This is a genomic window from Oceanisphaera litoralis, from assembly GCF_016907015.1.
Lineage (GTDB): Bacteria > Pseudomonadota > Gammaproteobacteria > Enterobacterales > Aeromonadaceae > Oceanimonas > Oceanimonas litoralis.
In genome coordinates this window covers 55,123-110,784 of record NZ_JAFBBE010000006.1, presented here as the reverse complement: position 1 = coordinate 110,784, position 55,662 = coordinate 55,123, and the positions used below count along the sequence as shown (strand labels likewise).

Sequence of the window (55,662 nt, the reverse complement as noted above, 5' to 3'; positions counted from 1 at the left end):
ATTCAGGCATTGCTGTTGCTGCTGCTGGGGGCCGGCTGTCTGGCATTGAGCCAGGGTCCGGGCACCGAGGTGGACGTTGAACGGCTGCTGGTCGGCAACAGCGGCCTGCTCTCCATGCTGGTGGCGGTCAGCTTTCTCGGGCTGGTGAGCCGACCCGGTGGTGAGGCCGATGCCGCCTTGCCCCGTGGGCGCCGGGCGGTGGCCTCTACCCTGGGGGCGGTGCACCTGTTCGGCTCCGTGATTAACCTGTCGTCTGTGTTCATCATCGGCGACCGGCTGTCACGAAATGGCACTGTCAGCCGGGAGCAGGCCATAGTGCTTATTCGCGGTTTTACCGCAGCCGCCTTCTGGTCGCCCTTCTTTGCCGCCATGGCGGTGGCGCTGAGCGTGGCGCCCGATGCCCGCCTGAGTATGCTCTGGCTGGTCGGCATGCCGCTGGCGCTGATGGCCATGGGCCTGACCTGCTGGCAGCTGAGCCGTCAACAGGGCCGTCAACAGGGCCGTCAACAGGGCGGGAAAAAGGTGGCGGCACTGAGCGAGTTCCGGGGTTACCCGCTACAGGCGGAGGGACTGATGCTACCGGGGTTGTTGGCCGCCGCCGTGCTGCTGTCGCATCAGCTATGGCCAGTGTTGTCCATCCTGTCGGTGATCACCCTGCTGTCGCCCCTGCTCACCCTGCTGGTACTGACGGCGGGAAGGCGCTCGCCGCTGGCCGGGCTGGGGCAACTGGTCAACGGCCGTTTGCCCCAGATGGGCAACGAGCTGGCGTTGTTTCTTGCCGCGGGTGTGCTGGCTTACGGGCTGGAAAGCCTGCTGTCGAGCTGGGGCGGCACCCTGCCGCTTGACGGATTTGGTGCCACCGAGGCCAGCCTGACCTATCTGGCTACCGTGTTATTGTCCCTGCTCGGTATTCACCCCATCATCTGTATCGCCCTGGCGGGTTCGGTGCTAGCACCGCTTGAGCCTGATCATACGTTGCTGGCACTGGTGTTTTTGTCGTCCTGGGCGCTGGGGACGCCTACCGGGCCTCTGTCCGGCATCAACCTGGCATTTCAGGGCCGCTACGGGGTGGACTCCTTTCAGATCATGCGCTGGAACCTGAGCTATCTTGGCCTGATGTCGGTGCTGGTGGTACTGGCCATCTGGGCATTGGCCGCCCTGCTCGGAGTGGATTAATCAAGACACTGGTGTAACATCAGATGAGGGGCGATAAGTGTTGTCGATGAGCGTTCGCCTTGTGCAAAAAGTGTGCGCTTTTATTGCTGCGGCCATTTGCGCCGGACAAGGTTCTACTGCATAATACGCGCCTAAAAACTGATGTGCGGTGTGTCGGTACTCTTCACATGCTCCGTCTACTTCTTTAATCAACCATAAAAGTTGCATCATGTCCGAATTATCCAAATACAGAAACATTGGTATCTTCGCTCACGTTGACGCGGGTAAAACCACGACCACCGAGCGTATCCTCAAGCTGACCGGTAAAATCCACAAGTCGGGCGAGACTCACGATGGTGAATCTACTACCGACTTCATGGAGCAGGAAGCCGAGCGCGGTATTACCATTCAGTCTGCAGCCGTAAGCTGTTTCTGGAAAGACCACCGCTTCAACGTTATCGACACCCCCGGACACGTTGACTTCACCGTTGAAGTTTATCGTTCTCTGAAAGTGCTGGATGGCGGCATCGGTGTATTCTGTGGTTCCGGCGGTGTTGAGCCCCAGTCAGAAACCAACTGGCGCTATGCGAACGACTCGGAAGTTGCGCGTATCATCTTCGTCAACAAGCTGGACCGTATCGGTGCCGACTTCCTGCGCGTGGTTCAGCAGACCCGTGACGTGCTGGCCGCCAACCCCATCGTGATGGTGCTGCCTATCGGTGTTGAAGACGAGTTCAAGGGTGTTGTTGACCTGCTGACCCGCAAGGCCTGGATCTGGGACGAAAGCGGAGAAGCCGAAAACTACCACATGGAAGACGTGCCGGCCGACATGGTTGACATGGTAGAAGAATACCGTGAAATGCTGGTTGAAAGTGCCGTTGAGCAGGACGATGACCTGATGGAATCTTACATGGAAGGTGTTGAACCCTCCATCGAAGACATCAAGCGTTGTATCCGCAAGGGTACTCGCAACCTGGCGCTGTTCCCGACCTACTGTGGTTCTGCCTTCAAGAACAAGGGCATGCAGCTGGTACTGGACGCCGTGGTTGACTACCTGCCCAACCCGGTAGAAGTTGATCCGCAGCCGCTGACCGACGAAGAAGGTGTTGAGACCGGTGAATTCGCCATCGTTGATGCCGACGCGCCGCTGAAAGCGCTGGCATTCAAGATCATGGATGACCGTTTCGGCGCCCTGACCTTCGTACGTATCTATGCGGGTCGCATCAAGAAGGGTGACACCATCCTCAACAGCGCCACCGGTAAAACCGAACGTGTTGGCCGCATGTGTGAAATGCACGCCGACGAACGTAACGAACTGGAATCGGCCCAGGCCGGTGACATTATCGCCATCATCGGCATGAAGAACGTGCAGACCGGTCACACCCTGTGTGACGTCAAGCACCCCTGTACCCTGGAAGCCATGGTGTTCCCCGAGCCGGTTATCTCCATCGCCGTTGCGCCGAAAGACAAAGGCGGTTCCGAGAAAATGGGCGTGGCCATCGGCAAGATGATCGCCGAAGATCCGTCATTCCGCGTAGAAACCGATGTTGATTCCGGTGAAACCATCCTGAAAGGCATGGGTGAACTGCACCTGGACATCAAGGTAGACATCCTGAAGCGTACCTACGGTGTTGAACTGATTGTGGGTGAGCCGCAGGTGGCATACCGTGAAACCATTACCGCCGAAGTGGAAGACAGCTACACCCACAAGAAGCAGTCTGGTGGTTCCGGTCAGTACGGCAAGATCGACTACATCATCCGTCCGGGTGAAGCCAATACCGGTTTCGTGTTCAAGTCATCCGTTGTGGGTGGTAACGTGCCGAAGGAATTCTGGCCTGCAGTCGAGAAAGGTTTCGGCAGCATGATGAAGACCGGTACCATCGCCGGTTTCCCGGTACTGGACGTTGAATTCGAACTGATCGACGGTGCTTTCCACGCAGTCGACTCCTCGGCCATCGCGTTCGAAATCGCCGCCAAAGGCGCTTTTCGTCAGTCTATCGCCAAAGCCAAGCCGCAGCTGCTTGAGCCGGTGATGAAGGTTGACGTGTTCAGCCCCGAAGACAACGTGGGTGACGTTATCGGTGACCTGAACCGTCGTCGCGGCATGATCAAGGATCAGAATGCCGGCGTGACCGGTGTTCGCATCAAGGCCGACGTACCCCTGTCCGAAATGTTCGGTTACATCGGTTCACTGCGTACCATGACTTCCGGTCGTGGTCAGTTCTCCATGGAGTTCTCGCACTACGCAGCATGCCCGGCCAACGTATCCGAAAAAGTGGTTGCCCAGGTTAAAGAACGCAAAGCAGCTGACGCCAAGAAGTAATTCTGGTTTAACGTTTTAGCCCTTTGATAAAAACCGCTGCCCCGGCAGCGGTTTTTTTATGGCTGAAATAAAGCGTGAGGGGTGAGGAGTGAGGGGTGAGAAGTGAGGGGTGAGAAGTGAGAAGTGATAAGTGAGGGGAGTGAAGTGAGGAGTGGAGTGACTCCGATTAAGTCGGGGAGGAAACGGCGAAACCCGATGGTTTCGCCGTTTCCTTTCGGCTATCAGCGCTGCTGATATTCCCGGATGGATTGCACCATGCCCTCGGCATTCAGGCCCAGTTTGGCCTGTATCTGCTGCTGGCTTCCCTGTTCCACGAAGTGGTCGGGCAGACCCAGGTTCAGCACCGGTACCGGCTTTTTGTTACGCATCAGGCATTCAACCACTGCCGAGCCGGCGCCGCCCATGATGGCGTTTTCTTCCACCGTTACCAGCAGATCGTGATTGGCCAGCAGCGACAGCAGCAGGCCTTGGTCCAGCGGCTTCACGAAGCGCATGTCCACCAGGGTGGCATCAAGTGCTGCGGCGGCGGCTTCGGCTTCCGCCAGCAGGGTGCCGAAGTTCAGTATGGCCACCTTGCTGCCCTGACGGATCGTCCGGCCCTTGCCCAGTTCCAGTGCCGTCATCTGCTCGGCTATCTCGGCGCCGCTGCCGTTGCCACGCGGGTAACGCACCGCCGCCGGCCCCGGATGTCGATAACCGGTGTAGAGCATCTGCCGGCATTCGTTTTCGTCCGCCGGCGTCATGATCACCATGTTGGGCACGGTACGCATAAAGCTCAGATCAAAGGCGCCTTGATGAGTGGGACCGTCGGCGCCGACGATGCCGGCCCGGTCGATGGCGAACAGCACATCCAGGTTTTGCAACGCCACATCGTGGATCAGCTGATCGTAGGCCCGCTGCAGAAAGGTGGAGTAAATGGCCACCACCGGCTTTCTGCCCTCGATGGCCATGCCCGCGGCCAGGGTGACCGCATGTTGTTCGGCGATGGCGACATCGAAGTAGCGCGTGGGAAATTCCCGCGAAAACCGTACCAGGCCGGAGCCTTCGCGCATGGCCGGCGTGATGGCCATCAGCTTGTCATCGGCCCTGGCCATGTCGCACAGCCAGTTGCCGAAAATTGCGGAATAGCTGGGGCCGGAAGCAGGGCTCTTGGGCAGGGAGCTCTCGGCCGGATCGAATTTTGGCACGCCGTGATAGCCGATGGGATCCTGCTCGGCCGGCAGATAGCCCTTGCCCTTGCGGGTCATGATGTGCAGAAACTGTGGTCCCTTGAGCTTGCGCATGTTGCGCAGCGTCTCGACCAGGGTATTGATGTCGTGGCCGTCGATGGGGCCGACATAATTGAAGCCGAACTCTTCGAACAAGGTGCCGGGAATGACCATGCCCTTGAGGTGTTCTTCGGTGCGCTTGGCCAGCTCTTTCAGCGGTGGCAGTATCTCCAGTGCCTTCTTGCCGCCTTCGCGCAGGCTGCTGTACAGGGAGCCGGACATGATCCGCGCCAGGTGATTGTTGAGCGCACCCACATTTTCCGAAATCGACATCTCGTTGTCGTTGAGGATCACCAGCATGTCTTTGCGAATGTCGCCGGCGTGGTTCAGGGCCTCGAACGCCATGCCGGCGGTAATGGCGCCGTCACCGATAACGGCGGCCACCTTGCGGCCCTGTTGTTCCCGACTGGCGGCAATGGCCATGCCGAGTGCGGCCCCTATGCTGGTGCTGGAATGACCGACACTCAGGGTGTCGTATTCGCTCTCGCCCCGCCAGGGAAAGGGGTGCAGCCCCTGATACTGACGGATGCTGGCCATGCGTTCGCGCCGGCCGGTGAGGATTTTGTGCGGATAGGCCTGGTGGCCGACGTCCCATATCAGACGGTCGAAGGGGGTGTTGTAGACGTAGTGCAGGGCCACGGTCAGTTCTACCACGCCGAGGCCGGAGGCCAGGTGGCCGCTGCTGCGGCTGACCGAATGCAGCAGGTAGGATCTCAGCTCGTCGCACAGGGTGGGCAGTCGATCCTGGGGCAGGCTGCGTAGCTCGTCGGGCAGGTTGGCCAGCGCCAGGGTCGGGTAATCGGCAATATTCAGACTCATAAGCTTATTATTGTCCTCGCCCTAAAAATCGCGTTTAACGATGTAGTGGGCGAATGCTTCCAGTGTTTGAGTAGGATAGGGGATATCGGACAGCGCCGACAGTGCCTGCCGGTGCAAGTCGTCCGCCAGCCCGCGGGCGCCGTCGAGGCCGAGCAGGGCCGGATAGGTACTTTTCTGCTGCACCAGATCCTTGCCCTGGGTCTTGCCCAGGGTCTGGGTGTCGGCGGTGATATCCAGAATATCGTCCTGCACCTGAAACGCCAGGCCGATGGCGTCGGCATAACGGCTGAGCGCCGTCAGGTGGGCTTCTTCCATGTTCTCGGCACAGAGCGCGCCCAGGCGGATGGCGGCACGGATAAGTGCCCCTGTCTTGTGGCGGTGCAGGCTTTCCAGCGTACCGAGGTCGATGACCTTGCCTTCGCACTGAATATCCATCACCTGGCCACCGCACATGCCGCCATAGCCGCTGGCCCGGGCCAGCTCCTGCACCATGCGCAACTGGCGCTCGGCACTCAGGCCGTTCTGCTGCCGGCTGAGCAGTTCGAAGGCCAGCGCCTGCAGGGCGTCTCCGGCCAGGATGGCGGTGGCCTCGTCGAAGGCCTTGTGGACGGTCGGCTTGCCCCGGCGCAGGTCGTCGTCGTCCATCGCCGGCAGATCGTCGTGGATCAGCGAATAGGCGTGAATGCACTCTACCGCGGCGGCGGCGGCGTCCAGCGCCGGGGCATTGGTTTGCCCCAGCAGTTCGCCACTGGCATACACCAGCATGGGACGCACTCTTTTACCGCCCTGCAACAGGCCGTATTCCATGGCGGCCTTCAGCTCGGGGGCCCGGTTGTCGAGGTTTGAGACGGCCGTGACGAGCACCCGCGTTATGCGCTCGTGGTAGTGCTGCTGCAATTGAAGGAACTCCATCTCAGCGTTCCTCCCGACCCGGCGTAAAGGCCACCAGTTGTTCTTCATCCTGCTGTAGCAGTATCTGTACCTGTTGCTCGGCCTGAGTCAGCCGCAGCTGACCGGCGCGCACCAGTTGAATGCCCCGTTCGAATGACTTGAGCGACTGCTCCAGACTCAGATCACCCTCTTCCAGCTGGTTGACCAGATTTTCAAGTTCAGCGAGGGCACTTTCAAAATCCATATTTTCCGGTTTTTTGGTAGCCACGGGCATCCTCTGTCATTAGGCGGCAAAATGGGGGGCAATAGTACCATTCTCGTCCCGCGTTTGGCGAAACTTATAGAATCGTTCGGTGGCCGATTGACTGCCAGGGGTTCAGAAAATAGGGAGACGGCCGATAACACCGACGCCAACAGCGACAAGCCAAGGTGTAACAAGGTAATATTGGCGTCGTTTATGTCCGCAATTACATGAAATAAATAACCAATGAGGATCTCGCTTTGGATCTGGCAACCATTATCGGATTGATCGGTGGAATGGCCTTTGTCGGCATGGCCATGGTGCTGGGGGGCGACTTCAGCGTCTATGTGGATGTGCCATCGATTTTTATTGTGCTGATCGGCTCCCTTTTCGTGGTGATGATGAAATTCAACCTGGGCCAGTTTTTTGGGGCTGCCAAGGTGGCGGCCAAGGCCTTCATGTTCAAGCTGGAAAAACCCGAAGACTTGATCGAACGGGTCGTGGTGCTGGCCGACTCGGCCCGCAAGGGCGGTTTTCTGGCGCTGGAAGAGGCGCAAATCACCAACCCTTTCCTGCAAAAGGCGGTGGATATGCTGGTAGATGGCCACGAGCAGGATGTGGTGAAGGCGGCCCTGGAAAAAGACATAGACCTTACCGCCGAGCGCCAGGAGCAGGGGGCAAAAATCTTTCGGGCGCTGGGGGATGTGGCGCCGGCCATGGGCATGATTGGTACCCTTATCGGTCTGGTGGCCATGCTGGCGAACATGGATGACCCCAAGGCGATAGGCCCGGCCATGGCGATAGCGCTGCTGACCACCCTCTACGGTGCCATGCTGGCCAACATGGTCGCCCTGCCCATTGCCGACAAGCTTGAACTGCGCTCCGGGGAGGAGCGGCTCAACCGCACCCTGATCCTGGATGCGGTGCTGGGGATTCAGGACGGACAGAATCCGCGGGTGCTGCAGGGGTTGCTGGAAAACTATCTGGCCGAGACCAAGCGGCCGCAGGAGGAGTAGTGGCCAGGAAGCGCAAGTCCGCGGCGGCGGGAGCCCCGGCCTGGATGGTAACCTTTGCCGATCTGGCCACCGTACTGATGAGTTTTTTCGTCTTGCTGCTGGCCTTTGCCGAAATGGACGTACTCAAGTTCAAGCAGGTGGCCGGCAGCATGAAATACGCCTTCGGGGTACAGAGCCAGCTGGAAGTGACCGAAATTCCCAAGGGTACCTCGGTCATTGCACTGGAGTTTCGCCCCGGCCAGCCTCAGCCCACGCCCATCGACGTCATCATGCAGCACACCACCGACTCGACCCAGGCAGAGCTGGATTTTGAGCCCGGTGAAGAAGACAGATCGGCCGGACAAAGCCGCGAAAACGGCAACTTGAGTGGTGCAGAGCAGTACGAGATGTCCCAGACCGAGCCGCAAATCATGGTACTGGCCGAGGCGCTGGCCGAGGCGCTGAATGAATCAATCGAGCAGGATGCGCTCGAGATAGAGGCGCTGGGGCAGCAGGTGAGTATCCGCATCAAGGAGAACGCCTCCTTTTCGGCAGGTTCTGCCTTCTTGCAACCCCAGTTCTGGCCGGTGGTGCGCCAGATTGGCAAACTGCTCAAGGATATTCCCGGCGAGATCCTGGTGTCCGGCCATACGGATGATCTTCAGACCCGTAACGAGCTGTTTCGCTCCAATTGGGAACTGTCGTCCCAGCGGGCGTTGGCGGTGGCTGAGCAACTGCTACGGGTGGAGGGCTTTGAGGACGAGCGTATGGTGGTGCTGGGGATGGCCGGAACTCGGCCGCTGGAGCCTAACGATACCTCCGAAAACCGGCGTCGCAACCGGCGGGTGGAGATTACCATTTCTCAGGGAAAGCCCAAATTTACCGCGCCGCTGGAGTTGTTCTCGCCGCAGTAAAATAGGCAGGGGAAGGCGTGAGGCAGCTGTTATTATTTGAGCAAAGGCCCGGCATTGTCGTGTATAATGCCGGGTTTAACGCTTTCTGCTTTATTTATCAACACCTTGGCTTTTGGTTGTTTCACCGGGGGTCATATGGGGGTCAAGAATCCCCAGTTTTCTGGCCAGCTCGTCACGGTATCCCGGGTTCTCGTCGGCTACCCATTTGGCGTACACCTTCCTGATCATCCCCCAGTCTGCATGGCCCATTTGTCTGGCCAGATAAGCGGGGTGCGCGCCGACCATCAGCATCATGGAAGCGTAACTGTGCCGAAGTTGGTATGCCTCCCGGTAGGTCAGTCCGGCCCGGCGCAGTAAATCCGCCCACGCCTGGTGGGTGGTCAGCAATGTGGGATCTCGGTACGGTTTATTGTTCGAACTGAGAAACACCCGGCGCCGCGGTTCGGTGCGGGTCTTGTTGTGCAGCAGTCTGATCTCGTCTTTCCGTGCCGGCAACATGAAGGTCAGCTCCCGCTGCCGTTTCAGTATCGCCACCGCCGGTGGTAACAGATCCACGGTGCGGACGCCGGCCGCCGTCTTGGGTGGCTTGATATGTCCGCCCCGGCTCAGGCTGTAGCGGATCCGCATTGTGCCCGCCTCCAGATCCACATCTTCCCAGGCCAGCGCCTTTAACTCCCCCGGCCTGATGCCCGTCCAGAATAACAGGCCCACCATCTGCCGGGCGGGCTCGGTCTTGCAGCTGTCTTGCAGTCGGGTCAGCTCGTCCTGGGTGAATGGCTCGACCGCGACGGGATCGCTTTCGGCGCTGGACTGACGCAGTTTGCGCAGCCGGACAAAAGGCGACTGCTCCAGGTGACCGTCTCTGATGGCCTCGTCTATCACGGCCCGCAGTCGGGTGAAGTAAAGCCGGACCGTGGTTGCCTTGCGGGTGGTCAGCGCATGGCTGCGTACCTGCTCCAGATCCCGATGGCTGATATCGCGCACATCGCGATCCAGCAATCGGTGTGACTCCAGCAGCGCCACCACGGTTTCGAGCCCCCTCTGACTGGAATGGGACAAGTCGAACTTTCTGGACTCCCGGTACTGATTGAAGTAGTCGCGCAGGGTGCGGTTGACGATGTTGTACCTGGGGTCGTCGGGCAGGTGCTTGTGCCAGAAGGCGGCCTCGTCGGCAGTAAAGTTGCCGGTCTGCACGTCGATTTTCATGGCCGACAGTTTGTTGCCGGCGTAGAGAATGTTGGCCTCGGTGGGCGGCAGGCCCAGCGACTTGCGCACCGGGGTGGTGCGCCCCGGCACCTTGAGGGCGATACGCAGCCGCCCCTTGTGTATGTGTACCCCCGGCGTGGCATCCAGCAGCCGGGCGACCTTGGTGGTGAGTTTCATGTTTCGGATTCTCAGTGTTGCCCGCGTGCCATGTGCTCCCGCAGTGCGCGCAGGTTGACGATGTAGCGGTTGTTTTCCATTGCCCAAACGACACCCTCGGGATAGACGCCGCGGCGGAATCGTTGAGCGAGGGCGGGGGAGTTGAGTCCCATGATATTCGCCGCCTTCTTGATGGTCATCCAGCCTTGATCGCCGCCGGACTCCCTAAGCATAGACACCTCTTGCTGTAACTCGCTCAGCTGTTGCTTGAGGGAGGCCATGTCTTGGATGGCTATTTGCATCTGATAAAACTGGTCGGCCAGAACCTGGCCCATGTTGATATTGGGGGTCATTGGTGTTCTCCGTGCATGAAAAAGCCGCCTGAGTGGCGGCTGATTAAAAGGGGGTTGCCTTGCCCTATGCGGGCTGGGCTTGCGCCTGGGCTATCCGCTGCAAGGCCTGGCGGCCCTGTTCGTTGTAGATAAAGGTCTCGACTTGCTTGGCGCTGTGCCGGGACTGGCTCAGTCTGAACTCGCCGTGCCGCTCGTCCTTGAGCCGGTGCTTGTTGGCCAGCCGTCCGATGGCCTGGGCGCTCAGTCCCAGATCCTTGCCAATATCGGTGGCGGTAAAGCCGGGTGCCGATGGTGGCTCCGGTATCTCGACCCCCAGCGGGGCCAGTAGTTTGGCCACCGCCGCCAGCTTGGCCGCGCCGCTTAGCGTGTCCGATTTTACCGTGGCCACCAACTCCCTGATTAGTTCCTCGTCCTGAACCCAGTCCAGTTGCTCCATGCGCACCTCCCGACCCTGATTGTTCAGCATAGTAGAGGGGTGCGCGGTTGTCAGGCTTTCGCTGCCAGGGCCAGCAGCGTGGCCCCGATGATGATCAGCAGGGCGATGCCCTGCACTTGTTGCCTGGTCACCCGGCGCAGGGGCCGGTGTAGGGTTCGAGTTCGGTCATGGCAGCCACCTCGATGGTGCTGGATGGTTGGGCTTCAGTACAAAGAAAACCCCAGAGCCCGCGCCAAGTGCCGCAAACAGATAAACGGTGCGCCAGAATTCGTTCCAGGTGTACGGGTTACAATCCCAGGCGATAAACGAGAAGGCGGCATATATCATCACCGGGCCGCCCAGCAGGGCGGCGAACAGGGTGAGGGCGATGCGTTTGGTCACTGCGCCTCCTTGCGGATGCGGTCGGCGTAATGCTTTGCGATAGCCACCAGCGTTGGCTTGTGGATGCTGTCGCGATGGACGGATGCCGCGAAGCTTTCGATGGCCTGGGCCTTTACCTCGGCCAGGTTAGCGCCGGGTGATTGCGACAAAGGCAAAAGCCACTCTTCAAACCTGCCACCCTCGGTTAGATCGCCCCACGGTGCGATCTCGCCATTCCCGTGTAGCCCAGTGACACCCTCGCTACTCGCTATCAGGTCGTCGAAACACTCTGTCAGCGACGCAGCGTGCGCCGCCAGCGCATCCCGCTCGGCTACCAGCTCCCGCGCTCGCTCCACCACCTCATCCTGCATCAGCTTGCCGTGGGGGTCGCCGATGGCTTCGCGGATCTGCTGCAGGGCCAGCATTTGGATCAGCTCATTGCTATCACTCATGTGAATTCCTTGTCTCAATTATTCGTATTTTTGAGACAACACCGAAGCCTTGTCTCAATTTATGATGTTGTTGAAACAGGGCGATGGCTCGCCCCGTCGGGTTCAGGCGTTCGGCTGGGGCTCGATGCCCAGCACGAACAGTACCCAGTTCTTGCCGAAGCAACGGCCGATGGCCTCGATAATGGCGCCGCTGGTCTGGCGGTAGCCGAGCTCGTAGTTCTTGAGTGTGGTAAAGGGCATGTCGCCCAGTCGCCGGGCCATTTCCGGCCGGCTCAGTTTGTGCGCCTCGCGCAGGGTGCGGATTCTGCTGCCTATGGTCATGCCATTACCTCCCGACGGACGTGCATAAACTGGGGCAGGGTGCCCGGCTGGGGTTTGCCGTGTGAGCCGGCCGCCTTCCAGCAGGCGGCCTCCCGTGCCTGGCACCAGGCCACTTTTTTCGGGCTCTTGGTCATGTGGCCGGCCTTGTGCCACTTGCGCGCCGCCTGGTCATACCGGCCGTCGCGCTCCTTGTTGGCGGCGTCCCGCGCCACTCTCATGTAATGCACGTCAAGCATGTTTTCTGGTTCCCGTTACGCGCTGGTAGATGCTCTCCAGTCGCTTACTGTCTTCGGTGCGGCGCTCGGCTATCAGCCGCTGGGTGTCTTCCCCGACGCCGGTAGCCTGGGTGATGGCCGGGACCGTGGCGCCCAGCTCCTGACATAACATGACCGCCAGGGTGGCGCGCCTGTCCTTGACGGTCTGGCCGATGATGGTGGGCGTGGGGCGCGGGCCGATGGCCTCGCACTGGCTGCCGGGCTCCTGCCACACGCTCATGGTCTGGTTGATGACGTTCTCAATCATGACGGCCGCCCTTACATGTCGGTGACGCGCAGATCGGCGTCGGTAATATCGCCGCCCTGCACCTGGTTGACCTTGTACAGCCAAGCGTCGGTGAAGTCCTTGGCTTGACGGGAGATCTTGAGCCCGCCCTTGGGTGAGGCGCCCATCTGGGTGGTGCCGGTGGTGTCGTCCAGGGTCAGCAGGGCGCCGCGGCCGGAGTTGTGCATGTACAGCAAGGCGCGGCCTTCGCTGATATCGCCGGTCTCGGTGTTCTGCATCTTGATGGCGTCGGGCCACAGGATGATGTTCTGCACGCCGTCACTCCACAGCCGGGTAAAGGCGCCGTTGGCATTCTTCACGCCGGACACATAGGCCTCCTTCTTCAGCGCGTCTATGGTGGCGCCCTGGGTCTTGAGCTGGCTACGATACTCCTTGGCCTCGCGCAAAAGACGCTCGTTGCGGGTGGTGAGTTCGGCGTTTTTCTCCTTGTTGCGCTTGATCTGCTCTTTCAGCTTCTTCGGATTCTCGCCGCCCTTGAGCTGGTTCAGCTCTTTCTGCACGGCGGCCAGGTTGGCTTTGGTCAGATCGTGGGTGTGGCGCAGCGATACCGCGGCCTTGGCGATGGGCTCTATCTTGGTGATGGCCTCCATGTCGCGGGCGTGGCGCGCTTCAAACTGGGCGGCGCGTTCCTCCAGCTGCTTGATGATTTCGGCCTGGGCGGCGTTCTCGGACAGCAGTTGCTCGTTGTAGTCGGCCAGGCGTTCCATTTCCACCACTTCCAGGTTGTGGCGGTTGATGGCCAGCTCCAGCAGATCGGCCATGTCGAGCTGGGCCTGGAGCTTGGTGATTTGGGTGTTCAGATTGGGCTGGGCAGTCATTGCGTGTCCCTTCCGTGAGTTGGTTGATATCGACGGCGGCCCTTGGCGGGGCCGCGTTTATGTTTGGTGGTGTAGATCGGTCGTGGCGGCCAGGGGATGAATGCCGGCGGCCGGATGATGATCACGTCCTGCGGCTCGGGGCGCTTTCGGACCCGGAGCCAACTTGTTATCCGGTTGAACATGCGGCCTCCTGCTCAGATGATAACGGGGCGAGCTCCGGTGATTGCGCCGGCCTCAGCGATTGGGTAAAGGCGCCGGGAAACATGTTGATCGCGCTGTCCAGCTCGTTGCCCCAGTGGTCCCATCCCGGTGCAGACTGGCGGGCGAATAGCTCGATGCGCGGCACGTCGCCCAGCAGCTCGACCAGATGATCCCGAAACTCGGGCGGCTTGGCGCTGTGCTCCATGCGGGGGTAAATCTGCAACTGGCGCACACTGGCACTCAGGCGGGGCGGCAGCTTGCCCTTGACCGCGAAGAGCATGTCTTCGCTGTTGGCTCGGGTCATGTGGCCCATGCCGATGGCGATTTTGTCGGTCTGCTTCTTGTAGGTCTTGCCCCAGGTGAAGCCCTTCATGGTCATCAGCCTGAACCCCCAGGCCTCGACCACCTTCAGCGCCTCGGCGGGCATGGTGGGTACCCACCACATCGCCAGCAGGCAGCTGTCGGCGGCCAGGGTATGCACCGGCAGCCGGCAAATATCCTGCAGGCTCATCACCGGGTATTTGAAGTGGGCGCCGCGCTCGCCACTGCCGCACTTGTCGCGGTATTGCCAGGGCGGATCGGCAAGAATAAGGCTGTACTGGTTCACTTCGCCCCCTGCTTGTTCAGGTTGTGCTGATTCACGTATTCCCGAATTTGCTCACGCACGTTGACCAGGCCGCGTTCCAGCCGGGCCTCGGTGGCATAGAGCACGTCCAGGTCGTAATGCTCACCGGTTGGGCCGTTCTGGCCTATCTGGTCGATGCGGGTTTCACTCGGCCACTGCCGGCCCTGGGTTACGTCAACGATGGTGGACCGGGTATCAATCAGGTGTGCGGGCATGGGTGGCTCCGTAGGGGATCAGGGTAATGTGAATGCGGCCCTCTTTGGGCTGCCATTCGTTCAGGGCGTAGGGCAGGCCGTCAACCATGAACGGCTTGCCTTTGCGCTTGGCGGTGGCCATGGCCATCAGCTCGGGGCTGCTGGGCAGGTGCCGCTGGTGGATGGTGTGCATTCAGGCCTCCAGGGCAGGGGCTTGCGCCCCTGTGGTCAGTAGCTAATGTTGATATGGGATACCTGCCCCTTGGCGACGGCGCAGATCACGGCTTTGGCCTGCTCTTCGGTCAGGTCGGTGTGTGCCATCAGGCCAATCAGGGCGGCGTTGTTAACCTGCTTGCGGTGCTCGACGTTGGCGGCTTTGGCTTGGGCTTCGCGCCGGGCTTGCTCCGCTGCTTGCTGCTGCGCCAATTGCTCGGCGGCTACGCGCTGGCGTTCTGCCTCGATGGCTTGCTGCTGTTGTTGCTTCGCTCGCTGCTCAGCGTCGATGCGATCTTGTTCGGCCTGTCGCCTTGCGTTGATGGCTTGCTGCTCGGCCAGCTCTGCGGCGGCTTGTGCTTCGCGTTGCGCTTGCTCTGCCTGGGCCTTTAACTCGGCTTCGCGCTGCATGGCGGCATCCCGTTCGGCCTGGGCCGCCTGTTCTGCCTCGGCCTTGGCGCGGGCGGCGGCCTCGATGGCGATGCGCTGTTCGCGTTCTTGCTGCTCGCGCCGGGCGGCTTCCTGGCGCAGCCGCTCCAGCTCCACCTGCTCGGCTTCGCGGGCCTCAATGGCGGGTAGAGCGTCGTTCATGCGTTTCAGGCTGGCTTCTTTGGCCAGCGCCGCCTGCTCGGTGAATTCTTCCATGTCGGCAATTGAGGTGGCGGTGAGCTGCTGGATCTCGTCTTTCAGGTAAGCTGAGGTGTAATCGCGCTCGGGGTCGAACCAGCCGCGAATGTTGCTCAGCTTCTCTTCATGGGCGGCAACCCGCGCTTTCTCTACCGCCTCCCATTCATTCAGCGGCGCCCGTACTTCGTCGCGGAGGGCGTCCATGGCCTGCACGAACTCGCGCAGCTCGGTTTCCACGGTCTTGGGCATGGCCTTCAGTTGTTTGAGGTATTCGCGGCCGGGCTTCTCCACGGCGGTTTTGCTGCGGGCCACCTGCATGGCCAGGCTGGCAATGCGGGCGCGGCCTTTCTTGGTGGTTAAGTCGGGCACCTCACCCTTCACTTGCTCCGCTACCCGCTCGATAAAGGGGGATAACCCCCCAGTGGTGAATATTTTGGGCGCCAGTTCGGTGGTGATTTCCGGTAACGCTAATTCGGTGGTGGCTTGTTCGCTCATTATTCAACTCCTTCTGTTTTTAACATGGCATCCAGTAGTGCCTTCTTCTCGCGGTACGCCTTCATGGCGGTGTCGCGGTATCCTTCGGGCAGATCACCCAGGGTGGCCAAGCTATTGCCGGCGGCGCTGAGTTCGCCCTGGCTCTGTGCCATCCCCATCTGATCCACCACTTCCTGATAGCGATCTTCCTGCTCGTCGCTCCACACTGATTGCGGTTGCTCCGGTGCGGGCTTGCCGTCGATGGCGGCTTTCAGGTGGTCGATGGCGGCGACGGGAGGCGGTGCTGGGGTAACGTCTTTTTCTTTGTGAAAGTCCATGGGCTGGCCGCGCTCCAGCATATCCATGAGCTCAGATGCGTTGGGCAGTCGGCGGGCCAGGCGGTGTAATGCGCTCTTGACGGCCATGCGGTCGTACCAGTCAGCCCAGGGGCCATACTGGCCGCCCTTGCTGGCTTTGCGCACCCGGTCCACCTCTTCCTTGGTCATTACTTCGACGATCAGCTCGCCGGTTTTCAGCTTGGCAAAGGCAAAGGACAGGATGAACTCGCCACGGCCAACGAACTTGGGGCGGTAGTTGATGTGCTCGCCGTTCTCGTCCATCCAGTAATCGAACTCGTCACCCTCGAATACGGCCTTGCCGGCGATGACGTCTATCTGGCCGGATTGGCGGGCGCGTTTCAGCACCCCGTCCACCATGGGCAGGTATTGGGCTTTCTTGATCCACTCGTCGCGGCCATTGCGCTTGACCTTGGAGTTGTAGACCACCAGCGCGGCCTCGCGGTTGTCTGGCACTAGGCCGTCTTTGGCGCAGTCGGACAGCGCCATGATAACCGTATTGGGGTCTGCCTCTGCCAAGTCGGGGCTTTTGGCCATGGCGACCGCTGCGGCCCGTACAAACGCCTCTGGCGTGATGTGGGCGGGCAGCAGGGAGTAAATACCCTGCTTTTCAATTTCGGGGGCCATCATTTCGTAAAACGCGCCGACGGTGCCGGCTGCCACTTGCGTACCCATTACGTTCTCCTTGCCCAGTAGGGGGCTTCAATTGGTTGGAAGTCGTGCCAGTCATCTTCGACGCGGCAGCGGTGGTACTCATTGAGGTTCTTGCGGTACAGCTCACGCCCCAATTGCTTGGCCTCTTCATCCAGCGGCCTGACGCGCACCGGGTACTTGCCGCAACTGATGGTTGAGCTAACGATTAAGAACAGGAATATGGGGTCCTCGCCAAAGTGCTGCTTGTAGCCATCGCAATACATGGCGTCTTGGCGGTGGTAGCAAAAATCAAACACTTGGCGCTGAAAGCGGTCCATGCCATCGACTTTTTTAACGTCGATGATGATGGGTCGGTCTTTCAAGAAGCGGTCGGGTCTAATGCGACATAGCTCGCCGGTTTCCTTGTCGGTCCAGTAGATACTGGCTTCGGCGTGGCCTTCTGACTCCAGCAACCAACGGGCGTCGGGGTGTGCCATGGCGCTCTCTCGCATGAAGTTAAGTTTGCGGCCCTCTTCGACGGTCATGATGGTTTTGCCAAGATCCGAGCATTCCGATAAAAATGCCTGCTCATTGGCCTTGCCTGCCGTGGTGCGCCGGTTGAATTCCGGCGCGATGATGAAGCGGTCTTTGAATTCGTCCGGCTCCAGCAAAATACAGTGCAGGGCGGTACCCATGTCCAGCGGCTTGGTCTTATCCTCATCCACTGGAGCGGCTTGGTTCCAGATGAAGGTAGCGGGGGATTCATCTATCAACCCCAGGCCGCTGTTACTGATGCCGGGGCTGTTGTGATAGTCCTCGTTGCTCAGGTCGTAGTGGATGCCGGGGCCGGTGATGGGGGTCACAGCAGATCCCCCCAGTTACCGGTGCGGTCGGCTTCGTCGAACAACCCGGCGGCCTCCTCGTTCAGCATGTCCTCGATTTCCGGCCTGATAAGCAGGGCGGCATCGGCCAGGGCGCTGTTGGTGGTGCGCAGGTAATCCAGCGCCTCGGGGGGCATGGTGGCGATGGCCACCAACATCCGGCTTAGGGGTAGGTTAAGCGGGTCGTCCCGGTCGGCCTGTCGCTCGCTGAATAGTTGCCACAAGCTCATTTCGTCCTGCCGGTGGTCACCCTGGGGGCGCTTGGCGAAGGCGGCTAGCTCGTTGGCAACATGCTGTTCGCAGTAGGCTTCACGGGCCTCCCGCTCGGCCTGCTCCGGATCTTTGCGGCGGGCCAGGGTGGCGGCGGTGGGCGGCAGGGGGCGGCGGTTGAAGCTGCTCTGAATGCGTGGTTGCATGGTTGGTACTCCTTACCAGTGGGGTCTGAACGTGGCCTGACCCTTGCCGGTGGGCAACTGCTGGGCGATGGCGGCGAGCCGGGCGTGGTGGTGGTGGATGAACTCGAAGGGCGGGCGCTTGCGTTTGCAGCTGCGCTGCCAGCCTTGAGCGGTGAGTTCGGTTATGACGGCGGCCACATTGAGCCGGGTTATCGGGGTCATACGGGCCTCCGTTGGGTGTAAAAAAGCCCGCAACAAAGGCGGGCAAGCGGGGTTCAACACAGCGGTCGACGCACTCCAGCACTAGGCAGTGGAATGGTTGGCGTAACAATTCGGAATGCGCCGGGCGCTGTGCTGATGATGAAGTCACATCGGTCAAGGCCTCTACCAACTGGCACCGCTTAATGCCAAGTAAATGGTGTGAGCGGTAGAGGTCTTGCCGATATGCGGCCCGTAGCGGGGGCCAGTCGGCTGAATCACCGCCATTTAAACCTGCAGCGAGCAGGCAAAGGAGTCGGCAGCTTCAGCAGTCAGTGTTATTGGATCCCGCCACCGCTGACTGGGCGGGCGCACATGGCAATCATCGGTCAAGAGCCAGGCAGCTGGATGCTTTAATCCCCATGGCCCGTTCGGCGTGAAAGTCGCACTGACTGCACGTTGCTCCGCGTCGCTTTCTCCTGGCTCTTGCCGATGAGCCCGGCAGGTGCCGGGCCTGCATTACGCTTTGCTGGGCTTCACCTTGGGCCACAGGATGACGACCAGGGTGGTGACCAGCAGTAGATCTACACCTACCGATAGCAGCCGGCTGGTGAAGTCGATGAAGACGATGGCCAGCAGCATGATGACCGCCATCAGGTTGCGAAAGGCGGGGCTCATGCCGCGTCCAGACCGTATTCTTTGAGGCTGACGCCCAGCACCCGACCTACTTCCTTCAGGATTTCCAGTTCTTCGGGTTCAATTTCTCCATCCGCCTCGGCGATGGTGATCATGGTGACGAAGACTTCCTCCGCTTCTTGCGGGGTGTTCTTGATGTCTGCGATTTCGCGCAGCACCTTCATCTTGCCGATGCGGAATCCGGCGTCGAACATGGCGGTAAAGCGGTTGATGGTTTTGCCGATCTCCGGGCCAAAGTGATCCAGTGAGGGGTTGGCCTGGATCTGCGCCTCGAGGTTGGCCAGTTCGGCGTCTTCCAACTCACCATCGGCATAAGCAATCAGCAGGCTGCCGCCAACAATCGCCTCCATCAGGTCGCGGTTGTTGAACTTCTGCACTTCTGCTTTGGCCTGCGCCGTTTTCTTACCAAACAATTTACTGAGCATTTCCATTTCCTTCTGTGGTCATTGATGAGGGTTGCAGTGCAACGGTCAAGGGTTCTGCTGCTGGAGATTGGCCCATCCGCTCCAATGCTTTCTTTCGCCCTGACTACCCCAATGTCTTCCTCGTAACGAGTACCGAGATTGTTAGTCACCGTAACTAGAAACCCTCTCGGGAGTCGCAGCTTCAAAACCCTTGCCGTTGCCCACTGTTAACGCCAGTGGGTAACGTTAAAACTCTGCCCTGCGCCGTCCGGATTGCTGCCCTCGGCTGGGGTCTTTGCAGTTATTCCCCGCGTCACCGGCTAACCGGGTGGGCCTGACCTGCGCCAGGGTTCTGCGACTGCTCGCTTGGACTCGATTGTGTAAAGAACCTGCTGCGCTACGTCCCGCTGCGTTGATGGGGTAAAGTTAACTCAAGGAAACTTTGCCGTCAAGCATAAAGTTTACTGAAAGAAACTGAGGGGGGGGGGGGGGTGGTTAAATTTCAGGCACAAAAAAACCCGCAGGGCGGGCTTTGATTTTTTTGAATTATTTTTAGTTTCTACCCGTAACGGGTGGCACCGAGAAGGTTGGCGGCGCGAGCCAGGTACCGAAAGACCATCACAGGTTCTGAATTACCTGCCTGACATACCCCACGATCCGGCAGTTCCCATTGATGGGAATGGTCGAATACTTGGGGTTGAGCGGCACCAGGTAGCGGTTGGGGCCATCTACCTGCAGTCGCTTTATGGTGGCTTCATCACTGCCGTCAAGCATGGCTACCACTATCCTGCCGCTGTCCGGGGCCGGGTGTGGTTCAACAATTACAATCGATCCCTCTGGTATAGAGGGGCTGGCATATGGGTTAGTCATCGAATCACCCTGAACTCGCAGGGCAAACGCTTCTCCGCTTACATTTAACGTGGTCACTTGATATTCCGTGCTGCTATCCAGGTGCTCACTGCTGTAGTTTGCCGTCCATCTTCCTGCTGTTACGCTGGAAATGATGGGCACTCTCCGTGTGGGTTCAAACTGTATCCCTGTTGGCTCCTTGGGCTCCCGTCCACTGGTTAGCCATTCCGGCGTTACCTTTAAGCACCTGGATAGAGGGATTAGATATTTAACCTCGGGTATGGCGTTGTGATTGATCCATTTTGACACAGCTCCCTTGGTCGCCTTCGTTGCTGCGGCGATATCCACCTGCCTAATCTGCAACTCCCGCATTCTCTCTGCAACGCGTTCTGAAAACAATCTCATGTCTGCTCTCGCTGGCCAATCTTGTTTACAAGGGTAAACAAATTGCAGTCTCTTCGGGTTGACTTCTAAAGTTTCCACAAATAAACTCCGTGTAAATGTTTAGGAGGTACACCATGACCCATAGCGAATTAATCGACTTCTTTGGATCTGGCGTTGCGGCAGCGGAGGCGCTGGGGGTCGGTCGGTCTTATGTCAGTCGCTGGCAGCTTGATCGCATCCCTGATCTGTATCAGGCCGCCGCACACAGTATATCCAACGGCAAGTTGACCCCCGACGAGAAAGCCAAGGCATGGATGCGCCAACACTTTCCGCACGGACTAAAAAAGAAGCTTATCGCCGCCTAAGCGTGGCACCAGGTAAGGAAAACAGCAAAAAGAAGCCCCACTCGGGGAAGTAGAAATGAAAAAACCCGCTGCTTTCGAGGGCTCACGGGTTTCTTCGAACCAACCACAAGGAATGATTGATATGAGCAATGTTAATAAAAGAACTACCCGAAAGCCAGTTTTGCTGAACTGCAGGTACATCACCTGGGCAGAGCTGAATGCCATTTTCGTGCGCCGCAAAGCCCAACTGCAAGCCGCCAGCTAAGGGGAACACCATGAACTTACCGATTAACACCTTTGCCGGTGAGCTAACCATGTCCAGCCGTGATATTGCCGATCTGGTGGATGTGCGGCACGACAACGTGAAGCGAACCATGGAAACCCTACGCGACAAGGGGCTGATTGCTTTTACTCAAACTGAGGAAAAGACCAATGGCCGGCCTGCCATCATTTACCACGTCAACAAGCGCGACAGTTACGTGGTAGTTGCCCAGCTTTCTCCCGAGTTCACCGCTCATCTGGTTGACCGCTGGCAAGAGCTGGAAAAGAAAGCCGCCCGCCCCCTCTCTAAGGCCGAAATGACCCTGATGGTGATCACCGATCTGCAAAACGAGGTGACACAACAGGCAGCACTGATCGAGCAGCAAAAGCCCGCCGTGGAGTTTGCCAAGCGCATTGCCGGGGCCGACAAGGGTGTGAAGCTGGGCAACTTTGCCAAGTCGTCCGGTTTGGGCCCAAGGCGCATTTTCGAGATCCTGCGCGAGCACAACATCCTGATGACCGGCGGTGACCGCCATAACCTGCCGTATCAGGAATACATAGAGCGCGGTTACTTTACCGTTCGCCAGTCCACCTATGAGGCCAACGCCGAAACCCGGATTAGCCACACGCCGCTGATCACCGGTAAGGGCGAGCAGTGGTTGACCCGCCGCCTGTTGGCTGTGGGTGTACTCAAGGCAGTGGTTAATGGGGGTGAGGTATGAAGCGCGAATATGAAGTAACCCTGTGGGCAGAGGCCTTTCAGCACGCGACCATGCTTGAAAAGATTTACCTCAAGAATGGCAACACCATCAACACCCCGGAAGTGTTTATGAGGCGATCGGATGGCCGATCAGAGTTCTCGTATTACGCTCCGGTTGCCCTGTGTGGATTACCCATGGATCAGGTTGTAGGTATATACCTCGACTTCGCCTCGGATTGTGCGTGCGAGGCACTGCGGGAGCTGGTAGAGCGCGGCGCCGAGCTGGCCCAGTCACACGTAAAAAGGGGCGAGTCGTAATGCAGTACAGGGTAGTTATCAATCAAATCAAGGCCCTTGAGTGGGGCCTTAACTCTCAGCAAGCCATGCTGTTCGCGTTTGTGTATGAATGCCCGTCCTGGTGTAACGCGATCACCCACAAGGGTGAGGTGTTCTACACGCTGAGTAAATCCAAGGTAGTCAGTGAGTTGCCACTACTGACTGACAAACCTGACACGGTTTATCGCATGCTGAAGGCGTTGCAGAAAAAGGGGCTCGTTGCCTTGAGTAGCACCGACTCAATAACGCTTGTCAGGCTCACCCAAAAGGCGGCCGAGTGGAACCGAAACACCACTGATAATTGGGTCGGAAATAAATCCGATGAGGGTCGGAAAAATTTCCGAGGGGGGTCGGAAAAATCTCCGACAAATCAGTATACCAGTAATCCATATACCAATAATCAAGACATAGACACTAGGTCCATCGCCAAAAAAACGGCGACAGACCCCGCGCGAGTTGAGGCCGATCCGTTTGATGAGCTTTGGCCCTGCTACCCCAAGCGCGAAGGCAGCAACCCCAAGAATCGAGCCAGGCAGAACTTCAATGCTCGCCTCAAGGAAGGCCACACCGTTGAAGTCATGGCGCAAGGGCTGGCCCGATACGCCGCCTTCTGCCAGGCCAAGGGGCAGACCGGCACCGGCTTCGTGATGCAGGCGCAACGCTTCTTCGGCACCGCGCTGGAATTCCTGAACGACTGGGCGGTATCACAAGCCGGACCGTCGCAACGCGAAAACGACAAGGACTACTGGGATCGTGCCAACAACGATCAGTCTTGGGCGGATGACCTGGGGATATGAGCATGGAACAACGACGCAATCAGGGGCCCATGTCGCTGGCCCAAATTACCGGCAGCAACCGACAGCTGCCAAGCGAGCCGCAGCAGTACCAGCGCCCCAGCCTGAGCCAGCAGGATCGCAAGGTGGTGAGCGATGTATTCACCCAGCTGCAAAACATCTTTCCGGCCTGGAAGCATGCCTTTCCGACCGACGACAGCCTGACCGGCGCCAAGCGGGAGTTTGCCAAGGCGCTGATCGAGGCGGGTATCACCGGTCTGGACGCCATTGCCCGGGGTATGCGCATTGCTCGCCAGCAGGATATCCCCTTCTTTCCGGCGCCTGGCATGTTTATCAAATGGTGTGAGATCACCCCGGAGTCGATGGGCCTGCCGGCCATGGGAGTGGCTTATCAGCAGGCGGTCAGCCTGCGCATGAACCACCCGGCGGTGAAGGTGGCCGAGAAAGCGACCCGCTACGAGCGCAAGACCCTGCCCGAGGCCGATTATCGGGCGGCATTCGATCGGGCCTATCAGATAGCGGTACGCCGGGTGCTGGAGGGCGAAGACCTGGAGGCGGAAATTCTGAAGGCATTGCCGACCCGGGAGCAGGTACAGCACTCGCAGGAGTATTACCGCAAAGCGGGCGTCAAGGGGCTGGCACTGGTCCGCGCCAAGCTGGGCAAAAACAACAACAACGGGACAGAACAGCAATGAGCACGCAAACCCTGAACGCCCTGGTCAAGCAGTGGCTGGAACACAACAAATACGAGCCGGAGCTGTACGCGGCATTGATCGAGCAGGTGGATACCGCAGTCATGCAGCACTTCATTGGCGGCAAGGGCATGAACCAGATGCAGGCGGCCGCCGAGCTGGGCATCAACCGCAAAACCGTGGCCGACAAGGCGCGCCGGGCTGGGTACCGCTTCACCCGGAGGGAGCAGGCATGAGCAAGCTGGGAACGGCCAAACCAAACGAGAACGCCATTAAAGTCGTCAAGGCTGCGCACCAGCATGGCGGCTGGCTGGGATTCACCGAAGTGGCGGCCCTGACCGGACTGTCCGAACGCCAGGCGGCGGACGCCATAGTGCGGGCCACCATGATGGGGGATGAGTGGTGTGGTCGCACCGGTTGGGACGAGCGGATGGTCAAGAGCGAGGCCGGCGGCGTGCGCAGTGAAATCAAAATTATCGCCATTTTGGCGTTGCCCAGCATCAGCGCGCACTTCGCGTCTGACCGGGTGAAGCAGATCTTGATCGACAACCCCGGCCGGCAATACACCCTGAGCCAGCTGGCCCAGATGGCCGATTGCAGCCCCGGCACCGCCAGCTATGCCCGTAAGACATTCCGTCAGTATGGCCCGGCCGGCAAGCCACCGAAGCCGAAGGCCAAACGTAGCGCCAAAGTGAAGCGGCAGCAGGATATGGCCAACAGCCTGATCCACAAGGATGAGGTGGTCGGCGGCGAGATGAGCCGGCGCTTCCGTCAGCTGTGGCCGGCACCCGCTACGGCAGGGAGGGCGCAGGCATGAGCAAGGCAAAGACCCGCAAGGAGCGACTGGCCGAGTATTTTACCGCCGGGGGCGAGCCGCTGGAGTATCAGCAAATCGCCGAACTGCTGGGCGCGACCGAAAGCGCCGCCAGCAGCGTGATGTCCGAGCTGGAGCACGCCAGTGACAGCACCGGCATGTGGCAGGCCGATGTTCGCCGGGTACCGCGCCGCACCCTGTTTGACCTGGAGCGGGTGCCGACCAAAGTAGAGCTGACCCGCGAGCGGGTACGGCAGGCACTGCTGGCGGACGGCGGTATCAACAACCACCGGCTGTCCAAGAACATGCGGTGCTCCGAACGGCTGGTTAGCAATGTGCGCGCCGAGCTGGTGGCCAGTGGCTGGCAGCAACCGCCCATTCGCACCAATCGCAGCCAGGGCCGGGAGATAGAGAGCGCCACGGTCACGCCGACGCTGCGCCATCCGGAAGACGAGCCCTATCTGCGCCGGGCGCTGCGCTTTCGTGAAGTCTGGCCGGTCAGGGTGTTGGCATGACGCTGTGGAATCTAGTGATGGCCAGCCTGGGGCTGGTCGTATCGGTGATGTGGGTAGTCGAGTTATGGAATATGGTCAAGTATGACAACAGCAATAACCAACCGGATGACGGGGCCCTGGGTCAACGTGGCGGCCCCGGAATCGACGCCTGCCGACGTTCTGGACCAACAGCTAGGGCGATGGGCAAGTTTGCAGTTGCACCGCCTCAGAACGCGGGAGATTGCGCGGCACGACATAACCCAGGAGTTGCGCAAGATGCCGGAAGAGAAACAGGCAGGGGCCAAGCGTTGGCTGAATCATTACCGGGCAATGAGGGGAGGGTAAGCGAGTGAGTCAGCTCCAGATGATTATCCAGCAGCCGGCTGACTTCGATGCCTTCATGCTGGCCGCCAGGGCGCTGCCGCTTAACAAGCCACTGGTGGCCGAACTCAAGCCGCACAAGCGCAAGCGGTCGCTGGACCAAAACGCCCTGTACTGGATGTGGTTGACCGAGCTGTCCCGGTACCTGACCAACCGGGGCCGCAAGTTTGCCACCAAGGACTGGTGTCACGATGCCATGCGCCATTCGTTTTTGGGCATGAAGGAGCAGGAACTGGTGGACGTGATCACCGGCGAGGTCACCGTCACCCGAGCGCTGCGCAGTACCACGGGGCTGAGCACCGGCAGTTTCACCCATTACCTGGAATCGATAGAGGCCTGGGCACTGAACATCGGCTGCCTGTTGCCGGTACCGGAGCACAGCGAATACATGAAACTGAAGCGGGAGCAGGAGGCATGAGCAAAACCAAGGCAGAGCGTCGGCATCTGGATCTGGTTTCCTCGTTGGGCTGTGTGGCGTGCAGGAACCTGGGCTATGGGCCGACGCCCGCCGAGATCCACCACTTGCGCACCGGCCGGGGTATGGCGCAGCGGGCAAAACATACCGAGGTGCTGCCGTTATGCCCGCCGCATCACAGGGCCAGTTACCCCACCGGTTTTCATGCCAATCCAAGGGGCTGGCAGGCGCAACATGGCACCGAGCTGGAGCTGCTGAAACAGACCCTTTCAGATCTGGAAAAGCTGACCGAACTCTTTGTTTAATAACGAAAAAGTCACTCTTTGAGGGTGGCTTTTTTACTGGATTTATGTACACTATTCACACGATTTCAATGGGGTTTGGTCGATGGGTATAGATGGATGGTTGCGGCATTTCCGCAAGGCGAAAACCCGCCAGACGCTGGATATCATGGCCAGTCGCAAGGCGGCCAAACACCCGGAGCAGGCGGACGACATTAACGAGGCCTGGCACCACCGGGAGGCCGAGCTGAGCGTTGGCCATCTACTGGATGCGGCAGCGTGCTCCGGCTGACGGTCGCCGAGGCGGCGCATTACCTGGGCATCAAGACCAAAGCCAAGGGTAAGCGCACTGCCGGTGCGGCGAAGAAGCGGGCGCAGGCCTCCGCCCTGGCGGGCAAGGCCGAGGCGATACTGCTGGGGCTGCCCGAACATGTAACCGAGCACCGCTTTCACCCGACCCGCCGCTGGCGGTTCGACTACGCCTGGCCCGACTTGAAAATCGCCATGGAATTGCACGGCGGCGTCCACAGCGGCGGCCGTCATACCCGGGGTAAGGGCTTTGTAGCCGACCGGGAGAAGATGAACACCGCCATCGAACTGGGGTGGCGGGTCATCGAAGTAACACCAGAGCACATCAAAAACGGTACTGCCAGGCGCTGGCTTGAGCAGCTGATAACGACGGGAGCGAAGGGCGATGATGGCGATGGTCATGGGAATGTTTGAGGCGCGCAGTATGCGGATAGGGCAAACCGGTGGCTCCGGCCTGATGAGCCGGGAGCAGGTAGTGGGCGCCTTGGGTGCGGTATCGGGCCGTCATCCGTTGGGATGGTTGGCCGCACAGGCCGAGCACGGGGGAGAGTCCAGCACCCTTGCGCAACTCACTGCGCATCTGCGCACTCGTCTGACTGCGCACTCTGCGCACTGCGCAACCCTGCCGGAACTGACCCTGGCCATCTATCTGCGCCGACCCTTGCCCGAGCAACTGCGTAGCCTGGTGGCCAAACACCCGCGCTGGGACCGGGAGCGCAGACGGGCCGCGAAGCTCAAGGTATTGATAACAAAAGAGAAAGAGAAGGGGGGCGAGGCCGAAGCCGCCCGCTTGCAGGCCACTCATGACGAGATACTGACCGCGGCCAGAGTACGCTGCGAGCAGGAGATCATGACCACCGGACGCTGCCCCAAATGCGCAGGCACCGGCAAGATGCTGCGCAAAGGTGGCGATTGCGCGGTGTGCAATGGCACCGGCAAGGTGGTGCCGGACATGGGCATCATAGAGCGGATGGCGGGCGTGGCGGCGGTGCGTGCCGTGCATCAGGCGCTGGACGAGCTGGAATCGGCGGCGACGACGTTCAAGCGGGCGCTGCGTAAACGGCTTGAGGGTGAGCGGGAGCAGTGATTGCCTCCGGCCGCCTTTGGCGTTAGGCTATCCCCACAATTCCGAATACTCTATTTCGAGCCTGGCCTCGCTTCTTATTGAAGCAGCCGGGCTTTTTTGTTTTCTGCAGGATAGGCCCGTACAGCCGAAGAGGTGGGTAAGCCTCCACCCTTCCTGCAACCCATTTAGGCTTGAGTGAGTGCTTAACATGAATATTCAGACCTTTGGTCACACCGAATTCCAGATCATGGTCGAGCGCCATGACAGTCAAATCATCACCACCTCCATGAAGGTTGCCGAGTTCTTTGGTAAGCAGCACAAGGATGTGCTCAGGGCCATCAGGAACCTGCAATGTTCGGATGAGTTTAACCAGCGCAATTTTGCGCAGTGCTTAAAAATCAACGAGTTAGCAAACGGAAAGAGCGAGCCTTACTTTGAAATGACCAAGAACGGCTTCATTTTCCTGGTGATGGGTTTCACTGGTAAGAAAGCAGCCCGCATCAAGGAAGCGTACATCAACGCCTTCGATTGGATGGCCGAGCAGTTGCAGAGCGAAGTATTCAGCGTGACCGCCGAACTGAATGCCGTTACTCGTGATTATGTCCGAGCCGAGATTAAAGCCAGCGACTGCGGGCGAGGGCTGCGGCAGTGGCGGGAACTCAAGCCCGATCTGGAAAACAAAATGGAAGAGCTGAAGGCCATCGCCCAGATGCCGTTGAAGCTGCACTGAGTTACCTCCCGCCAGGTGCGGGATACCATTACCAACAACCGCCACTAATGGCGGTTTTTTTATGCCCGGAGATCGCCAGTGGAAAAAAACAACGGCCTGTTACAGCCGCAACTGACGCAAAACAAGGTGCTGAGCCCGCAGGAGTTGGCCTTGAGCCAGATCCGCAGTGGCGCCACCAGCCAGCTGCCCAAACCAACACTGACCCAGGAGAAGCGCGATCTGAATATCGGCCTGGGTGATGTGGGCCGGCTGATAGGCAAGGGCGCTACCGATCTGGTCGGTGGTGCCGGTGATGTGGCGGAATACGGTGCCAACTGGCTGAAAACCAAGGGCACGGCCGGCGCCATTGCGGCAGTGCCGTTGCAGGGGGTGGCAGCACTCGGTGATCTGGCCGATTCGGCGGGCGAGAGCCTGCAGGCGGGTTTGAGTGCCGACGCACAGGAGGCCATGAGCAGCCGCATTTTCGATGAAGACGCCAACGGCAAGCTGGTGATGGGTGACGGCGCCGGTGATATCGATGTGTGGGCGGCGAAGTTTGCGCACGGCATTGGCACCTTCATTCCCACAGTGGGCGCGGGTGGCCTGGCCAACATGGGTACCAAGGCGGCCGGCATTGTCTATCAGTCCATGCTCAAGCGCGGCGCGTCCGACGCAGTGGCCCGAGCGACGGCACAGAAGACGGTGGAAAAACTGGCCAGCTCGGCCGGTACCGGCGCAGCCGTGGGCATGGGCGCCGCCGGGGCCGTGGGTCTTGGTGGTCGTGATGTGGCCGAACAAGTCAACGGCATGTCATACGAGCAGTTGATGGAGTCGGAAACCTACCGGCAGAAGCTGGTGGCACTGCGAGATAACCCCGAATGGGCCGACAGAACATCGGGCGAGCGACTGGAAGAGGCGCGCCGCCTGACGGGTGAGGAAGCAGCCGGTGCCGTGATGACCGACGCGGGCAGCTGGGCCTTTGCCGCCGGTGCCGCCATCCTGGGCGACCGCTATCTGTACAAGATGCTGGCAGGCAAGGCCGCAACCGGCGGCATGGCAGCCGGTGCCGGCAAGGGCGTGATAGCCGAAGGCACCACCGAATTCGTGCAGGAAGGCGGCCAGCAGTGGCGCAACAACGAAATCCTGAACGAAGTGGCGGCGGCCAATATAGATCCGATGCGCGGTGTGCTGTCCGGCGCGCTGGAAGGCGGCGTTATCGGTGCCGGTACCGGTGGAGCCATTGGTGCCCTGGGTGGCATGCGTAAACAGCAGGGCGACACCGACGTGAACCCCGAGCTGAGCGGCGAGCAGATCCCGCCCGCCCCGGACGCGGCGCCACAGGGCGAAGTGGATCCGGGCGTGAGCCCGACCGAGATCACTATCAATCAGTCGGTCAGCGAGCAGGGCAACACAGCCCCACAAGTGGTGCCGAGTGACGATAGCCGCGTCGGCAAGCGTTTCACCCTGGCCGGCGGCGACGATTACCAGATTGTCGAGCACCTGGACGGCACCCGTTACCGCGTGGCCAACCTGGCGACCGGCGATCAGGTCACCATCGACGCCACCCAGTTCAGCGGCAAGCTCGATATCGACCGGCTGATCTCCGAATACGGTCAGAGTTCAGTCACTGAAGGCGACGCTACGCGCACCAATGGCAATCCGGCAGGGCCAAGCGCCGCACAATTCGACGAGACACGCGATGTGCCGAGATATTTACGCCAGGATGCCGAGCTGGATGGCCGGCACGCACGACCGCACTGGAGTGACGATGAGGCACAGCAAGCGTTGCGTGAAGGCCAGAACGCGCCGAGCCCGGCGGATCTGGTTCGCCAGCAGATGGAACAAGGACCGGTCAGCGAGTCCGAGCCCGAGCAGCAAACCGGTGACATCGAAACCTGGCAACCCAACTGGCGAGCCGGACGACAAGAGCGAGGTGACGGCCCGGCCCGAGAGGTAGAGGGCGAGCTGGTACCCCGCATGGAGCGAGAGCAGGTAGGCGAGGGTAGTCGCCTGGAGGGGCCGGTGATTGACGGCGAGGCCCGGGAGCGCGGTACCGAGCTGCCGCACCGGGATGTTATCTATGGCGCCGATGGCCGACCGCAACAGCAGAGACAGCAACAGCAGGAGCAGCGCAAGCGCAACCTGGGCAATCAGCCCCCCGAACTGGGCTACAACGACACCATCAACCTGTCCGGTGCGCCGGGTGACGGCCGCAACAGCAACTACGCTCCGCCCAGGCTGAGCTGGGACCAGCAGGACGACAGCGTAGAGCCGCAATCCATGCGCGACGGCCGTACCGGCGTGGGTAAGGCCATCAAGGAGGCCGGATCCGAAGCCGACGCCATCTGGCAGCAGCTCAGCACACTGCGCGTAACCAAGCGCGGCAAGCCGTTCGCCAGTGAGAAAGAGGCGGCACTGGCCAGCCGCAAGGATGAGCAGCCGGTCAAGCTGCCCGACGGCTACGGCATTGCCAGACAGGACGAGGTGGCCGAAGTTCAGGCTCAGTCCGCACCCGCAACCGAGCAAGGCGCCACAGCAGAAGCCGAGCCCGCCCCACAGAACAAGCTGGCCGGCAGCATCACCGAGGTACCGGTGGCTGAGCTGCAATTGTCCGACGACGTCCCCCAGTTCAAGGACGGCGCCAACAAGGACGGCGTGGTCGAGCCACTGGGCGGCAGCTTCGATCGCACCGGCGTGTCTCCCATTCAGGTATGGCAGCGCAAGGATGGCCGGCTTGAGGTAATATCAGGGCGTCACCGGCTGGATCTGGCCCGTCGTTCCGGCGAAAAGACCATTCCCGCCCAGGTACACCGAGAAGCCGACGGCTTCGACCAGGCATCCGCTGCTACACTGGATGCCGAACTCAATATCCGCGACAACCAAGGTAAGGTGAAAGATTATGTCCAATACTTCCAGGCCACCGGCATCGACCGAGCAGAAGCCGACCGAAGAGGTCATACCGCAAGGGCGCTGGGGCGCCGGGCTCACCAAATCGCAACTGGCGGAAGCGAGGAAACGATTGCCGCCCATCGTGCCGACATACTCAGTGACGAAGCCGCCGAAAGAATAACCCAGACCGCACCGAACGACGCCCGCCTGCAAGCGGTGGGCATCAAGGCCATTCAGGAAGGCAAATCCATCACCCATGCCACCAACATGATGCAAGCGGTCAAGGCACTGACCGGCGGCCAGCAGGGTGACGGCATGGGCGATATGTTCGGCTTTGACGAATCCGGCATGCGGGAAGCCGAGCAGATGGCGAAGCTGGCGGCGAAGAAGCAGCGCGAAATCAGCGAGCTGTTGCGCCCGCAGAAAGCCGTGGCCAATGCTGGCGCACTGGCCGAGCAGGAGGGCATCACCGACAACCTTAACCCCGAACAGCGCAAGCAGCGCATGGACAACCTGCAGCAACTTAAAGCCGCCTGGGATACCTGGAGCACCAACCCCGAGCTGGTGGCCGAACTGCGCCGGGAAATTCAGGGCGAAGAAGCGCCGGTGCTGTCCAGCTACACCGAAGCCGAGCTGCAACAGCAGGCCGACCAGGTGAAGCAGGCCCAGCAGGATGAGCGGGAAGCCCAGTCCCGCTACGAGGCCGACCGGGAAGTGGGCGACTTCAACCTGACCGGTTCCAATGCCCCCGCCGATGTGGCCATGAGCCAGGGCCAGAACGACATGTTTACCCAGACCATCGGCCAGGCCGAGGCGGCGAGGCCAAACCAGGGGGACCCCAAGGCAGGGGCGATAACGAGATCTATCGCCGACTCGATAGCAGGGGCGCCCAGTAGAACGCTCACCAAGCGAGCGCTCGATGAGGGAATTTCCGGCTCCCTTGCCGTGTTTAAGCAGGGCATGAAGACGTCAGGCCGAAACACCATCTACGAGGTTCATGATGACAATGGTGTTGTGGCGGTAGGCCCCGCTTACCCCGCCTTTGAGAAAGGGTCCGGAGCAGCAGCGAGGAAGGATGCTGAGGATATAAGGGATGCGCTAGATCTTCTGGTGAAGGAGGGGAAATTAAAAACATCCAAGCCGGCGGAGCAGTCAACCACCGGTCAACCACCGGTCAACCAAACGGCTGAGCCGGACAAGCCAGCAACGACCAGCGCCCTGCCATCCAGCCCTGAGTTTAAAGATGGCATTCTTGTGCTTCACGGAACGAAGGTTGAGGTCAACCATAACGGCAAGAAAAAGGTGGGCTCGGTTGCCAACAAGTACACAGCGGAAAACAGGGCGAACGGCGATCCAATCCGCATTAGCTTTGGCTTCCAGAAGAACATAGATGTGCCCGAGTCAGCTATCACCCGCATTGTGGAGCCGTCAGGCTGGGCTGGCGACTACCAGAAAGAAGGCGGGACGAACCCAACGGCTGAGCCCGCCAATGAAACCCACGCTCCCTTGCTCTACAAAGCGGACGGCAGCCCCTTCGCTACCGAGAAGTCGGCGCGCATCAGCAAGGTGTTCAAGGATAACCCCGGCGCCACCATCGAGGTGGTGGATGGCGGCTTTGCGGTGCGCAAGAAGCCGGTCACCCTCAAGCGCGGCGAAGTGGGCGGCAAGCTGGGCTCCGGTGAGGTGGTGCTGACCAGCACCGGCAACCGCACCACACCTTTCCCCGACGTCAAGCTGGGCAGTAACCAGGCGCTCAATCGCACCATTAAATCCGCCGGCGAATGGCTGATCACCAACGCCAGGCTGGAAGCGGCCCGCCGTGGTGATGAGTTCAACGGCCGCGCCTTTGACGGCATGGATCAGGGTAACCCCACGCCGGCGGATAAGGACCACGCTGAATACTATCTGTTTGACCCCGAGTTTTTTACCCAAGCCAACGGCGGCATTGGGCGACCGGTAAGCACCGATACCCAGCCCAGCAACGACGCCCGCCAGGATGACGAACTCGCCGCACCCGCAACCGAAGCTGAGCTGAAAGACCGCGACTTGCTGAAAGAACACGCCGGTCAGTGGAGCTACCGCTATGCCGTGGGCGGGTCGTGGCGCAAGGCCAGCAGCAAGGCGTCCGCCATGGACAGCGCTCGGGATGCCTACGACAAGGCCATGACCGGCGGCGAGCTACCCGCAACAAGAGCGGAGCGGCACCAGCAGGCAGATGATGAACTCTACCGGGAGCTTGACGGCCGCTATGGCAGCAAGAGCCTGAGCGAACTGAAGGCCGAACGTGCCCGATTGGATGGCATGGCCGCCGAACTGAGGGGGGCGGGCCATGGCGAATTCAATGGTGGCGGGCGTAAGACCGGCGCCGCGGTATCCAACGAAGGCGCACGCCAGGCCGGAAGTGACAGCCTGCGCCTGAGTTCCTACATCGACATGCGGCAAGAAAAAGAGGCCGGTGAGAAAAAGGTCAGCGCCCACGGCGTATCGGTCACGGTGCCGTCCGTTTCCAGGGAGTTGACCGACAACTACAACCGCGCCACCCACATGGGCAAGGGGCGGGACTTCAATGCCGAGCTGCAAGCCGAAGCCAGGGCCATACTCAACGAGCTGGCCGGGCGCAAGCACACGCTGGAAACCGACGAACAACGAGCGAGGGCGGCCGAACTGACCAACGACTACCTGCGTAAGAAGGCAGACTTCCATCGCTGGGACGCCAACCAGGCGGCCAGTAACCCGTCGTGGATGGTCACCGGGCGTGACGGCCGCAACATGGCCAAGGCGAATGCTGCCAACGACCGGCATATGGCGCAATACACCCAGCGCGTCGAGCAACTGGAGCGGCAGCGCAAGGCTATTGCCGATCAGCTTTACCGGATGCGCCCGGATACCGTCAAGGCCGATCAGAGGCTGAACGCGGCAATGCGGGACCTGGCCAGTGTGGTGGGCGACATTGCCAGCATGATCCGCGAGGGCAAGCCGGCGCTGGAGAAGGAAACCCGCGGCTGGGCGTCACCCAAGGCGCACCGCTTGATCAGCCAGGCGGTAGAGCAGGACAAGGCCCGCGTTATCTCTCAATTGCTGGGCATGAACACCCAGCTGCGCGACGTGGGCGGACTGGTCAAGGTGCTGGGCCCGCGATCCAACGCCGGCAAGCTGGTCAAGGAGCTGCTGGACGCGCCTGCCGGCAAGGGCAAGGCTCAAGACGGCGCAGCAACGGAGGCCGTCAGCACGGAGCTGGACGAGATTATCGCCAAAGGGGAGGCGCGCCGGGCCAGGGCCGTGAAGGACAACGGTGCCGACGCGCTGCCCACGGCCTTCGATTATCTGACCCACCCGGAGAAGGAGCGCCGCCACGAGCTGATCCAGCAACTGCCCAGTGCCGCACAGGAGCGATACGAGGCCAGCCAGCGCGTACAACAGCGCGCCGCCGACAGAAATATCAGGCGGGCGGTGCTGGCGATGGTGGATGATATGGCCAGACAGTATCCCGATAGCGACTTCAGGGTGGCGGCCGACAAGTTTGGTCTGCTCAACAGGGTCAAGGAGGCCACCGGCACGACGGATACCGTCAGCATGCTGAAGCGTGCCGCCCCCCGGAGTGAGCTGGAAGCGGCATTCGAAAAGGCAAAGGCCGCCCCGGCGCCGAAGCAGTGGCGCAAGGTGGATGGTCGCAAGCGGGTATGGGAAGCCAACGACGGCACCATTATCACCGACGAGTCCTTTACCGTGGGCGGGAAGAAGACCGCTAACTTCTTCGTCTATCAGGATCGTCACGCCTGGGACAAGGGCAACAATCACGCCAGCGGCGAGAGTCTTGCCGAAGCCAAGCAGAAGGCGGAGCAGGAAAGCCCGCGTTTCAGCAAGTCAACCGGGTCAGTCGCGCCGGGTGTCGCCGGGCTCCCGCGTGAGCAGGCAGAGTCTGTCGCTCGCAACATCATGGCTGACTGGAAAGGCGCGCCGAAGCTCGTCGTAGTCGCGTCGGAGGCTGAGCTTCCCGCGGCGATAGCCGATGCAATAGCCGAGCAGAACGCCCACGGCGAGATTGAGGGCGTACACTATCGTGGTACCGTTTATGTAGTCGCTGACAATATCCATGATGCCTCCGGTGTGGAAAGGGTGCTGTTGCACGAAGCCGTGGGTCACTACGGCATTGCTCGCATGATAGGCCCGACCTGGAAGCACGAAATGAACCGGCTTTACCTCAAGCTGGGCGGCGATCCGGGTATCGAGAAGCTGGCCAAACGCTTCGGTATCAACCTGGACAAGTACAAGAACAACACCGGCAAGATGACCACCGCCGAGCGCAATCGCATGATGGTGGACGAATTGCTGGCTCATGTGGCACAACAGAACCTTGAGCCTACCATTATCGACCGGGTAGTGGCTCAAATTAAAAAGTGGCTGCGTGACTGGGGTCTGGGCCGCTTTGCTCAGTATGGCAAGGCCGACGTGCTGCGCCTGCTGGAAGGAGCCAAGCGCGCCGTGTACGAAGGCACCGATGGCAAGCCGCTGCTGCCGGATGATGTGAAATTCAGCCGCAAGGGTGATGTCGGCGGGAATGGCCCCCAATCAGGTCAACGCACAAGCGAGGGTGATGTGAGTTCGCAATTTGGCGGGGAACGCTCCCCCTGGGGTAAAAACTTCCCCGAGGTGATGCTGCACGGCAAGCTGGGTGACGCCACCGGCCACCCTGATTATGCCGCCGCCAAGGGCGGGGATGACGCGGCCGCGCTGCGGCTGGTGCGCGATGTGCTGTCGCCGGAGGTGGTGCGCCGACTGCGGCAGGTAGTGGGCTCCCGCCCAGCCATCGCCCTGGCAGTGCATGCCGAGGAGGCCGTCAGTCGCAACGCCATTCCTCAGGCCATGGCGGACGTATTGGGGCAGGCCCTAGGCATGGAAGTGGACGTTGACATCGTTCAGGCTGCCAAGGTGGGTCGCACCGGACAGGACGGTTTTGGCCGACTGGCGAATCAACCCACGTTTAGCGGCCGGGTTCGCGCCGACAAGCCTTACCTCATCATGGATGACACCCTGACCCAGGGCGGCACTTTGGCCAACCTGAAGGGGTATATTGAGAACCGGGGTGGCAAGGTGCTGGCGGCCACCGCATTGACCGGCAAGCAGTATTCCGCCAAAATTGCCATAGCAGACGACACCCTTCAGCAGTTACGGAGTCAGTATGACGGCACAAACCTTGAAACATGGTGGCAAGAGCGCTTTGGCTACGGCTTCGACGCCCTCACCGAGTCAGAAGCCCGCTACCTCATTCGTGCCAAGGATGCTGACAAAATCCGAGATAGAGTCACTACGGCAGGACAAGCATCGCCGACACAAGGCGAACATGGAAATGCTGAAGACGATGGATCTGTCTCATCTGATGGAGTGAGGTTCAGCCGCAACCCCACCACCGACTCCGCCCTGGACAAGCTGAACCTGGGACCGAAGCCGGACGTGATTGACCAGGCGAAGGAGAAGCTGCAGGCGCTGCGCGAGATTGACCGCGCCACCGCCACCAGCTGGCTGACCCGCGTCGGGCGCAAGGCCAACACCGAACTGCTGGATGCCCTGGCCCCCATCAAATACATCGAGAACGCCATTGGCATCACCGGTGCCGATGACTCCGGTTATCACGCCGCCCGCCTGGCTACCGGCTCCAGCTCCACCATGCTGGGCGCCATGTTGCACGGTCTGCCCGAATGGCGGAATGGCATCGTTCAGCGTAAGCAGGGGAGCACCGAGCAGGATGCACTGCTGGGCATACTGCAGCCGCTGGGCAAGGACTTGCATAACTGGCTGGGCTGGATGGCTGGCCACCGCGCCGAAATACTGATGGCCCAGGGCCGGGAAAATCTGCTGACCGCCGACGAGATCCAGGCACTCAAAGATCTGGGTAACGGCAAGGAGCAGCAATTCAACGCCGCAAAGAAGAAATGGAATGAGTTTAACGGCGCCATCCTGGATCTGGCGCAAGAGGCCGGGCTGGTCAGTGCCGAGGCCCGCGCCGGCTTTGAGAGCGAATGGTACATTCCCTTCTTTCGGGAAACCGAAGACGGCGACGTGCTGGCACCGTTCAATGGCAAGGGCGTCGCCAACCAACGCAGCGGCATCAAGCAACTGAAGGGTGGGGCCAACAAGACCAATGACCTGCTGGAAAACATGTTTCACACCACCAGCAAGATGATTGACGCCGCCATGAAGAACCACGCCGCGCGCAAGACGGTGGAGAACCTGATGGATACCGGCATCATCGAGGTGATCGAGAATCCGAACCTGATGGATATGCGCGCCAAGGACAAGGGGCAGGAAGTGTTCAGCGTTCGCCACAACGGGGAAGACTTGTATGTGCGCACCCTGGATAAAGACCTATTCAAAGCCATGACCTTTCTCGACCGCAAGCCGTTTGATGACCCTTTCACCAAGGTAGGCATGGCTGCCAAGCGGCTGCTGACTGCCACCGTGACCAGCTCGCCAGAGTTCATGCTGCGCAACTTTTTGCGTGATGCGCTCAGCGCCTGGACCATCAGCAAAGACAAGTACAACCCGCTCGATGCGTTCAGTGGTGCCGTGAAGGCCTACAACATGACCGGCGGCGGTCTGGATATGATGTTTGCCGGTGCCAGTTTCATGGGAGGCTACGTCAACGCCAACGACCCCGAAGGCATGGCCGACACCATTCGCAAGGGCTTGCGCCGTAAGGGCATGAGCCCTGAGCAGATCGCCAAGTACGAAAAGAGCCTTGTCCGCAACGCAGCGCAGGCCAAGGGCGCGGTTGCCGATGCCTGGGCCAAGTACAACCGTTATGGCGAAGCGGCAGAGAACGCCACGCGAGAGGCGGTGTACGAGGCGGCGCTCAAGGCTGGCAAGAGCAAGGCTCAGGCGGCGTTCGAAGCCAAGGATCAGATGGACTTCAGTATGCTGGGTGCCAGCCGTACCCTGCAGTGGTTCACGTCGGTGCTGCCATTCTTCAACGCGCGGGTGCAAGGATTGGGTAAACTCAGTCGCGAGTTCAAAGACAACCCGACCGGCATGGCCAAGCGTGGCGGCATGATTGTCGCCGGTTCCCTGGCGTTGCTGGCAATAAACTGGGACAACGAGGATTACGAGGCGCTGCCCGACTGGGACAAGGATATGCACTGGCATTTCTGGCTTGGCGATCAACATCTGCGCATTCCCAAGCCGTTCGAGGTGGGCGTCATCTTCGGCACCATTCCCGAGCGAATGGCCCGCGCCATGGGCGACAAAGACACCGGCGCCGAGTTCGGCAAGGCAGTGGCCCGGGCGGTAGGCGAGACCTTTGCCCTCAACCCCATCCCCCAGGCGGTCAACCCCATCGTTGAGGTGTACACCAATTACGATAGCTTTAAGGGTCGGGCGATCGAAAGTCAGTATGAGCAAACTCTGATGCCGGAAGCGCGCTATGACGAGCGCACCAGCCTGGTAATGCGTGAGATTGGCGAGTTGACCGGCATGAGCCCCAAGCAGCTGGAGCATGTGGTTACCGGCTACCTGGGCACCATGGGCGCCTACAGCATTATGGCGGCGGATTCACTGGTCAGCCTGGCTAAGGATGAGGGCGACCGCCCGGCCAGTCGTCTTTGGGAGTACCCCATCATCAAGGCGGTTTATCAGGGCGACGGCAGTACCCCGGCGCGCTCGGTCAAGCAAGTTGGTCAGCTTTACGACATGCTGGATAAGGTGACCGAACTTCATAATACGGTGAACGCATACCGCAAGGATAACCGGCTGGAAGACGCCAATCAGTTGCTGGCACAAGGCGGTGACATTCTGCGCGCCCGCAAGAGCCTGACCCGGGCTCAGCGGCAGCTGCGCCAAATTCGCAACCAGATGGATTTGATCCGCCGCGACCGCTCACTCAACAGTGAGCAGAAGCGCGAACGTATCGACCGGTTGATGGCTCGACGCAACGATCTGGCGGCCCGCGTCGTATCGCAGAATCAGAAGTGGTTTGAGTAACCATGCCCAAGTTTTATCGCCAGGCCCTTTTCAGATGATAAGCTTGGCAATAAAACACAAGGAGCACGGAATGATGAAGCAAGGAGTGGCGTTACTGGTGATAGCTGCAGCACTGACGGGATGCGCTTCAACGGAAGTGACCAGTTTTACCGACCCGGAATATCATGGGAAGAAGTACGCAAAGTTCATGGTAATGACCCCCGGTGTGAATCTGGAATACTCTTCGATGCTGCAAAGCCGAATGTGCGAAGCGATAATCAAAAAAGGCGCTGTATGCCGCAGAGGACTTGATCTGTTCCCACCAACCAGAGCATATGACGATGCGGTGATCGCAAAGGTAATGCACGAAAGGGGCATTGATGGTTATCTGGTGGTCAGTTATGGCGGCAATCATGTCCAGCGGCATGACATGGGCTATGTGGCGCAAGGTAGTGCAAGCGTGTTTGGCAATACCATCTCCGCTTATGGATCGGCAGTTCCGATAAGCAGCTACAGCCGGACCGATGGCTACAGCGCCGCGCTCATTGATGTCAGCTCCGAGCAAGCCGCCTGGGTCGGCGGTGCTAACACCCACGCTCAGGGCTTGGTCAACGTAACAAACAAGGTATTTACGGCCAGTCTGGCCAGTGAGTTAGCCGATGAGCTTGCGCGAGCAGGTCATATCTAAGTCCTGAGTTGCGCCCGTCGCCTTCTGGCGTTAGGCTATACCCAACATGGCCGGAGTCTTAATTGACCCCGGCCTTTTTGTTTTCTGAGCCCTGGCTTTCGCCGGGGCTTTTTCCTTTCTGAATTTCCACCGTTCTACGGGAGAGCGAATGGCCGAGCCATCAAGCGGAACCCTGGTCGTGGCCGCAGCGATAGGCGCAGGCCTGCTGATCAACGGGGAGGCGGCGATAGGCGCCCTCTGTGGCGGCATCATTTATTTTGTCGCCAGCGCGGAAGTGACCATCTGGACCCGTATCGTGCTGACGTTTGTGTCAGTGGTTATGGGCTATATCTCGGCTCCCATGCTGGCCAACGTCGAGTTGATGGGTTTTGGCCCTATCAACATGCCGGGCCCGGCGGCATTTGTGGCGTCGTCAGGAATCGTCACCGTAACGCTGGCGGCCGTTAAGGCGAAGCGAAAGGCTGCGGGGGGTTAACCGAATGATGGGTTCTCTGCTCACTGGACTTTCCTTTCTGCTCAGCCTGGTGATTTTATTTCGGCTGTTCACCTTTGAGCGCCAGGGGGCCCGGTTTCGCCGCTCCGTTTCCGTGGCTGCCACCGCAATCATGATGGCCTGCATCACGATTATTGTTCACACGCTGTCGGGTGATTTTGTTGTGCAACCGCAGTCATGGCCAATGGTGTTGATGCAGTCGGTAGTGGCAGCGGCACTGATTCGTTCTCGGGGCAATTTAGCCCCGATTTTATTTGGTAACACTGTCGCAAGGGGGAGTTGATGAATTGGGATAATTACCCGAATTTCAGCGAGCGGGAATTCAACTGCAAGCATACCGGGAACAACGAAATGAACCCGGGCTTTATAGCTCGGTTGCAGGCGCTGCGTACCGAATACGGCAAGCCGATAGTGATAACCAGTGGTTATCGCGATCCGTCTCACCCTGTTGAAGCCAAGAAGCGTAAGCCAGGCGCCCATGCTAAGGGGCGGGCGGTAGATATTGCTTGCTATGGTGCCGAGGCATTCAAGTTGGTGCAGCTGGCTCAGAAGCACGGCTTTACCGGTATCGGTGTAGCGCGCAACTTCATTCACCTTGACGATTGCGTCCCTGGTGGTGGTTTTACCCGCCCTTTCATATGGGTGTATTGATGAGCGCGCTGAAGTGGGCCGGCCCGTTGGTGCTGGCCCTGCTGGCCCTGCTTTGGCTGGTCGGCACTCTTGTTTCAAAAAACGCGCAAATTGAGACAAGGCTGAAGCAGGCCGAGCTCAATGCTCAGCAGCAGGTGGCGGTCATTGGCCAAATAGAGCAGCGCAATACCCAGGCCCTAGAGGAAATCGACCGTGTGCAACGTGATAAAGCCGATATGGCAGCCCGCTCCCTGGTGCTGCAGCGTGAGCTGGCCCAACTTCAAGCCGGCAGTGTATGTATTGACGAGCCTGTGCCTGCTGCTGTTGTTGACCGCCTGCGCGAGCGCGTCACCACCGCCAACGCCGCCGCCGGCTTCACCCCTGTTACCCCTGCTGGCCCCGTGCCGGATCCCGGATTATGACGTGGAGGTGTACGGCGGGTATCCCGGCTATGTGGAGCAGTTGATCAGCACCATAGAGCAGTGCAACCGGGACAAAGCCGGCGTAGTACAGCATGAGCAAAACCGATAAACCCGACTGGGACAAGCTGCAGGTCAGCTACCTGGCGGCACAACAGGCCACCGGTATCAGTGTGCGCGACTGGTGTGCGGCCAAGGGGCTGAACTACCAGACCGCCCGCCGTCACATCAAGGCGGCAGCGAAGAAGTCGAACAAGCCGCGGGGCAAGGCGTTCGGAAAAGACAATCCCGGCGAGCCGTTCAAGCCGGGCAACGAGGTGGGCAAGGATACTCGTTTCAAACAGGGCAACAAGGCGGGGGTGCCCAACCTGCACCCGGGCAATACCCATGGCACCAAGACCGTCAAGCACGGCGCTTATGCCCGCTATTTTCCCATCGAAGTATTACAGGACGTGGCCGCGAGCTTAGGTCTACCCGACGAGCTAATGCTGTCCCGCGCCCGCATTCACAGCCTGATGCGCTCGCTGGAGCAGATCCAGATCGAGATTGAAACCAGCGAAGACGCAGATCAGAAGGCGTCGCTCTATCGCACCATGATGACCGCCGAGCAGCACTTGAACCGCTACATCAGTCAGGTGGAGTCGATTCACAAGACGTTGCTGGTCAACGACTACACCGTTGTGGCCACCGACCACAAGCGTACCGACATGAGCCGCATCAAGGAGCAGGCCGCCAAGCTCAGGGCCGAGCGCGAGAAGCTGGAGCGGGACACCGGCGGCAGCCAGTCGCCGCTGGCCGATGCGGTGCGCGACATTCAACGGGCCAACAGCGGGTTAATCAATGCCTCATCCTGATACCTGGCTGGACGATAACACCCTGGCCGCCATGAGCGAGCCCGAGCAGATGGCCTATGTTCGCAGCCACCTGGCCGACCCCTGGTGGCGGCTGAATAACCTGTACAAGATAGAGGACGAGGCGGGCCAGCTGGTCACCTTCAAGATGCGCCCGGCCCAGCGTGAGCTGTTCGAAGCCATGTGGACCATGAACCTGATCCTCAAGGCGCGACAGCTGGGCTTTAGTACCGCCATCGATATCTACCTGCTGGATCAGGCGCTGTTCGGTGAAAACCTCAAGTGCGGCATCATCGCCCAGGACCAGAGCGCCGCCGGCGAGATATTCCGCACCAAGATAGAAATTCCGTTCGACAGCCTGCCCGGCTGGCTGAAGGCCGAGTTCCCGGTGACTTCCCGCCGCTCCGGTGCTACCGGTGGTTACATTCTGTTTCGTCATGGCTCCAGCATTCAGGTAGCCACCTCATTTCGTTCCGGCACTGTGCAACGTCTGCATGTGTCGGAGCACGGCAAGATCTGCGCCAAGTACCCGATGAAGGCCAAGGAGGTGCGCACCGGTACCCTGAACGCTATTCACCAGGGCTGTATCGTGTTTATCGAGAGCACGGCCGAAGGTGTGGGCGGTGATTACCACAGCATGTGCATGCAGGCGCTGGAGCTGAGCAAGGCCGGGGCCAGCCTGAGCCCGCTTGATTACCGCTTCCATTTTTACGCCTGGTATCAGGATCCCAAGTACGTGCTGACCCTGCCGGCATCTGGCTTGTCGCTGAGCATGGATCAGGAGCAATACTTTGCCGGGGTCGAGCAGGCCATGGGCATTACCCTGACCGATCAGCAAAAGCACTGGTATGTGACCAAGGAGCGCAGCCAGGGCGCGGAAATGAAACAGGAATTTCCGTCCACTCCGCTCGAAGCCTTCCTCACCTCCGGTCGCCGGGTGTTCGACCCGACACATGTGATGCTGGCCGAAGGCGGCACCACGCCGCCGCTGCTGGTGTACGACCTGGACCCGGTGACCGGCGAGCGCCACAAGCAGGCCCGGGTAGGTGAGGGCAACCGCGACCAGTTCATGAAAACCCTGGAAGGCCGGCTGCTGGTGTGGGAGCTGCCGGATCCCGACGAACAATACGCCATTGGTGCCGACGTGGCCGAAGGGCTGGAGCACGGCGACCGCTCGAGCATGGACGTGGTGAAGAAGTCCACCGGCGAGCAGGTGGCCCACTGGTTCGGGCACCTGGACCCCAGCTTGTTCGCCAGCCTGCTGCGCCATGTGGGCGAGTGGTACCACGGCGCCTACATAGGCCCGGAGCGCAACAACCATGGCCATGCTGTGCTGCAGGCGCTGCGGGATATTTACCCGGCCCGGCGCATTTATGCCGAGCAGTATTTGGATCGGGATAACGATGATGAAACGCCCAAGCTGGGCTGGTTGACCACCAAGCAAAGCAAGCCGGTACTGATTGACGGCCTAAAAACCCTGCTGCGTGAAGAGGCCGCCGGCATTCGCTGGATAGGCACCTGCCATGAAGCGCACACCTACGTGCATGACGCCAAGGGCAGCGCCAACGCCCAGCAAGGTTGCTTCGATGACCAATTGATCAGCTACATGATTGCTCAGGAAATGCGGGCGCGCATGCCCGATCTGTCCCGAGCCGACGACTTTACCCGCGACAAGACTAGCCACTGGATGACCCATTAATGAGCCAACACCGAGGAAAACTGGACCAGCATCAACTGCTGGACCTGATGGATGATGTAACCAACCAGCCGGATTGGCGGAGCCTGGCGAATCGGGCCTGCGCCTACTACGACGGCGATCAGCTGGAGCCAGAGGTCAAGCGGGTACTGGTCGAGCGCGGCCAGCCGGCCACGGTCCACAACCTGATCGCCCCCACCATAGACGGGGTGCTGGGCATGGAGGCCAAGAGCCGCACCGATCTGATGGTGATATCCGACGACGCCGACGACGAAATGGAAGCCATGGCCGAGGCGGTCAACGCCGAATATCAGGACGCCTGCCGCCTGGGCGGGGTAGACAGAGCCAGAGCCGACGCCTATGGGGATCAGATCAAGGCCGGGGTGGGCTGGGCGGAAGTGGTGCGTTCCGATGACCCCTTTGGTCCCAAATACAAGGCCAGCCGAGTACACCGCGACGAGGTGTACTGGGACTGGCACAGCCGCCAGTCGGACTTGTCCGATTGCCGCTGGCTGATGCGGCGCCGCTGGGTGGACGTGGATGAATGCAAGTCACGCTTTCCCAGTAAGGCCGAAGTGATCGACTACAGCGTGCGCGACTGGAGCGGCTTTGTGGACGTGACCAGCGCCGAGGGGCTGGATCCGGCCCTGGTGAGTGGATATGACGAATGGCAGAGCTTCGACCAGCGCAGCTGCGAGTGGATGAGCAGCAACCGCAAGCGGGTCTTGTTGCAGGTGATCTACTACCGCACCTTCGAGCGCCGCAAGGTGCTGATGCTGGAAAGCGGCCGGGCGCTGGAGTACGACCAGCACGACATGGCCCAACTGATCGCCCTGCAACTGGGGCGGGCGCAACTGGAAACCCGGCCGGTGTCGGTGATCCGCGAAGCCTGGTGGGTGGGGCCGCACCATCTGGCCGACCGGCCCTGTGATGCACCCTACGGCATGTTCCCGCTGGTGCCCTTCTGGGGTTACCGCAAGGACCGCAGTGGCGAGCCCTACGGCCTGATTGCCCGGGCCATGCCCGCCCAGGACGAAGTGAACCTGCGCCGCATCAAGCTGACCTGGCTGTTGCAGGCCAAGCGGGTGATCATGGACAAGGACGCCACCAACATGCCGCGTGAGCGGGTGCTGGAAGAAGTGGAGCGCGCCGACGGCCTGATAGAGCTGAATCCGGATCGCCGCAACGGCAAGACCATCGCGGAAGCCTTTCAGGTACAGCAGGACTTTCAGGTGGCCGGCCAGCAGTTTCAGGTGATGCAAGATTCGGTCAAGCTGATACAGGACACCATGGGCGTGTATGCCGCCTTTCTGGGGCAGGGTGCCACCGGTCAGTCGGGCGTGGCCATCAGCAACCTGGTTGAGCAGGGCGGTACCACGCTCAGCGAGATCAACGACAACTATCGCTTTGGCTGCCAGCAACTGGGCCAGCTGATACTGGGCATGGTGATGGAAGATCTGGCCAAGCGGCCGAACTACCCGGTGACCGTCAACCGGGACGACAGGCAGAAGCGCAAGCAGGTGGTACTGAACCAGAGCAACGCCGGTGGCACCGGTGAGGGCATCAACAACGACGTGACCCGGCTGCGGGCCCACATTGCCCTGGCACCCATTCAGCACAGCGCCGTGTACAAGCAGCAACTGGCCGAGCGCATGACGCAAGCGGTCAGCCAGCTGCCGCCGGAAGCCCAGGCCGCCACCTTCGACTTGCTGGTTGAGCTGATGGACGTGCCCAACAAGGCCGAGTTTATGGAGCGGATCCGCAGCACCATGAACATTCCGAAGAAGCCGGAAGAGATGACGCCGGAAGAGCAGCAGGCGGCCGAGGCCCAGGCGCAACAGGCGCAAGCCGAACAGGAGCTGGCCATGCGGGAGATACAGGCGAAGGTGGCTGAAGTGGAAGCCAAGGCCGCCAAGTGGCAGGCCGAGGCCCAGCGGGTGGCGATACTGGCCGACAGCCAGCGCTACGACAACGCCCACAAACAGGCCCAGACCGGCAAGACGCTGCAGGAAATGGAACGCATCGCCGCCGAGAAGGGGCGTATCGAGCAGGAGGCGGCCGGCATTCAGGCCCAGCTGCTGCAAACCATCGAGCAGCAGATTGACGCCATTCAGCTTTAGCGTTAGCCTATCCCCACACTGGCCCCTTCTCTTGATGGGGCCTTTTTGTTTTCTGTGCCCCTGTGAAGATGACCCTTGCCCGCCCCGTGCGGGCTTTTTTATGCCGGCCAGCCGGTGAGTTCATTCCCGAGTGAACTGACCCGCTGGGCAGCGATAACACCCGACACCTGAACGAGGACCACCATGACGACGAACATCGACAACCTGAACGGCACCGAAACCCTGGAAGAACTGGAGGCACTGCTGGCCGCAAGCGAAGCGGAATCAGCAGACGACGCCACCAACACCGGCTCTGGAACGGACGAATCCCCCGCGCCGTCGGCGGCAGAGCAGGATGATGGCCAGAGCGACCAGACCGCTACCGAACAGGACGATGGCCAGGGCCAGCAAGCCAGGGGCATTGCCAGCAAGAACGGTCAGCACATCATTCCCTATGAAGTGCTGGAAGCCGAGCGGGCAGAAGCCAGACGTCTGCGCGAAGAGGTGGAGCAGATGCGTGCCGCCTCTGCCGAGCGTGACAAGCTGCAGGCCTTGCTGGAGAAAAACGGCATCGCCGCCGAATCGGACGAACTGACCATGGAGCAGATCGAGCAACTGGCCGAGGACTACCCGGACGTGGGTAAGGCTCTGGTGGGTATTGCTCGCAAGCTGCAGACCATGGAGCAGGCCGCCGCCCCCGCCGCCAACCCGGTATTGGATGCACTGGACGCAGTGCCCGATCTCAAGGCGTGGCAGGACGGCGACCCGGACCGGTTTACCTTCGCCATTACCGTGGATGATCAGCTGAAGAGTGATCCCGCGTTCGCAGACAAACCCCTGGCCGAGCGTTTCGCCGAAGCCGCACGACGCACCAGAGCCGCCTTCGGTGATGCCGTTGCGCCCGCCAGGGCCGAAACCAAAGCCGACGCCAAGGCCGAACCCCAGGCCAAGGACGTGGACCTGATACCGCGCAGCCCCTCGCAAGTGGGGCAAACGGTACAGTCGCCCACCTCGCAGGCCGAGCGCTATCAGGCCATGAGTCAGGAGCAGCTGATGGCGGAAATGTCATCCATGACCCCCGCCCAGATTGAAGCGCTGCTGTCAGAGCAGGGCTTGTAAGGCTCAGTTATCCCGCCCGGCCTTGCGCCGGGTTTTACTTTCCCAGGAGAACCTATCATGACGCAAGTCACTTCGGCGCAAGCCAATAAACTGCTGCAGGTGGCGCTGTTCACCGAAGCCCAGCGCAGTGAATCCCTGATCAACATTCTGACCGACGAGGCGCCCAAAAACGCCAAGGTCAACGGCGGCAAGCAGACCTCGCACACCGCCCCTGTGGTGCGGGTGACCGATCTGAACAAGACCGCCGGTGATGAAGTGGATATGCAGATCTTCCACCAGCTGAACGGCCGCCCCACCATGGGCGATAAGAAGCTGGCCGGGCGCCTGGAATCCCTGTCGTCTGCCGACTTCGGGCTCAAGATCAACCAGGCGCGACACGGTGTCGATGCCGGCGGAAAGATGAGCCAGAAGCGCACCAAGCACGACCTGCGCCAGGTTGCCCGCACCCTGCTGGCCGATGGCTACTACGGTCGCCTGCTGGATCAGATCGGCATGGCCCAGCTGGCCGGCGCCCGAGGTGATCACTTCGCCTCCGACATTATTCTGCCGCTTGCCAATGATGACGAGTTTTCGGACATCATGGTCAACCCGCTGCAGGCGCCTACCTACGGCCGCCACTTCTTCGGCGGTGACGCCACCACCTTTGAAACCCTGGACGCCGCCGACAAGTTCAGCCTGGATGCGGTGGACAACCTGGCTTTGGCGCTGGATGAAATGGTCAACCCGCTGCAGCCGATCCGCATGCAGGCCGACCCCTCCGGTGGTGAGCCGTTGTTCCTGCTGATGATTACCCCGCGCCAGTGGAACGACTTCTACACCAGCACCGCCGGTAAAGACTGGCAGACTCTGACCGCCTCCGCCATGGAGCGCAGCCGCGGGTTCAGTCACAGCATCTTCCGGGGCCAGTGTGCTATGTGGCGCAACATCCTGATTAAGCCCTACAAGGGCATGCCGATCCGCTTCAATCAGGGCAGCACCGTGCAGGCATGTACCGCCAACAGCGCCACCGGCGTCGAGTCTGCCGTGACGGCCGGTACCACCATCGACCGCGCCGTACTGCTGGGTGGTCAGGCGCTGGCCAACGCCTTCGGTTCCGGCAAAGATGGCGGCGCCTTCAACATGCACGAAGAAATGTCCGATCACGAGAACGGCACCGAGCTGTCCATCGGCTGGATCAACGGCCTGAAGAAGATTCGCTTCAAGCAGCGTGATGGCCTGGTACAGGACCACGGCGCCATGGCGCTCGATACCGCCGTTTCCCTGTAACCGTCACCCGCAATAAAGGCCGGCTTCGGCCGGTTTTACCTGTTTCATATCGATAGGAGCCTGACATGGCCAACACCACCCTGACCCGCACCGGCCGCCGCTGGTATGTGGGTCCGCAAGGCAACCTGAGCGTTTCCCCCGCCCACATCGCTACTCTGTCCGCCGTCCCTGCCGCCGACGTGATCACCTTTGGCGACAACGCCGAGAAGAACATTCGCATTTCTGCCGTGCAGTTGATCACCGGCGCCCTGGGTGCCTCCACCACCCTGACCGTCAAAGTGGGCGGTGTGACCCTGGTGAGTGCCAAGGCCACCGCGTCCGCAGTCAGCGAGATCATCCCGGTGGATGACGTGCTGACCGGCGAGGGCGAGGCCATCACCCTGACCGTGGGCGGCGGTACTGCCTCCGGCGACGTCAAGGTCAAGTTCTGGTACGAGGTCGTGGGCAACCTGTAAGCCTGCGTTACACGTTCGGCGCCTGCGGGCGCCTTTTTATTGGATGACTCCCATGAGTGACGTAATTCCCCTGGTATACATCGGCGATAAGCCGGTAAAGAAAGACACCATCACCGGCAGCCGCCTGATTTTCCCCCGCATGAAGCCGGTGCCGGTGCCGACCGATATCGCCTATCAACTGCTGGACTTCCCCACCGTCTGGCGACAGGCCGCCGATCTGGACGACGTGAAAGCAGAAGCCGAAGCTGCCGCTAAAGCTGCCGCAGAAGCCGCCGCCAGGGCCGAAGAAGAAGCTGCGGCCATGGCCGAAGCGCAGAATTTCCGCGTTGGTGATTACGACCTGGGCAACCTGACCAGCGCCAAGCTCAAGACCATTGTCGAAGCAGAAGGCCTGGAACTGACTCTGGAGCCCGGCGAGCTGGTTGGCGACTTCCGTGTGCGCGTGCGTGACGCCCTGAAAGACAAGACTGAGGACTGATGATGAACATGGTGGGGGTAGACAGTTTTCTGCCGGATTTGCGCCGGGTGATTACCGGGCCGCTGGATATCGGTATGGAAGAGGCGCTGTTTGATGCCTGTGTGCAGTTTTGCCGCCAGTCGGAGCTGATCACCCTGTCTCGCGTGGTCACGGACTGGACCCAGGGCCAGGTGCTGGAGGTCAGCGACCACTACGATCTGCAGGCCTGCCAGCTGTTGCACATTACCGACCACCGTGACGGCGGCGGCCGCTATCAGGCCGGCACCGATTATCACGCCCTGACCCCCAACAGCGTGATGGCATTGGTTGATATCGCCGCCGCCACCCTCTGGTACGCCGCCGAGCCGCGCAAGGACAACGGCCTGGTGCCGGAGCTGCTGGACAGCCATTACCGCGATGTGGTGGCCGCCGGCGCCGCCGCCACCCTGTATCTGCAACCGGATCGCCCCTGGACCGACCCGCGCCGCGGTGGCGAGTACCAGGCGCGCTTCGTCGAGGGCATTCGCCAAGCCGGTCGCTTTCGCAAGAACCACGCCGCCCCCGAACAGGTGGAATATGCCAACCCCGTTCGCCGCCGCAACTTCTTCTAAGGAAACCCCATGGCTACCGTTACCGTTGACTCTATTCTGGGTCGCGCCAATACCCTGCTGAATGACAGGGCCTGGGTGCGCTGGCCCAAGCAGGAATTGCTGGACTACTACAACGACGCCGCCAAGGCCATCGTACTGATGCGCCCAGACGCCCATACCAAGAATGTCACCTTCAGTTGCATTGCCGGCACCCGGCAAACCCTGCCGGCCGACGCCCTGCGGCTGATTGAGGTGGTGCGCAACGACGCCGGCAGCGTGATCCGCTATGTGCCGCGCAAGGCGCTGGATGACAGCTACCCCGATTGGCATGCGGCAGTGAATGCCAGCAAGGTGTCTGCCTACACCTACGACGAGCGCGACCCCAAGACGTTCTATTTGTACCCGGGCCCTGCAGCGGCGCATGGGGTGGACGTTATCTATTCGGTGGCCCCGCAAAGCAAGACCCTGGCCGAGGTGGAAGACGCCAGCCCGGCGGTGGCCGATCTGGATGACATCTATATCAACCCGCTGATCGACTTCATTTTGTATCGCGCCTTCAGCAAAGACAGCGAGTATTCCGCCAACAGCAACCGCGCCGCCAGCCATTACAACGCCTTTCTGCAGCAGCTGGGCGATAAGGTAAACACCGACGCCGGCATGGCCCAGGCCAAAGATGCGGGCTTCAGCCGCGTAACGGGACAGTGATATGGAGCAGCAGGAGTTTGTTGATATCACCCTGACGGAGGGTGAGGACTACGGCGTATCGCTGACCTTTGAGGATGATAACGGTCAGCTCGAACCATTGGATCAATACGGCCTGTTTGAGGCGCAGATCCGCCGTGATTTTGATGTTCGGTCATCTGTGCAGGCCTCTTTTGTGGTTGATGTGAGTAATGCCGTCAACGGTGAGCTCAGGCTAACCCTGGCACACGGTGAAATGACCGATCTGCTGCCGTTGGTGTCACCTGCAAACCCTCGCGGGCGACCCGGGTTCTGGGACTTGTTCGGCGTTAATGCCGCCGGATCCAGGGAATATCTGGTGGGCGGGCGCGTGCGCTTTATTCACACCATCACCCGGAGCGCGACATGACCGTGATCACCGTAAAAGAAAACCATCGTCCGGCCAGAGTCGTAAAAGTGAGCGGCACGGCAGCGGCTGCATCCGTCGCTGACCTAGTGGCGGCGCGCAATGCTACCGAGCAGCATCGCCTGGCAGCAGAGCAGGCGGAGAGTGGCGCAAATAGTGCGGTGCTAACCGCAACCACGCAGGCTGGCATTTCTACTGCTAAAGCGAACGAAGCCAGCGATGCGGCCACCCTCGCTGGGCAGCACAAAGACACCGCCCAGACTGCAAAAGCGACTGCCACCGAGCAAGCTAACACGGCCACCACCAAGGCCGCCGAGGCAAGCGCGAGTGCGGCCGCAGCACTGAGTAACAAGAACGCCAGTGAAACCGCTGCCTCCACGGCGACTCAACAGGCGGGAGTAGCTGCTACTAAGGCTAATGAAGCCTCAAGCAGCGCTACTATTGCCGGGCAGCACAAGAATGCTGCCGAGGCTGCTGCCAGCACGGCGACCACCAAGGCAGGTGATGCCAGTAGCAGTGCCAGCACCGCCAGTCAGAGCCAAAGCGCTGCCGCCAGCAATGAGGCGATGGCCAAAGAGTGGGCCGATAAAACCGTCGATTCCGCTATCACCGGCAACGCCGGCAAATACTCGGCAAAGCATCACGCCACCAAAGCAGCTGCGTCGGCATCTGCCGCCAGCAGTTCGGCCAGCACCGCAAACACCAAAGCGGATGAAGCCAGCAGTAGCGCCATAACTGCTGGCCAGCACAAGGCGAACGCTGAGACAGCGGCTGGCACTGCCACCACTCAGGCGGGTATCGCAACCACCAAGGCCGGGGAAGCTGCCGGTAGCGCCGACGCCGCCGATCAGGCTAAGACCGACACCATTAATGCTATCTCCCTTGCGCATCTGCCCGAACCTGACGTTTTCATCCCGTTCAAGGACTCTCTGGAAATCGTGCGCGGGTATGGCACTCACGACACCATCGACGTTTCGGCCGCCCAGGATGGCTCCCAGCTGGTGCAGTTACCCAGTCGCTCGGTGGATTTCAGCCGGGCGTCGGGGGCAACTGGAATCAACAAGTCGGGGGAGCTGGTGAGTGTCGGAATCGACGAGCCGGTAATTACCGCCGATGGCCTATTTGTGGCGCCGTCTTTTACCAACCTGTCGCTTTGGAGTGATGACTGGACCGTTGGTGCTTATAAAAATGGTTGGGGCTGCGGCTCAGGATTCTTTGCAAATAGTGTTATCGGCGATCACCCCGAATCGGTCGACGGAATGGTCTGCCATATGGGGCCTAATGTCGGTGTGGCGGCATTCAATAGCAGCATGAATCAACAGATATTGGCATCATTGGGAGCAGCCGCCACCTATACCATTCAAGCGGATCTTAAAGCGGCTGGAGCCACTACCACCGTGCGATTTTTGCCGGTGCCATCAGATGCCGGAAGCTCAGGATCAGCTGGTGGGCTGTTGTACTTGACGGGGAATGGAGGGGTTTATAATACCAATTTTTCGGCAGGGAATAGTTTTGGTGAACAGTTGCACTTTTCTTCAGTGCCCATTGGTAACGGCTGGTACAGGGTAACGCTTCAGTTTACCACTACCCGCAATATTGCCGATTTCCGCATCCGATTCTTTCCTTATATAAATTCGACGGAAGTGACCGGCGATGGTGAGTCAGGGCTGTACGGGAAATTCCTGCAGGTTCGGCGTGATGCCATTGTGAGCGCGCCTAGGGTGAGGACCGAAGGGGCGATGGTAACCCGTTCACCCGACATTGCCACTATCCCCACCAGAAACAACCTGCCTGCGCCCGGGAAGCCGTTCACCATTGTTCTGGACACTGACAATAGCGAGTTGGGTAGGGTAGCCACTAAATATTTCATGGTGACGGGGTTGGTTAATAGTGCTGAGGGGATTATTAGGATTAGTGCTAACCCCAGTGGAGATGGCTGGCAGGCGGGGAACATCTACGATGGACTGTCCCTCAATAGGGCGCATCTTGCAGTGACGGGAGTTCCGGCAGGAAAAGTCAGGTGCGTATTAAAATGTGACGGGAATGATGTGTCTATTTATTTCAATGGCGTCTTTTACGGTAAATCAAGTGCCACGCTACCTATTAAGTACGGATTAAATGATGGCATGAATTTAGGTGGGTATGTAAGCGCTGGATATGAAATCAATAGCTGCATAAAACTATTCAGTATCTATCACACTGATCTGACCGATGAGCAAATTTCCGCCCTGGGAGGCCCGCAATGAATTACCTGACCGTTTACCTGCACGCCGCTACTCAGCCGGAACTGAACCAAGCCCTGGCCCAGGTGCTGCCGCTGGATGATGAGGGTGCCGTTATCACCGGTAGCCACGATCATCATCTGGCCTGGCTGCCCGAACTGCGGCGGCCTACCGGCGTGATGCTCACCGATGAAGAGGGGCTGGAGTACCCCGAGACCGAGCCGGTGCCCGGCGCCCACGCCAACCTGCGCACCCGCCATCAGTCGGTGGTGGAGGCGCTCATCGCCGCCGGTGTAGTGATCACCCCGGCCACGCCGCTGGTGGTGTTCGCATGAATCATTCCATCATCACCCTGGCCGCCGTACTGGCGGCCTCTTTATTTGGCTGGCAGTGGCAGGCCGCGCTGGCCATGGCCGCGTTTTGGGCTGGGCGGGAGCACGCCCAGGCAGAGTACCGCTGGCTTACTGCCAACAAGGCCAACCGCAGCCGCATGCCTTGGCAGGCCGGTTTTCTGCCTGAGTCGTGGAACCGGGATGGATTGGTCAACGATTTGCTGCTGCCGGGGGCCATCGGCGGCGCTATCGCTTGGGCGCTTGCCCTGTGGTCAGCTTAGCGTTACGCTAACCCCATCATCGCCGGACTGCATTTGCAGCCCGGCGTTTTCATTTCCGGCCCGCCGTCATTTAACGTGACGCGGGCTTTTTTGTGTGTGGAACCCATGCCTGTTATCGACATTACCTTGATGCGTGGCGAGGTGCCGCGCATTGCCGACCACCTGCTGCCGGACGACGTGGCGGTAGTGGCCAAGAACTGCCATTTCAATCATGGCATTATCAGCCCGTTCATGAGTGATGCGGCAGCCGGTATCTCGCTGCCAGCGGCACCAAAGACGCTGTATCGATACCGTGCAGATCATTGGCTACAGTGGCCGATTGCTGTTGATGTGGTACCCAGCCCGATTGCTCAGGATCCGCATGGTCGGGTGTACTACACCGACGGCAATTACCCCAAGGTCACCACCGAAGCGATTGCGTTGGGATCGGGCGCCAAGCCGACCGCCTGGTATCGGCTGGGATTACCGGCGCCGCCGGCTGTGATCGTCAGCTCGGTAGCACCACCCTCTGGTGGCAGCGATGACACCATTACCGATGACGAAACTCGCTACTATGTGCAGACCTGGCTCACCGCATTTGGTGAGGAAGGCCCACCAAGTCCGGCCTCGCTGCCGGTGGAAATGCCTATTCCCGGCAGTGCGGTTGCCTTGAATCTGACTGCTCCAGCTCAGAACGACCGCAACATTACCCACCGCCGACTGTACCGCTCGGTTTCAGGTGCGGGCACCGCCGATTATCTGCTGGTGGCGGAGCTGCCCATTGCCACCGCCAGTTACACCGATGGCCTGGGTAGCGACGATCTGGGGCCGGTGCTGGAAACCTACGACTACCTGCCACCGCCGGATAACATGCGTGGCCTGTGCCTGATGGCCAATGGCATCGCCGCCGGCTTTGCCGGTAACGAGGTATTGTTCTCCGGCGCCTATCTGCCCTATGCCTGGCCGCAAGCCAACCGGCAAACCACTCAGCACGATGTGGTGGCCATCGCCGCCAGTGGCACTAGCCTGGTGGTGGCCACAAAGGGCTATCCCTACCTGTTTAGCGGCGTGACCCCATCTGCTATTAACGGCGTCAAGCTGGATCTGGAGCAGGCCTGCGTGTCTGCCCGCTCCATGATAGTGGTGGCCGGGCAGGTGATCTACGCCAGCCCGGACGGCCTGGTGTCGGTGGGCGGCAATGGTGGCCTGGTGATTACCGAAGGCATGATTACCCGCGATCAGTGGCAGCAATACCAACCGGAAACGCTGCGTGCCTGGGCCCATGAAGGCAAATACATCGGGCTTACCGACAGCCATGGCTTTGTGTTCGATCCGGTGAGTGGTGACTTTCGTCACTTCGATAACCGCTGGGATGCCGCCTGGCACGATTTGGAGCGGGATAGTCTGTACATTGCCAAGGGCGCCACACTCTACCGTTGGCGGGATGGCAACACATCCATTACCACAACCTGGCGCAGCAAGGAGTTCGTGGCGCCGGTGGCCAGCGCCTTCAATACCCTGCGGGTGGTGACCAGCGACGCCAGCAAGGTAGGCATCAAACTGCTGGTGGATGGCATCGAGGTTATGAGTCTGGCCATGGGCCAGATGCCGGCGGGGGCGTTTCGCCTGCCCGCTGTGCGCGGAACCAAGTGGCAGCTTGAGGTGGCGGCGCAAGCCGAAGTGGAGCGCATCATATTGGCCACCAGCATGGCGGAGGCATCATGAGCAGGAGCAAACCGGGATTTCGAGCCGGACGCGATCAGGGCGCAATAACCGAAAACCTTGAATTGCTCACCGGTCAGCGGGGCAACGGCCTGGACAAGGCGGTGACCGTTCGCCAGCTGGCCGAGCTGGGCCTGGCACGACTTAGAAAAATGGGCAGCAATATCTATGTGCCCTCGTTCGATGCCGGTCTGATTACCGGCGGCAATGGTGACGCCCCGCAAATTCCGACTAAGCCGCTGAACATGGCTGCCAATGGCGCCTTTCACAATGTCCTGCTGAGCTGGGATAAGCCCAACTACCGGGGCCATAGCTATACCGAGATTTGGCGAGCTCCCACCGACAACCTGGCTGAAGCCGAGCTGGTGGGTACCACTAACGCTAACCTGTATGCCGACGCCGTGGGTGCCGCGCTGAAGGCCTGGTACTGGGTGCGCTT

General features: G+C 60.3%; 64 protein-coding genes (2 of these 64 cut by a window edge). 41 read left to right on the top strand and 23 right to left on the bottom strand.

From position 1 onward, the window contains the following. Both HNR62_RS05410 and fusA read left to right on the top strand, forming a co-directional pair. Positions 1–1,176: the 3' portion of a hypothetical protein gene (locus HNR62_RS05410; protein WP_204795075.1), read on the top strand. 189 nt of this gene lie to the left of the window's left edge; the window shows 1,176 of its 1,365 coding nt (coding positions 190–1,365); its start codon lies off the left edge, out of view; its stop codon occupies positions 1,174–1,176. 208 nt (positions 1,177–1,384) lie between these two features. Next, a complete protein-coding gene (gene fusA / locus HNR62_RS05405; protein ID WP_204795074.1) occupies positions 1,385–3,478 on the top strand; it encodes an elongation factor G in 2,094 nt (697 codons plus the stop codon). 221 nt (positions 3,479–3,699) lie between these two features. Here fusA and dxs read toward each other — a convergent pair whose 3' ends face one another. From dxs to xseB, 3 genes are read right to left on the bottom strand one after another with little or no spacing between them, the layout of a single operon-like run. Then, positions 3,700–5,565, bottom strand: a complete 1,866-nt coding sequence (gene dxs, locus HNR62_RS05400) for a 1-deoxy-D-xylulose-5-phosphate synthase (protein ID WP_204795073.1) — start codon at positions 5,563–5,565, stop codon at positions 3,700–3,702. A 21-nt stretch (positions 5,566–5,586) separates the two neighbouring features. Further along, a complete protein-coding gene (ispA, locus tag HNR62_RS05395) occupies positions 5,587–6,477 on the bottom strand; it encodes a (2E,6E)-farnesyl diphosphate synthase (protein ID WP_204795072.1) in 891 nt (296 codons plus the stop codon). A 1-nt stretch (position 6,478) separates the two neighbouring features. Further along, positions 6,479–6,724, bottom strand: a complete 246-nt coding sequence (gene xseB / locus HNR62_RS05390) for an exodeoxyribonuclease VII small subunit (RefSeq protein WP_420827138.1) — start codon at positions 6,722–6,724, stop codon at positions 6,479–6,481. 233 nt (positions 6,725–6,957) lie between these two features. On the opposite strand from xseB, the gene pomA reads away from it, so the two are divergent. Further along, positions 6,958–7,713 carry a flagellar motor protein PomA gene (gene pomA, locus HNR62_RS05385; protein WP_204795070.1) on the top strand — a complete coding sequence of 252 codons (756 nt, stop codon included), beginning with the start codon at positions 6,958–6,960 and terminating at the stop codon, positions 7,711–7,713. Positions 7,714–7,757: 44 nt separating this feature from the next. Further along, complete coding sequence (locus tag HNR62_RS05380) at positions 7,758–8,606, top strand: flagellar motor protein MotB (RefSeq protein WP_239552617.1); 849 nt, start codon at positions 7,758–7,760, stop codon at positions 8,604–8,606. Between the two features lie 90 nt (positions 8,607–8,696). Here HNR62_RS05380 and HNR62_RS05375 read toward each other — a convergent pair whose 3' ends face one another. The 20 genes from HNR62_RS05375 to HNR62_RS05280 form a co-directional block, all read right to left on the bottom strand. Further along, the gene (locus tag HNR62_RS05375) at positions 8,697–9,989 is read right to left on the bottom strand and encodes a tyrosine-type recombinase/integrase (RefSeq protein WP_204795068.1); all 1,293 of its coding nucleotides are present in this window, start codon (positions 9,987–9,989) and stop codon (positions 8,697–8,699) included. A gap of 11 nt (positions 9,990–10,000) precedes the next feature. After that, entirely contained in the window at positions 10,001–10,321 is a 321-nt protein-coding gene (locus HNR62_RS05370) for a hypothetical protein (RefSeq protein WP_204795066.1), read from the bottom strand. Between the two features lie 64 nt (positions 10,322–10,385). Next, entirely contained in the window at positions 10,386–10,757 is a 372-nt protein-coding gene (locus HNR62_RS05365) for a hypothetical protein (RefSeq protein ID WP_204795065.1), read from the bottom strand. 165 nt (positions 10,758–10,922) lie between these two features. Then, positions 10,923–11,138, bottom strand: a complete 216-nt coding sequence (locus tag HNR62_RS05360; RefSeq protein ID WP_204795064.1) for a hypothetical protein — start codon at positions 11,136–11,138, stop codon at positions 10,923–10,925. Next, complete coding sequence (locus HNR62_RS05355) at positions 11,135–11,569, bottom strand: hypothetical protein (RefSeq protein WP_204795063.1); 435 nt, start codon at positions 11,567–11,569, stop codon at positions 11,135–11,137. Before HNR62_RS05355 ends, HNR62_RS05360 begins: the two co-directional genes overlap by 4 nt. Before the next feature lie 102 nt (positions 11,570–11,671). Next, positions 11,672–11,890 carry a helix-turn-helix domain-containing protein gene (locus tag HNR62_RS05350; RefSeq protein WP_204795062.1) on the bottom strand — a complete coding sequence of 73 codons (219 nt, stop codon included), beginning with the start codon at positions 11,888–11,890 and terminating at the stop codon, positions 11,672–11,674. Beyond that, positions 11,887–12,126 (bottom strand): ANR family transcriptional regulator, encoded by a 240-nt coding sequence (locus HNR62_RS05345; RefSeq protein ID WP_204795060.1) that lies wholly within the window; start codon positions 12,124–12,126, stop codon positions 11,887–11,889. Before HNR62_RS05345 ends, HNR62_RS05350 begins: the two co-directional genes overlap by 4 nt. Continuing rightward, positions 12,119–12,412: a hypothetical protein gene (locus tag HNR62_RS05340; protein WP_204795059.1), complete on the bottom strand. Its 294-nt coding sequence runs from the start codon at positions 12,410–12,412 to the stop codon at positions 12,119–12,121. Before HNR62_RS05340 ends, HNR62_RS05345 begins: the two co-directional genes overlap by 8 nt. Before the next feature lie 11 nt (positions 12,413–12,423). Further along, complete coding sequence (locus tag HNR62_RS05335; RefSeq protein WP_204795057.1) at positions 12,424–13,269, bottom strand: hypothetical protein; 846 nt, start codon at positions 13,267–13,269, stop codon at positions 12,424–12,426. 166 nt (positions 13,270–13,435) lie between these two features. Continuing rightward, positions 13,436–14,077 (bottom strand): MT-A70 family methyltransferase, encoded by a 642-nt coding sequence (locus HNR62_RS05330; RefSeq protein WP_204795056.1) that lies wholly within the window; start codon positions 14,075–14,077, stop codon positions 13,436–13,438. Beyond that, a complete protein-coding gene (locus tag HNR62_RS05325) occupies positions 14,074–14,310 on the bottom strand; it encodes a hypothetical protein (RefSeq protein WP_204795055.1) in 237 nt (78 codons plus the stop codon). The genes HNR62_RS05330 and HNR62_RS05325 overlap by 4 nt, the downstream gene beginning before the upstream one ends. Next, positions 14,291–14,482 carry a hypothetical protein gene (locus HNR62_RS05320; RefSeq protein ID WP_204795053.1) on the bottom strand — a complete coding sequence of 64 codons (192 nt, stop codon included), beginning with the start codon at positions 14,480–14,482 and terminating at the stop codon, positions 14,291–14,293. Before HNR62_RS05320 ends, HNR62_RS05325 begins: the two co-directional genes overlap by 20 nt. 35 nt (positions 14,483–14,517) lie before the next feature. Then, entirely contained in the window at positions 14,518–15,624 is a 1,107-nt protein-coding gene (locus tag HNR62_RS05315; RefSeq protein ID WP_204795051.1) for a hypothetical protein, read from the bottom strand. Continuing rightward, positions 15,624–16,634 (bottom strand): recombinase RecT, encoded by a 1,011-nt coding sequence (locus tag HNR62_RS05310; RefSeq protein ID WP_204795050.1) that lies wholly within the window; start codon positions 16,632–16,634, stop codon positions 15,624–15,626. Before HNR62_RS05310 ends, HNR62_RS05315 begins: the two co-directional genes overlap by 1 nt. After that, positions 16,634–17,455: a PD-(D/E)XK nuclease-like domain-containing protein gene (locus HNR62_RS05305; protein WP_338044074.1), complete on the bottom strand. Its 822-nt coding sequence runs from the start codon at positions 17,453–17,455 to the stop codon at positions 16,634–16,636. Before HNR62_RS05305 ends, HNR62_RS05310 begins: the two co-directional genes overlap by 1 nt. Continuing rightward, a complete protein-coding gene (locus tag HNR62_RS05300) occupies positions 17,452–17,889 on the bottom strand; it encodes a hypothetical protein (protein WP_204795049.1) in 438 nt (145 codons plus the stop codon). The genes HNR62_RS05305 and HNR62_RS05300 overlap by 4 nt, the downstream gene beginning before the upstream one ends. Before the next feature lie 12 nt (positions 17,890–17,901). Next, positions 17,902–18,090 (bottom strand): hypothetical protein, encoded by a 189-nt coding sequence (locus tag HNR62_RS05295; RefSeq protein WP_204795047.1) that lies wholly within the window; start codon positions 18,088–18,090, stop codon positions 17,902–17,904. A 495-nt stretch (positions 18,091–18,585) separates the two neighbouring features. After that, positions 18,586–18,744 (bottom strand): DUF3927 family protein, encoded by a 159-nt coding sequence (locus tag HNR62_RS05290; RefSeq protein ID WP_204795046.1) that lies wholly within the window; start codon positions 18,742–18,744, stop codon positions 18,586–18,588. Then, positions 18,741–19,187, bottom strand: coding sequence for a tellurite resistance TerB family protein (locus HNR62_RS05285; protein ID WP_204795044.1), 447 nt, complete (start codon positions 19,185–19,187; stop codon positions 18,741–18,743). The genes HNR62_RS05290 and HNR62_RS05285 overlap by 4 nt, the downstream gene beginning before the upstream one ends. Before the next feature lie 597 nt (positions 19,188–19,784). Then, on the bottom strand, positions 19,785–20,498 hold the full coding sequence (locus HNR62_RS05280; protein WP_204795043.1) for a S24 family peptidase: 714 nt from the start codon (positions 20,496–20,498) through the stop codon (positions 19,785–19,787). A gap of 35 nt (positions 20,499–20,533) precedes the next feature. Between HNR62_RS05280 and HNR62_RS05275 the strand changes: the two genes are divergently transcribed. The 37 genes from HNR62_RS05275 to HNR62_RS05105 form a co-directional block, all read left to right on the top strand. Beyond that, positions 20,534–20,764, top strand: a complete 231-nt coding sequence (locus HNR62_RS05275; RefSeq protein WP_204795041.1) for a Cro/CI family transcriptional regulator — start codon at positions 20,534–20,536, stop codon at positions 20,762–20,764. A gap of 55 nt (positions 20,765–20,819) precedes the next feature. Continuing rightward, complete coding sequence (locus HNR62_RS05270; RefSeq protein WP_204795040.1) at positions 20,820–21,008, top strand: hypothetical protein; 189 nt, start codon at positions 20,820–20,822, stop codon at positions 21,006–21,008. A gap of 10 nt (positions 21,009–21,018) precedes the next feature. Continuing rightward, positions 21,019–21,726 carry a phage antirepressor KilAC domain-containing protein gene (locus tag HNR62_RS05265; protein ID WP_204795039.1) on the top strand — a complete coding sequence of 236 codons (708 nt, stop codon included), beginning with the start codon at positions 21,019–21,021 and terminating at the stop codon, positions 21,724–21,726. A gap of 173 nt (positions 21,727–21,899) precedes the next feature. Then, the gene (locus HNR62_RS16285) at positions 21,900–22,022 is read left to right on the top strand and encodes a hypothetical protein (protein ID WP_275588073.1); all 123 of its coding nucleotides are present in this window, start codon (positions 21,900–21,902) and stop codon (positions 22,020–22,022) included. Continuing rightward, on the top strand, positions 22,022–22,837 hold the full coding sequence (locus HNR62_RS05260) for a hypothetical protein (protein ID WP_204795038.1): 816 nt from the start codon (positions 22,022–22,024) through the stop codon (positions 22,835–22,837). Before HNR62_RS16285 ends, HNR62_RS05260 begins: the two co-directional genes overlap by 1 nt. Positions 22,838–22,839: 2 nt before the next feature. Then, positions 22,840–23,529, top strand: a complete 690-nt coding sequence (locus HNR62_RS05255; protein ID WP_204795037.1) for a replication protein P — start codon at positions 22,840–22,842, stop codon at positions 23,527–23,529. After that, positions 23,526–23,762 (top strand): TBP family protein, encoded by a 237-nt coding sequence (locus HNR62_RS05250; protein WP_204795036.1) that lies wholly within the window; start codon positions 23,526–23,528, stop codon positions 23,760–23,762. Before HNR62_RS05255 ends, HNR62_RS05250 begins: the two co-directional genes overlap by 4 nt. Then, complete coding sequence (locus HNR62_RS05245; RefSeq protein WP_204795035.1) at positions 23,759–24,343, top strand: hypothetical protein; 585 nt, start codon at positions 23,759–23,761, stop codon at positions 24,341–24,343. The genes HNR62_RS05250 and HNR62_RS05245 overlap by 4 nt, the downstream gene beginning before the upstream one ends. Beyond that, complete coding sequence (locus HNR62_RS05240; protein WP_204795033.1) at positions 24,340–24,855, top strand: hypothetical protein; 516 nt, start codon at positions 24,340–24,342, stop codon at positions 24,853–24,855. Before HNR62_RS05245 ends, HNR62_RS05240 begins: the two co-directional genes overlap by 4 nt. Positions 24,856–25,183: 328 nt before the next feature. Beyond that, positions 25,184–25,633, top strand: coding sequence for a recombination protein NinB (locus HNR62_RS05235; RefSeq protein ID WP_204795032.1), 450 nt, complete (start codon positions 25,184–25,186; stop codon positions 25,631–25,633). Continuing rightward, entirely contained in the window at positions 25,630–25,935 is a 306-nt protein-coding gene (locus tag HNR62_RS05230; protein ID WP_204795031.1) for a Ref family recombination enhancement nuclease, read from the top strand. The genes HNR62_RS05235 and HNR62_RS05230 overlap by 4 nt, the downstream gene beginning before the upstream one ends. Before the next feature lie 82 nt (positions 25,936–26,017). Beyond that, positions 26,018–26,203: a hypothetical protein gene (locus tag HNR62_RS05225; RefSeq protein WP_204795030.1), complete on the top strand. Its 186-nt coding sequence runs from the start codon at positions 26,018–26,020 to the stop codon at positions 26,201–26,203. Continuing rightward, the gene (locus HNR62_RS05220; protein WP_204795028.1) at positions 26,191–26,634 is read left to right on the top strand and encodes a hypothetical protein; all 444 of its coding nucleotides are present in this window, start codon (positions 26,191–26,193) and stop codon (positions 26,632–26,634) included. The genes HNR62_RS05225 and HNR62_RS05220 overlap by 13 nt, the downstream gene beginning before the upstream one ends. Beyond that, positions 26,606–27,307 carry a hypothetical protein gene (locus tag HNR62_RS05215; RefSeq protein ID WP_204795027.1) on the top strand — a complete coding sequence of 234 codons (702 nt, stop codon included), beginning with the start codon at positions 26,606–26,608 and terminating at the stop codon, positions 27,305–27,307. Before HNR62_RS05220 ends, HNR62_RS05215 begins: the two co-directional genes overlap by 29 nt. Before the next feature lie 187 nt (positions 27,308–27,494). Next, positions 27,495–28,016: a Rha family transcriptional regulator gene (locus HNR62_RS05210; RefSeq protein ID WP_204795026.1), complete on the top strand. Its 522-nt coding sequence runs from the start codon at positions 27,495–27,497 to the stop codon at positions 28,014–28,016. Between the two features lie 78 nt (positions 28,017–28,094). Further along, positions 28,095–38,858: an LPD38 domain-containing protein gene (locus tag HNR62_RS05205; RefSeq protein WP_338044073.1), complete on the top strand. Its 10,764-nt coding sequence runs from the start codon at positions 28,095–28,097 to the stop codon at positions 38,856–38,858. A gap of 70 nt (positions 38,859–38,928) precedes the next feature. Continuing rightward, positions 38,929–39,525 carry a hypothetical protein gene (locus HNR62_RS05200; RefSeq protein ID WP_204795025.1) on the top strand — a complete coding sequence of 199 codons (597 nt, stop codon included), beginning with the start codon at positions 38,929–38,931 and terminating at the stop codon, positions 39,523–39,525. A 148-nt stretch (positions 39,526–39,673) separates the two neighbouring features. Continuing rightward, positions 39,674–40,000 carry a putative holin gene (locus HNR62_RS05195; RefSeq protein WP_204795024.1) on the top strand — a complete coding sequence of 109 codons (327 nt, stop codon included), beginning with the start codon at positions 39,674–39,676 and terminating at the stop codon, positions 39,998–40,000. Between the two features lie 4 nt (positions 40,001–40,004). Continuing rightward, positions 40,005–40,301 (top strand): phage holin family protein, encoded by a 297-nt coding sequence (locus HNR62_RS05190; protein WP_204795023.1) that lies wholly within the window; start codon positions 40,005–40,007, stop codon positions 40,299–40,301. Next, positions 40,301–40,669, top strand: coding sequence for a YcbK family protein (locus HNR62_RS05185; protein WP_204795022.1), 369 nt, complete (start codon positions 40,301–40,303; stop codon positions 40,667–40,669). Before HNR62_RS05190 ends, HNR62_RS05185 begins: the two co-directional genes overlap by 1 nt. Then, positions 40,669–41,070, top strand: coding sequence for a hypothetical protein (locus tag HNR62_RS05180; RefSeq protein ID WP_204795021.1), 402 nt, complete (start codon positions 40,669–40,671; stop codon positions 41,068–41,070). Before HNR62_RS05185 ends, HNR62_RS05180 begins: the two co-directional genes overlap by 1 nt. Beyond that, complete coding sequence (gene lysC / locus HNR62_RS16430) at positions 40,973–41,179, top strand: Rz1-like lysis system protein LysC (protein ID WP_420827141.1); 207 nt, start codon at positions 40,973–40,975, stop codon at positions 41,177–41,179. The genes HNR62_RS05180 and lysC overlap by 98 nt, the downstream gene beginning before the upstream one ends. Next, a complete protein-coding gene (locus tag HNR62_RS05175) occupies positions 41,163–41,921 on the top strand; it encodes a hypothetical protein (RefSeq protein ID WP_204795020.1) in 759 nt (252 codons plus the stop codon). The genes lysC and HNR62_RS05175 overlap by 17 nt, the downstream gene beginning before the upstream one ends. Further along, complete coding sequence (locus tag HNR62_RS05170) at positions 41,908–43,617, top strand: terminase large subunit (protein WP_204795019.1); 1,710 nt, start codon at positions 41,908–41,910, stop codon at positions 43,615–43,617. Before HNR62_RS05175 ends, HNR62_RS05170 begins: the two co-directional genes overlap by 14 nt. Beyond that, positions 43,617–45,734, top strand: coding sequence for a portal protein (locus HNR62_RS05165; RefSeq protein WP_204795018.1), 2,118 nt, complete (start codon positions 43,617–43,619; stop codon positions 45,732–45,734). Before HNR62_RS05170 ends, HNR62_RS05165 begins: the two co-directional genes overlap by 1 nt. A 183-nt stretch (positions 45,735–45,917) precedes the next feature. Then, positions 45,918–46,832 carry a hypothetical protein gene (locus HNR62_RS05160; protein ID WP_204795017.1) on the top strand — a complete coding sequence of 305 codons (915 nt, stop codon included), beginning with the start codon at positions 45,918–45,920 and terminating at the stop codon, positions 46,830–46,832. 57 nt (positions 46,833–46,889) lie between these two features. Then, positions 46,890–48,098, top strand: a complete 1,209-nt coding sequence (locus HNR62_RS05155; protein ID WP_204795016.1) for a phage capsid family protein — start codon at positions 46,890–46,892, stop codon at positions 48,096–48,098. 65 nt (positions 48,099–48,163) lie between these two features. Beyond that, positions 48,164–48,553 carry a hypothetical protein gene (locus HNR62_RS05150; RefSeq protein WP_204795015.1) on the top strand — a complete coding sequence of 130 codons (390 nt, stop codon included), beginning with the start codon at positions 48,164–48,166 and terminating at the stop codon, positions 48,551–48,553. 52 nt (positions 48,554–48,605) lie between these two features. Next, positions 48,606–49,031, top strand: coding sequence for a hypothetical protein (locus HNR62_RS05145; RefSeq protein WP_204795014.1), 426 nt, complete (start codon positions 48,606–48,608; stop codon positions 49,029–49,031). Continuing rightward, positions 49,031–49,621: a hypothetical protein gene (locus HNR62_RS05140; protein WP_204795013.1), complete on the top strand. Its 591-nt coding sequence runs from the start codon at positions 49,031–49,033 to the stop codon at positions 49,619–49,621. The genes HNR62_RS05145 and HNR62_RS05140 overlap by 1 nt, the downstream gene beginning before the upstream one ends. A 9-nt stretch (positions 49,622–49,630) precedes the next feature. Beyond that, positions 49,631–50,305, top strand: coding sequence for a phage adaptor protein (locus HNR62_RS05135; protein ID WP_204795012.1), 675 nt, complete (start codon positions 49,631–49,633; stop codon positions 50,303–50,305). A gap of 1 nt (position 50,306) precedes the next feature. Then, the gene (locus HNR62_RS05130; protein WP_204795011.1) at positions 50,307–50,690 is read left to right on the top strand and encodes a hypothetical protein; all 384 of its coding nucleotides are present in this window, start codon (positions 50,307–50,309) and stop codon (positions 50,688–50,690) included. Then, a complete protein-coding gene (locus HNR62_RS05125; RefSeq protein WP_204795010.1) occupies positions 50,687–52,933 on the top strand; it encodes a phage head spike fiber domain-containing protein in 2,247 nt (748 codons plus the stop codon). The genes HNR62_RS05130 and HNR62_RS05125 overlap by 4 nt, the downstream gene beginning before the upstream one ends. Then, entirely contained in the window at positions 52,930–53,244 is a 315-nt protein-coding gene (locus tag HNR62_RS05120) for a hypothetical protein (RefSeq protein ID WP_204795009.1), read from the top strand. Before HNR62_RS05125 ends, HNR62_RS05120 begins: the two co-directional genes overlap by 4 nt. Continuing rightward, entirely contained in the window at positions 53,241–53,522 is a 282-nt protein-coding gene (locus tag HNR62_RS05115; RefSeq protein WP_204795008.1) for a hypothetical protein, read from the top strand. Before HNR62_RS05120 ends, HNR62_RS05115 begins: the two co-directional genes overlap by 4 nt. Before the next feature lie 105 nt (positions 53,523–53,627). After that, positions 53,628–55,226, top strand: a complete 1,599-nt coding sequence (locus HNR62_RS05110; RefSeq protein ID WP_204795007.1) for a hypothetical protein — start codon at positions 53,628–53,630, stop codon at positions 55,224–55,226. After that, a protein-coding gene (locus tag HNR62_RS05105; RefSeq protein WP_204795006.1) for a phage tail tip fiber protein crosses the window boundary here: on the top strand, positions 55,223–55,662 show its 5' portion. It continues 1,312 nt past the right edge of the window; the window shows 440 of its 1,752 coding nt (coding positions 1–440); it begins with the start codon at positions 55,223–55,225; its stop codon lies off the right edge, out of view. The genes HNR62_RS05110 and HNR62_RS05105 overlap by 4 nt, the downstream gene beginning before the upstream one ends.

Bases quoted from the DNA above. Each gene is read 5' to 3' on its own strand.
- HNR62_RS05160 (WP_204795017.1), top strand. From the start codon at position 45,918: ATGACGACGAACATCGACAACCTGAACGGCACCGAAACCCTGGAAGAA.
- HNR62_RS05370 (WP_204795066.1), bottom strand. From the start codon at position 10,321: ATGACCCCCAATATCAACATGGGCCAGGTTCTGGCCGACCAGTTTTAT.
- HNR62_RS05155 (WP_204795016.1), top strand. From the start codon at position 46,890: ATGACGCAAGTCACTTCGGCGCAAGCCAATAAACTGCTGCAGGTGGCG.
- HNR62_RS05130 (WP_204795011.1), top strand. From the start codon at position 50,307: ATGGAGCAGCAGGAGTTTGTTGATATCACCCTGACGGAGGGTGAGGAC.
- HNR62_RS05115 (WP_204795008.1), top strand. From the start codon at position 53,241: ATGAATCATTCCATCATCACCCTGGCCGCCGTACTGGCGGCCTCTTTA.
- HNR62_RS05135 (WP_204795012.1), top strand. From the start codon at position 49,631: ATGGCTACCGTTACCGTTGACTCTATTCTGGGTCGCGCCAATACCCTG.
- HNR62_RS05325 (WP_204795055.1), bottom strand. From the start codon at position 14,310: ATGCCCGCACACCTGATTGATACCCGGTCCACCATCGTTGACGTAACC.
- HNR62_RS05200 (WP_204795025.1), top strand. From the start codon at position 38,929: ATGATGAAGCAAGGAGTGGCGTTACTGGTGATAGCTGCAGCACTGACG.
- HNR62_RS05110 (WP_204795007.1), top strand. From the start codon at position 53,628: ATGCCTGTTATCGACATTACCTTGATGCGTGGCGAGGTGCCGCGCATT.
- HNR62_RS05145 (WP_204795014.1), top strand. From the start codon at position 48,606: ATGAGTGACGTAATTCCCCTGGTATACATCGGCGATAAGCCGGTAAAG.
- HNR62_RS05335 (WP_204795057.1), bottom strand. From the start codon at position 13,269: ATGACTGCCCAGCCCAATCTGAACACCCAAATCACCAAGCTCCAGGCC.
- HNR62_RS05210 (WP_204795026.1), top strand. From the start codon at position 27,495: ATGAATATTCAGACCTTTGGTCACACCGAATTCCAGATCATGGTCGAG.
- HNR62_RS05150 (WP_204795015.1), top strand. From the start codon at position 48,164: ATGGCCAACACCACCCTGACCCGCACCGGCCGCCGCTGGTATGTGGGT.
- HNR62_RS05270 (WP_204795040.1), top strand. From the start codon at position 20,820: ATGAAAAAACCCGCTGCTTTCGAGGGCTCACGGGTTTCTTCGAACCAA.
- HNR62_RS05310 (WP_204795050.1), bottom strand. From the start codon at position 16,634: ATGGGTACGCAAGTGGCAGCCGGCACCGTCGGCGCGTTTTACGAAATG.
- HNR62_RS05225 (WP_204795030.1), top strand. From the start codon at position 26,018: ATGGGTATAGATGGATGGTTGCGGCATTTCCGCAAGGCGAAAACCCGC.
- HNR62_RS05250 (WP_204795036.1), top strand. From the start codon at position 23,526: ATGAGCACGCAAACCCTGAACGCCCTGGTCAAGCAGTGGCTGGAACAC.
- dxs (WP_204795073.1), bottom strand. From the start codon at position 5,565: ATGAGTCTGAATATTGCCGATTACCCGACCCTGGCGCTGGCCAACCTG.
- HNR62_RS05255 (WP_204795037.1), top strand. From the start codon at position 22,840: ATGGAACAACGACGCAATCAGGGGCCCATGTCGCTGGCCCAAATTACC.
- HNR62_RS05140 (WP_204795013.1), top strand. From the start codon at position 49,031: ATGATGAACATGGTGGGGGTAGACAGTTTTCTGCCGGATTTGCGCCGG.
- HNR62_RS05300 (WP_204795049.1), bottom strand. From the start codon at position 17,889: ATGCAACCACGCATTCAGAGCAGCTTCAACCGCCGCCCCCTGCCGCCC.
- HNR62_RS05240 (WP_204795033.1), top strand. From the start codon at position 24,340: ATGAGCAAGGCAAAGACCCGCAAGGAGCGACTGGCCGAGTATTTTACC.
- HNR62_RS05185 (WP_204795022.1), top strand. From the start codon at position 40,301: ATGAATTGGGATAATTACCCGAATTTCAGCGAGCGGGAATTCAACTGC.
- HNR62_RS05340 (WP_204795059.1), bottom strand. From the start codon at position 12,412: ATGATTGAGAACGTCATCAACCAGACCATGAGCGTGTGGCAGGAGCCC.
- HNR62_RS05190 (WP_204795023.1), top strand. From the start codon at position 40,005: ATGATGGGTTCTCTGCTCACTGGACTTTCCTTTCTGCTCAGCCTGGTG.
- HNR62_RS05175 (WP_204795020.1), top strand. From the start codon at position 41,163: ATGAGCAAAACCGATAAACCCGACTGGGACAAGCTGCAGGTCAGCTAC.
- ispA (WP_204795072.1), bottom strand. From the start codon at position 6,477: ATGGAGTTCCTTCAATTGCAGCAGCACTACCACGAGCGCATAACGCGG.
- HNR62_RS05165 (WP_204795018.1), top strand. From the start codon at position 43,617: ATGAGCCAACACCGAGGAAAACTGGACCAGCATCAACTGCTGGACCTG.
- HNR62_RS05365 (WP_204795065.1), bottom strand. From the start codon at position 10,757: ATGGAGCAACTGGACTGGGTTCAGGACGAGGAACTAATCAGGGAGTTG.
- fusA (WP_204795074.1), top strand. From the start codon at position 1,385: ATGTCCGAATTATCCAAATACAGAAACATTGGTATCTTCGCTCACGTT.
- HNR62_RS05170 (WP_204795019.1), top strand. From the start codon at position 41,908: ATGCCTCATCCTGATACCTGGCTGGACGATAACACCCTGGCCGCCATG.
- HNR62_RS05345 (WP_204795060.1), bottom strand. From the start codon at position 12,126: ATGCTTGACGTGCATTACATGAGAGTGGCGCGGGACGCCGCCAACAAG.
- HNR62_RS05230 (WP_204795031.1), top strand. From the start codon at position 25,630: ATGAGCAAAACCAAGGCAGAGCGTCGGCATCTGGATCTGGTTTCCTCG.
- HNR62_RS05355 (WP_204795063.1), bottom strand. From the start codon at position 11,569: ATGAGTGATAGCAATGAGCTGATCCAAATGCTGGCCCTGCAGCAGATC.
- HNR62_RS05380 (WP_239552617.1), top strand. From the start codon at position 7,758: ATGGTAACCTTTGCCGATCTGGCCACCGTACTGATGAGTTTTTTCGTC.
- HNR62_RS05375 (WP_204795068.1), bottom strand. From the start codon at position 9,989: ATGAAACTCACCACCAAGGTCGCCCGGCTGCTGGATGCCACGCCGGGG.
- HNR62_RS05320 (WP_204795053.1), bottom strand. From the start codon at position 14,482: ATGCACACCATCCACCAGCGGCACCTGCCCAGCAGCCCCGAGCTGATG.
- HNR62_RS05290 (WP_204795046.1), bottom strand. From the start codon at position 18,744: ATGAGCCCCGCCTTTCGCAACCTGATGGCGGTCATCATGCTGCTGGCC.
- HNR62_RS05275 (WP_204795041.1), top strand. From the start codon at position 20,534: ATGACCCATAGCGAATTAATCGACTTCTTTGGATCTGGCGTTGCGGCA.
- HNR62_RS05265 (WP_204795039.1), top strand. From the start codon at position 21,019: ATGAACTTACCGATTAACACCTTTGCCGGTGAGCTAACCATGTCCAGC.
- HNR62_RS05260 (WP_204795038.1), top strand. From the start codon at position 22,022: ATGCAGTACAGGGTAGTTATCAATCAAATCAAGGCCCTTGAGTGGGGC.
- HNR62_RS05245 (WP_204795035.1), top strand. From the start codon at position 23,759: ATGAGCAAGCTGGGAACGGCCAAACCAAACGAGAACGCCATTAAAGTC.
- HNR62_RS05180 (WP_204795021.1), top strand. From the start codon at position 40,669: ATGAGCGCGCTGAAGTGGGCCGGCCCGTTGGTGCTGGCCCTGCTGGCC.
- HNR62_RS05215 (WP_204795027.1), top strand. From the start codon at position 26,606: ATGATGGCGATGGTCATGGGAATGTTTGAGGCGCGCAGTATGCGGATA.
- HNR62_RS05125 (WP_204795010.1), top strand. From the start codon at position 50,687: ATGACCGTGATCACCGTAAAAGAAAACCATCGTCCGGCCAGAGTCGTA.
- HNR62_RS05120 (WP_204795009.1), top strand. From the start codon at position 52,930: ATGAATTACCTGACCGTTTACCTGCACGCCGCTACTCAGCCGGAACTG.
- HNR62_RS05195 (WP_204795024.1), top strand. From the start codon at position 39,674: ATGGCCGAGCCATCAAGCGGAACCCTGGTCGTGGCCGCAGCGATAGGC.
- HNR62_RS16285 (WP_275588073.1), top strand. From the start codon at position 21,900: ATGGATCAGGTTGTAGGTATATACCTCGACTTCGCCTCGGATTGTGCG.
- HNR62_RS05285 (WP_204795044.1), bottom strand. From the start codon at position 19,187: ATGCTCAGTAAATTGTTTGGTAAGAAAACGGCGCAGGCCAAAGCAGAA.
- HNR62_RS05295 (WP_204795047.1), bottom strand. From the start codon at position 18,090: ATGACCCCGATAACCCGGCTCAATGTGGCCGCCGTCATAACCGAACTC.
- HNR62_RS05350 (WP_204795062.1), bottom strand. From the start codon at position 11,890: ATGACCATAGGCAGCAGAATCCGCACCCTGCGCGAGGCGCACAAACTG.
- HNR62_RS05315 (WP_204795051.1), bottom strand. From the start codon at position 15,624: ATGAGCGAACAAGCCACCACCGAATTAGCGTTACCGGAAATCACCACC.